Annotated in this window: 37 protein-coding genes (2 of these 37 cut by a window edge); 13 read left to right on the top strand and 24 right to left on the bottom strand. The window is 35.0% G+C overall.

Annotated features, from left to right (window positions below; all coding sequences use genetic code 11):
- Positions 1-968, top strand: partial view of a glycoside hydrolase family 2 TIM barrel-domain containing protein gene (locus A8L32_RS11810; RefSeq protein ID WP_066630862.1) — the final stretch only. The gene continues 2,227 nt to the left of window position 1, outside the view; only the last 968 of its 3,195 coding nucleotides appear in the window; its start codon lies beyond the left edge, outside the window; its stop codon occupies positions 966-968.
- Between the two features lie 313 nt (positions 969-1,281).
- Here A8L32_RS11810 and A8L32_RS11805 read toward each other — a convergent pair whose 3' ends face one another.
- The 9 genes from A8L32_RS11805 to A8L32_RS11765 all read right to left on the bottom strand — a co-directional run bounded on the left by A8L32_RS11805 (position 1,282) and on the right by A8L32_RS11765 (position 21,917).
- The gene (locus A8L32_RS11805; RefSeq protein ID WP_066630861.1) at positions 1,282-2,082 is read right to left on the bottom strand and encodes an SDR family oxidoreductase; all 801 of its coding nucleotides are present in this window, start codon (positions 2,080-2,082) and stop codon (positions 1,282-1,284) included.
- Positions 2,083-2,281: 199 nt separating this feature from the next.
- A complete protein-coding gene (locus A8L32_RS11800) occupies positions 2,282-3,781 on the bottom strand; it encodes a hypothetical protein (protein WP_075590593.1) in 1,500 nt (499 codons plus the stop codon).
- Between the two features lie 97 nt (positions 3,782-3,878).
- Complete coding sequence (locus A8L32_RS11795; protein WP_075590592.1) at positions 3,879-4,763, bottom strand: DUF1735 domain-containing protein; 885 nt, start codon at positions 4,761-4,763, stop codon at positions 3,879-3,881.
- A 17-nt stretch (positions 4,764-4,780) separates the two neighbouring features.
- Entirely contained in the window at positions 4,781-6,613 is a 1,833-nt protein-coding gene (locus A8L32_RS11790) for a RagB/SusD family nutrient uptake outer membrane protein (protein ID WP_066630852.1), read from the bottom strand.
- Between the two features lie 30 nt (positions 6,614-6,643).
- Positions 6,644-9,523 carry a SusC/RagA family TonB-linked outer membrane protein gene (locus A8L32_RS11785; RefSeq protein ID WP_075590591.1) on the bottom strand — a complete coding sequence of 960 codons (2,880 nt, stop codon included), beginning with the start codon at positions 9,521-9,523 and terminating at the stop codon, positions 6,644-6,646.
- A gap of 20 nt (positions 9,524-9,543) precedes the next feature.
- Complete coding sequence (locus A8L32_RS11780; protein WP_066630848.1) at positions 9,544-11,547, bottom strand: RagB/SusD family nutrient uptake outer membrane protein; 2,004 nt, start codon at positions 11,545-11,547, stop codon at positions 9,544-9,546.
- A gap of 12 nt (positions 11,548-11,559) precedes the next feature.
- Positions 11,560-14,736, bottom strand: coding sequence for a SusC/RagA family TonB-linked outer membrane protein (locus tag A8L32_RS11775; protein ID WP_066630846.1), 3,177 nt, complete (start codon positions 14,734-14,736; stop codon positions 11,560-11,562).
- A gap of 712 nt (positions 14,737-15,448) precedes the next feature.
- Entirely contained in the window at positions 15,449-19,621 is a 4,173-nt protein-coding gene (locus tag A8L32_RS11770) for a hybrid sensor histidine kinase/response regulator transcription factor (protein WP_066630844.1), read from the bottom strand.
- 112 nt (positions 19,622-19,733) lie between these two features.
- On the bottom strand, positions 19,734-21,917 hold the full coding sequence (locus A8L32_RS11765; protein ID WP_066630842.1) for a glycoside hydrolase family 3 C-terminal domain-containing protein: 2,184 nt from the start codon (positions 21,915-21,917) through the stop codon (positions 19,734-19,736).
- A gap of 338 nt (positions 21,918-22,255) precedes the next feature.
- On the opposite strand from A8L32_RS11765, the gene galB reads away from it, so the two are divergent.
- Positions 22,256-24,751: a beta-galactosidase GalB gene (gene galB, locus A8L32_RS11760; protein ID WP_066630840.1), complete on the top strand. Its 2,496-nt coding sequence runs from the start codon at positions 22,256-22,258 to the stop codon at positions 24,749-24,751.
- A 102-nt stretch (positions 24,752-24,853) separates the two neighbouring features.
- Here galB and A8L32_RS11755 read toward each other — a convergent pair whose 3' ends face one another.
- From A8L32_RS11755 to purN, 5 genes are all read right to left on the bottom strand, one after another.
- Entirely contained in the window at positions 24,854-25,309 is a 456-nt protein-coding gene (locus tag A8L32_RS11755; protein WP_066630838.1) for a KTSC domain-containing protein, read from the bottom strand.
- A gap of 172 nt (positions 25,310-25,481) precedes the next feature.
- A complete protein-coding gene (locus tag A8L32_RS11750; protein WP_066630836.1) occupies positions 25,482-26,684 on the bottom strand; it encodes a BamA/TamA family outer membrane protein in 1,203 nt (400 codons plus the stop codon).
- A gap of 20 nt (positions 26,685-26,704) precedes the next feature.
- The gene (locus A8L32_RS11745; protein WP_066630834.1) at positions 26,705-27,373 is read right to left on the bottom strand and encodes a hypothetical protein; all 669 of its coding nucleotides are present in this window, start codon (positions 27,371-27,373) and stop codon (positions 26,705-26,707) included.
- A 168-nt stretch (positions 27,374-27,541) separates the two neighbouring features.
- Complete coding sequence (locus A8L32_RS11740; protein WP_066630832.1) at positions 27,542-28,270, bottom strand: DUF169 domain-containing protein; 729 nt, start codon at positions 28,268-28,270, stop codon at positions 27,542-27,544.
- A 73-nt stretch (positions 28,271-28,343) separates the two neighbouring features.
- Positions 28,344-28,910, bottom strand: coding sequence for a phosphoribosylglycinamide formyltransferase (gene purN, locus A8L32_RS11735; RefSeq protein ID WP_066630830.1), 567 nt, complete (start codon positions 28,908-28,910; stop codon positions 28,344-28,346).
- Positions 28,911-29,085: 175 nt separating this feature from the next.
- On the opposite strand from purN, the gene A8L32_RS11730 reads away from it, so the two are divergent.
- The 5 genes from A8L32_RS11730 (at position 29,086) to rprY (ending at position 33,788) form a co-directional block, all read left to right on the top strand.
- Positions 29,086-29,322, top strand: coding sequence for an acyl carrier protein (locus A8L32_RS11730; RefSeq protein ID WP_027470525.1), 237 nt, complete (start codon positions 29,086-29,088; stop codon positions 29,320-29,322).
- 34 nt (positions 29,323-29,356) lie between these two features.
- On the top strand, positions 29,357-30,604 hold the full coding sequence (gene fabF, locus A8L32_RS11725; RefSeq protein ID WP_066630828.1) for a beta-ketoacyl-ACP synthase II: 1,248 nt from the start codon (positions 29,357-29,359) through the stop codon (positions 30,602-30,604).
- 6 nt (positions 30,605-30,610) lie between these two features.
- Positions 30,611-31,354: a ribonuclease III gene (gene rnc / locus A8L32_RS11720; RefSeq protein WP_233145482.1), complete on the top strand. Its 744-nt coding sequence runs from the start codon at positions 30,611-30,613 to the stop codon at positions 31,352-31,354.
- Between the two features lie 164 nt (positions 31,355-31,518).
- Complete coding sequence (locus A8L32_RS11715) at positions 31,519-33,132, top strand: sensor histidine kinase (RefSeq protein WP_066630824.1); 1,614 nt, start codon at positions 31,519-31,521, stop codon at positions 33,130-33,132.
- The gene (gene rprY / locus A8L32_RS11710) at positions 33,105-33,788 is read left to right on the top strand and encodes a response regulator transcription factor RprY (RefSeq protein ID WP_066630823.1); all 684 of its coding nucleotides are present in this window, start codon (positions 33,105-33,107) and stop codon (positions 33,786-33,788) included. Before A8L32_RS11715 ends, rprY begins: the two co-directional genes overlap by 28 nt.
- A 72-nt stretch (positions 33,789-33,860) precedes the next feature.
- Here the strand turns inward: rprY and A8L32_RS11705 are convergent, their stop codons facing one another.
- The 3 genes from A8L32_RS11705 to A8L32_RS11695 all read right to left on the bottom strand — a co-directional run bounded on the left by A8L32_RS11705 (position 33,861) and on the right by A8L32_RS11695 (position 42,110).
- A complete protein-coding gene (locus tag A8L32_RS11705; protein ID WP_066630822.1) occupies positions 33,861-34,442 on the bottom strand; it encodes a hypothetical protein in 582 nt (193 codons plus the stop codon).
- Between the two features lie 134 nt (positions 34,443-34,576).
- A complete protein-coding gene (locus A8L32_RS11700) occupies positions 34,577-39,223 on the bottom strand; it encodes a TonB-dependent receptor plug domain-containing protein (RefSeq protein ID WP_075590590.1) in 4,647 nt (1,548 codons plus the stop codon).
- Between the two features lie 22 nt (positions 39,224-39,245).
- The gene (locus A8L32_RS11695; RefSeq protein WP_075590589.1) at positions 39,246-42,110 is read right to left on the bottom strand and encodes a carboxypeptidase-like regulatory domain-containing protein; all 2,865 of its coding nucleotides are present in this window, start codon (positions 42,108-42,110) and stop codon (positions 39,246-39,248) included.
- Between the two features lie 477 nt (positions 42,111-42,587).
- Between A8L32_RS11695 and A8L32_RS11690 the strand changes: the two genes are divergently transcribed.
- Positions 42,588-42,962 carry an HU family DNA-binding protein gene (locus tag A8L32_RS11690; protein ID WP_066630796.1) on the top strand — a complete coding sequence of 125 codons (375 nt, stop codon included), beginning with the start codon at positions 42,588-42,590 and terminating at the stop codon, positions 42,960-42,962.
- Positions 42,963-43,346: 384 nt separating this feature from the next.
- On the opposite strand, the gene A8L32_RS11685 is transcribed toward A8L32_RS11690, so the two are convergent.
- From A8L32_RS11685 to A8L32_RS11665, 5 genes are all read right to left on the bottom strand, one after another.
- Positions 43,347-44,150, bottom strand: coding sequence for a hypothetical protein (locus tag A8L32_RS11685; protein WP_066630794.1), 804 nt, complete (start codon positions 44,148-44,150; stop codon positions 43,347-43,349).
- Between the two features lie 170 nt (positions 44,151-44,320).
- Positions 44,321-44,812 carry a hypothetical protein gene (locus tag A8L32_RS11680; protein WP_083631297.1) on the bottom strand — a complete coding sequence of 164 codons (492 nt, stop codon included), beginning with the start codon at positions 44,810-44,812 and terminating at the stop codon, positions 44,321-44,323.
- 261 nt (positions 44,813-45,073) lie between these two features.
- Positions 45,074-45,772: a hypothetical protein gene (locus tag A8L32_RS11675; protein WP_066630793.1), complete on the bottom strand. Its 699-nt coding sequence runs from the start codon at positions 45,770-45,772 to the stop codon at positions 45,074-45,076.
- 233 nt (positions 45,773-46,005) lie between these two features.
- Positions 46,006-46,494: a hypothetical protein gene (locus A8L32_RS11670; protein ID WP_143525081.1), complete on the bottom strand. Its 489-nt coding sequence runs from the start codon at positions 46,492-46,494 to the stop codon at positions 46,006-46,008.
- Between the two features lie 91 nt (positions 46,495-46,585).
- Positions 46,586-48,157 carry a tetratricopeptide repeat protein gene (locus A8L32_RS11665; protein ID WP_066630789.1) on the bottom strand — a complete coding sequence of 524 codons (1,572 nt, stop codon included), beginning with the start codon at positions 48,155-48,157 and terminating at the stop codon, positions 46,586-46,588.
- 343 nt (positions 48,158-48,500) lie between these two features.
- Here A8L32_RS11665 and A8L32_RS11660 point away from each other — a divergent pair, with 343 nt between their 5' ends.
- The 4 genes from A8L32_RS11660 (at position 48,501) to A8L32_RS11645 (ending at position 52,595) form a co-directional block, all read left to right on the top strand.
- A complete protein-coding gene (locus tag A8L32_RS11660) occupies positions 48,501-49,298 on the top strand; it encodes an SDR family NAD(P)-dependent oxidoreductase (RefSeq protein ID WP_158027235.1) in 798 nt (265 codons plus the stop codon).
- A gap of 93 nt (positions 49,299-49,391) precedes the next feature.
- Positions 49,392-50,672, top strand: coding sequence for an NTP/NDP exchange transporter (locus A8L32_RS11655; protein WP_066630787.1), 1,281 nt, complete (start codon positions 49,392-49,394; stop codon positions 50,670-50,672).
- 28 nt (positions 50,673-50,700) lie between these two features.
- On the top strand, positions 50,701-51,441 hold the full coding sequence (locus A8L32_RS11650; protein WP_066630780.1) for a ThuA domain-containing protein: 741 nt from the start codon (positions 50,701-50,703) through the stop codon (positions 51,439-51,441).
- Positions 51,442-51,716: 275 nt separating this feature from the next.
- The gene (locus A8L32_RS11645; RefSeq protein ID WP_066630778.1) at positions 51,717-52,595 is read left to right on the top strand and encodes an NAD kinase; all 879 of its coding nucleotides are present in this window, start codon (positions 51,717-51,719) and stop codon (positions 52,593-52,595) included.
- A 278-nt stretch (positions 52,596-52,873) separates the two neighbouring features.
- Here the strand turns inward: A8L32_RS11645 and tnpC are convergent, their stop codons facing one another.
- Complete coding sequence (tnpC, locus tag A8L32_RS11640; RefSeq protein ID WP_066630776.1) at positions 52,874-54,313, bottom strand: IS66 family transposase; 1,440 nt, start codon at positions 54,311-54,313, stop codon at positions 52,874-52,876.
- Between the two features lie 759 nt (positions 54,314-55,072).
- Here tnpC and A8L32_RS11635 point away from each other — a divergent pair.
- Positions 55,073-56,287, top strand: coding sequence for a sensor histidine kinase (locus tag A8L32_RS11635; RefSeq protein WP_066630774.1), 1,215 nt, complete (start codon positions 55,073-55,075; stop codon positions 56,285-56,287).
- 179 nt (positions 56,288-56,466) lie between these two features.
- On the opposite strand, the gene A8L32_RS11630 is transcribed toward A8L32_RS11635, so the two are convergent.
- Positions 56,467-57,671 carry the 3' portion of a methyl-accepting chemotaxis protein gene (locus A8L32_RS11630; RefSeq protein ID WP_075590588.1) on the bottom strand. Its footprint extends 667 nt past the window's final position, so 1,205 of the gene's 1,872 nt are visible here — the last part of the coding sequence; its start codon lies off the right edge, out of view; it ends in the stop codon at positions 56,467-56,469.

Raw genomic sequence — 57,671 nt, 5'->3', positions numbered from 1 at the left:
TAAGTGCTCATTCTACAAAAGATGAATTTTGGGCTAAGAAAGGTTATGAAATCGCTAAGCAACAGTTTAAACTTCCATTCTTTGTAGAGAAAAAAGAAACTTATAAAAGTGCAGCTATCTCTGAAAAGAAAGAGGGTGATATAATTAACTTATCCAACAAAGCGTTCTCTTTAAAGATATCAGAGAAAACTGGTTTTATTCAAGGTTTAACTATTGCTAAAAAAGAAGTAATAGTAAAAGAATTAAAGCCTTACTTCTGGCGTGCTTTAACAGATAATGACGAACGCGGATGGAAACCACAAAAGTATAATACATTTTGGTTAGAAGCTGCGGATAAGCTACAATTAAAAAGCTTTGATGTGAATAAGTCGAATACCTCATTCGTTACTGTAAATGCAAAATACAATATTGAAGATAAAGTAAAATTAAGTCTTCAATATTTAGTTTCTGGTGATGGAACAGTAAAGGTGGACTATACTATTGATGCTGATGTTAGTCTTCCAGACATGGTTAGAGTAGGAATGCAAACAGGTGTTCCTGTAAACATGAATAACATGAGCTATTATGGCTTAGGTCCTTGGGAAAACTATAGCGATAGAGCTTCTGCTGCTGAAGTAGATGTATATACGGGCAAAGTAGATGACTTTGTATTTGAATATGCCCAACCACAAGAGTGTAGTAACCGCACAGGCGTTCGGTGGGTAAAATTAAGCGATGCTAAAGGAAAAGGATTACAAGTAAAAGGAACACAGCCATTAAGTGTTTCTGTATGGCCTTGGACTGCAGAATCTTTATTTTCGGTAAGACATACCAACGAGGTGAAAAAAGAAGCTTTCTATACAGTGAATATTGATTTAGTTCAAACTGGTGTTGGAGGGTGTGATACTTGGAGCTTAAAAGCTAAGCCAATTACCAAATATCAAGTACCTGCTGGTAAGTACCAATATTCATTTGTAATAAGCAAATAAGAATACTAAGGAGTTTATAAAGTAATAAAGTTTTTGACTAGTTTAAAAGAGGGTTTCGCTTAATGTGAAACCCTCTTTTTTTGCTCGATTTTTGTCAAAGGGAACAAGCAAGTTATACGTTCTCAAGAGCAAGTCACCTGCGGGGATCGCCAAGCATGTGTAGGAACCTCCAAGTTATTTGTTTTCTGTAGGTTTTATAATGTCAACCTCCGAGTTTATTCTTCGCTGAAAAATCGTTTACAGAACGATGCCATGCGCATATTTTTATGACTTAATTAAAATTACTAAATCCAACGCTATAGTAAAATTGGTTTTACAGGTCATAATAACTCATCAATAATTTCTGAAACCATCTGGATGGTAAGATTACTTTTGCCAGCGGCATTATCAACTCCAGCGGCGTTCCTACTCTGTACCTTGGCTTTAATCTCTTCTTATTTAATATTTTTTCTACTTTATAAGCTACTTTAATCGGGTCGCTAGCATTTTGAACATTATCTGTTGCTGTAGCATTAATACGCTCAAACTGCTCCTTATATGGTGACGAAATATCAATAACAGGCTCTTTCCTATTTGAAAATACATCAGTATTGAAATCACCAGGCTGCAGGGTACATACCTCTATTCCGAATTGTTTTACCTCTAAACACAGCGATTCACTTATATTTTCTAGCATGGCCTTACTAGCACTATAGATACCGTTAAAAGGTATTCCGGCCTCTGCTGCCAAAGAACTAATCAATATAATACGCCCCTTTGCTTGCTGACGCATGATGGGTATTACAGCTCTATTTACTCTTTGAATTCCATATACATTTAGCTGCATTACGTCCTCTATCTCTTCGGCTGTAAATGCCTCTACAGGACCAATTGCACCTCTACCTGCACATTGAATCAACACATCAATATGCATAAAATATCTTACTGCTTTGGCAATTGCCTTCTTAACTGCATCCTCCTTGGTCACATCCATCTTTAACCAACTTATATCATCCTGCTTTAATTCATCCTCCACCCTTCGACCAAAACCAATAACATTATGACCTTTAGTGTGTAAATGATTGGCGATTGATTGCCCAATACCAGATGTAGCTCCTGTAATAAGAATATTCATTGATAAAATTTATGATACAATAATTAAGATTTGCAATATATACAAAAGCAAAGATATCATCATACAAGCATTCTTACTCTTTCTCGATATAATTCAAGCACCACTTGTGTAGCTTTAAGCATCTCTGGTTTAATCAAAAAAAAGGCTGCCCAAATGGGCAGCCTTGAAAATTAGAAATAGAAATAGAAATATTATCTATTTATGGACGAGGGTCGGGAGTATATATTTTTACATTATCAACCCAAACTTCTCCATCTCCATAGAACAACCAATAAACATAAACACCTTCGTGGCCTGCTCCTGTATATGTCTTAACTTTCTTAAAGGTTTTCCAAACACCAGCTCCAAAATTTTGAGCACCTGTCCAGTTTCCTCCAATCCCATCACCTATACGTCCATTATCTGTGTTAGCTCCAGCAGTATCATCATCTGTGAATCTGAACTCGATACCACCACTTGCTGTAGATTTCATGCCATCAAATTCGATGATAAATTCAGCACCGGGCTCTAAATTGAATCTTGTATTACAAACAAATGATGCTGTACCGCTATCTTTAATCATGTGTAAACTACGTGAACCTTGTAATGACTTATCTGTAACTATTTCACTAAGTCCACTATTGTCTGGATGTGTACCTTGTGACCAACCATCAAGTTCATATCCTCCATCCAAAATCCAACTTTTACCATATAAACAAACCTCATCAACAAATTCTTCTACAATACCAAAAGTAGTTGCATCCTCCAAATGTCCTTTAGATGCAAAACTTACTAACACTTTATCATCACTATACGTATTGTCAGCAAAAGTTAGTTCTAGGTTATAATCATCAACAACAGTAACTGCAGTAACTGCTGGAGTTAAAACCGCTCCTGCACTCGTATTAATTTTAACAGAAAATTCATCTTTTACCTCCGCTGGAAGGTTTTGCATCATTTTTTCAGAATACTGAATTAAAATTTTATTATCAGTTGCTACTGCTTGAACAATATTGACATAACGTTGTACAACGTTAATCCAACCTGTTTTAATTACCTGATCAGATACAAACTCTCCTGGATTATCCTCTCTGGTCGCTGTATAATCAACCGTATATACACCTGGTGTTTGGTATTGAACTTCAATAGACGATTGATCACTTGTTGCAGGAGTACCTTCTTCAAATTTCCAATCATAAAACTCAGGTAGTCCAGTGCTATTGTCAGCAAATGTAACAATATCACCTGTTTTTAAATTAATAACATCACCTTCACCTGGCATTGGGTCAGTAATTATACCAGCTGTTACAGGAATAGAATTAATTGGCATAGTAACCTCTGAAGGGATAGTTTTTCCATCAGAAGTACGTTCCGATAATAGAGATACAGTTATCTCTCCTGGCAAAGGCAAAGTAAGTTTGAACATTTTTTCTGTTGAAGTTGTGTCCCAGGTACCTTGCTCAACTGTCCATGTTCTTTTATCGACAGCAGCTGTAGAGTTATCTATTAAATAGAAAGTCTCCCCCATATCAGCCTCACTAATTACCTCTGATTTCTCATCAGAAACAATAATATGACCACTTAGGTCTCCAGTAAACTCTTTGAGCTCAACCTCTCTTGTATCCGTTGTAATATCGATGCTTTTGTAATCTACTTCATCACACGAAGCAAATGAGAAAACTACAACCATCAACATAAAATAATATAATATTTTTTTCATGTTATATATTTTTTACTAATTGATTCATGAAACCAACATAAAAAGGAATTCTATTCTTTCTATGTATGGTCTCATATCTTATACAATTATATAATACTTAATTCCAACTTTCCAGAGTTAACTCTGTATTAGAGTAAATCAAAGTATCTGCAACTAAATGATCAGTACCATTGATTGTATATTCATACTTTGAAATAAACGTTCTGGTTTTAAAATCATAAGTAGAAGCTCCCACAAGTTCAGAAACTTCAGACCCCTCTGCTGGCATTAGCACTGAACTACCATCTTCGTTAAACTGCATGGTATAATTAATACCATTTGTAAATCCAACCCTTGGTACATTTAATTTATCCTTTGCTATTGTATTTAAAAATACATAATCTCGGATACCATCAGGGTCATTATAAACAATTGTATCCTTTGGAGTTCCGTCCAAATTGAAGCTTACATCAGCTCCTTTTATGATATACCTACCATCAAATTGATTTTTGAACTTAACTACTAAAATAGAATACTGACGGTTATCCAAAACAGAATCCGTAGTTGCCTCTGTAATTAAAAATGGCAATGCATATTTGTTCCCTGATGCTTCAGGGTATTTAATTAAAGAATCCCTTTTGATTGTAACATCAATGAAACCCACATTAGAATTACTTATTTTAAATTCAGACTCACTAGATAAAGTATACCAGTTAGTAGGCATAGGAGTAATAACATCTTTAAAACCATCGTTATTGGTAATTAAAGTATCTTCAATCATAAAATATACAGTTTCAGATACTCCTTCATAAGAATACTTACCTCCTAAAGTAACTCCCACTTTAAATTTGATATCCTCTTCGTCTGTATCTACAATAAACGTACGAGCAGGATACTGATACGCGAAGTAAGTACCTGTATAGTCAAAATCGCCCTTGTAGTCGTCATAACAACTCGTCATAACAAGAACAAGCATAAACGAAAATAATATTAACTTTTTCATATTCATCATTTTATAATTTATCTCCAACCGTCGTTTTGCATTAAATTCGGGCATGTTAATATTTCGCTTTGTGGAATAGCACCATATCTCATATACTCCAGTAATTCAACCTGCCCAGGATATGCACCTTCTGAAAAATCATATTTAGACTCAGAAGCATCACCTGTAATAACTACCTTTTTAACTGGCATATTCAAGTTATCATTCCAACGTCTAATATCATAATAACGATGTCCTTCAAAACAAAGTTCAATACGTCTTTCTGCTTTAATTACTTCTGTAATGTCAGACAAACCAGCTAAATAGGGATCATCAGCTACATCTGCCCCTGAACCTACAGGTAAGTTTGCACGATGCCTAACGGCTCTTAAAGCTTCTCTGGCAGTTAGTCCGTTTATAGCAACATCTGGTCCTACTGCAGCATTGGCAGCTTCAGCAAAATTTAAATATACCTCCACAGCTCTAAACATAGCTACAAAATGCCAAGTTAATTCCTCAGCAATACCAGGCGAAAAAGAAGCATTCTGCGTTATCCACTTTCTTAAATAATAATTGGTACGTGAAATACGTTGATCATTCGTAATGGTTGTATTACCTTCAATAGTGTTATTTCCACCAGGCCACATTTGAATTTGATTATTTTGGAACCAGTAATTATTATAGATTACAGTCATATCCAGACGAGGATCTCTATTCGCATATGGGTTAAAACCATCTTCTAGAGGATCATAACCAGACATTGCATGATCAATAGGATAACCATTAGCCGCAGGGAAAGCATCCACTAAGTTTTGAGATGGATTTGTTCTTCCTTTTACCGCTAAACCTTGAGATGGAGGGTAGTTATTCATTTCCCAATCTGAATTGTTATTATAAGCGATTCTTTTTACATTTTTCTTTAGAATTAACTCATCATTATCATCGACAGCTGTAAAAAAGGCATCATCAATATTACTGGGGTTATAGTATTCACTCTTTAAGCCTCCTAAAATATCAATAGCTTCTTTCGCTGCTACAGCAGCTTTTCTGTAAAGTTCAGTATTTCCATCGCCTCCTGAAAATGCAGGACTTGCAGCATATAAAAGCATTCTAGACTTTAATGAATAACAAGCAGTTGTTGTAGGTAAACCATCTAAATCAGGACCATAAACATCTGAAATATAATCTGGATTATTATCTACAAAATCCTTCGAATACTCAGGCAATAAAAACCCAGGAGTTAAAGCAGTATCGATATGTGCTGTAATAAAATCAACACAATCCGCATAACTATCTCTCTTAATTTGCCTTCCTTCTTCTAAACTTATCTCTCCTTCTACAATAGGTACTCCCATAATTGTTCCATTAACAGGACCCGCATAATCACGTAAAAGTTGAAAATAATTCAAAGCTAATAAAAAATGAACTTCACCTTCAATTCTTTTTCTAATTTGCCTATCACTTTCTTCACTTGATGTATAGTAAACAATATCGTCGTTTAATCCTACAGTTAAGAACTGATAAACGTTTTTTATACGCTCGTAATTATTACCCCATGTATAAAAAGGATAATTGTTAGACGTAAAATACTCCGGAATTGTATACATTTTCCATGGAGCAGAATCATAATCATTCGATACTGCATTATCCGTAGCACAATCCAAAAAATTGCTATTCATAGTTGTATACGATCCTGGTATTGAACTATAAGCAGGTACATATAAACCATGTACGTATTCTGGATTTAATTGATAATTGAACACTGTTTCACCACTCAAAGTATTATGGAGGTTTGGCTCAAAAAAGTCCTCACAACCAGTAAAAGTAACCAGTAGCAAAAACAGTGCAATATAATTTCTTATACTTTTCATCTTATTAATCTTTTTAATTTTTTAATTCAATTAAAAGCTAAGTCTCAAACCTCCTGAGATAGTAATGAACTCAGGGTTAGATGAGATTCCTGACCAAGGTGACGCTGCAGACACATCTTTCATTGAAGAAATAGTTAATAAATTATTTCCTCTTGCATAAAATTCTAAACTTTGTGCTGCCATTTTAGAAACGATTGATTTAGGCATAAGATAGCTTAACTCAACAGTTCTTAAACGAAAATATGCCTGATTTCTTTTCCAATAATCAGATGCAACATAACTATGTGCTTGCCCATTACTACTTAAACGTGGTTGAGTAAAATTATCACTTTCTAAACCTGTCGCAACCCCACTTGCATCAAATATAGGTACTGCGGCCTCTGAAGCAAACTTAGAATATTTTACATTCCCTTTATTGGTTAAATAAGCTAAATTGTTAGCCATAAAATCAGAACCTGTATAACCTTGTCCTAAAGCATAAAGACTGAAGTTTTTATAACGTAAATTTAAGTTAAAAGTATACGCATAACGTGGAGTACTGTTACCAATAATAGTCTGATCATAATTATTAATCACATTATCGTTAAAACTATACTCATCATACATATCAGACAAATCCTTTATTTTTAAGTCGCCTGGGATAAAAGTACCATTTTTTGAAGTTAAAGGAGTATTCGAATCCTGATCATATCCATAGGTGGCAACTTCGTTAGCATCCATATAATAACCATCAGCCTTATAACCCCAAATAGCATCGACTTCAGTTCCTTCTTTATTTTGAAAAGAAAAATCATTTAACTCATCATACTGACTCCATACAGACTCTGAATAAGTTAAAGAACCACCTAGAGAGTATGTAAAATCACCAACTCTATTCGTAAATTGCAAGGCTAATTCAAAACCTTTAGTATCTACACCATTATAATTAGCTATAATGGTTGGTACTCCAATTACTTTAGGGAATGCATATTTCATTTCGGTTGGCATTCCAGTGCGCTCTTCTGTAAAATAATCTGCACTAAACTCTAACCTATTTTTTAACATGCGCATAGTCATACCAATGTTCATTTCTTTTGACTCTTCAAAAGTTAAATTGGAATTACCTGCTTGATTATACTGTGTTCCTACTAGCTGACTATTTCCATCTTTATCACCCGTTTTAAAACTACCTGCCCAATACTTATAAAAATCTTGGTATTTCAAATAGTCGAAAGATTGATCATAACCAATTGTACCAAACGAAGCCTTTAACTTTAAATAGTCAATAAAATCAACATTATCCATAAAGTCCTCTTCTGATAAAATATAAGAAACTCCAAAGGCATTATACATTTTCCAACGATTCTCCTTGGTAAAACGTGTAGAACCCATATACGAACCTGAATATTCAGCTATGTATTTGTTATTGAAGGCATAATTCACTCTAAAACCATAGTTCATAGATTTATCGTCCTGAATAGTAGCCATTAAATCATCATCATCTGTATTGTCGTTATTATCAGAAACAACCGTTTTAACAGATTTATTATCTACCATATAACTAACTGTAGCAGCTATGGCATGATCACCGAATTCTCTTACGTAATCAATATTACCTCCAGCTCCTATATTTCTGTAATAAGCATCAGAAAACCTTTTTTCATTAGCTTTCGGGTTATACACACCAAAAACTTCTAAGGTATCTCTTTCAATACCATTACCATCAGTATAGGTACTAGGCTTTAAGGTTCTATACGTCAACTCCTTACCTTCAACTATTTGATTGTTAATATCAAAGCTCATATATGCTCTAGCACTTAATCCTTCAACATACTGGTTAAGATCTAAGTCTATTCCCATATTTGTTTGTGCAAACGATGTTTCAGACCTTTTATAACCACCATAAACCATATCTCCATACAAGTTTTTACCTTTTTCTACAGCATCTGAAGTACCCATAGAGTCAATATGTGCTATTGGGCTAATAAATACAGGGTAGTCATTGGGTTTTCTAGCTGATAATTCACTAAACAAATTATTAACACGGTTACCTTTATCTATTCTATACTGACCAGCAACATCTAGATTAACCGAAATCCAATCATTTACCTTATAATCAAGGTTACTACGCACGTTTAAAGTATTTGAAGTAGATTTATCTCCTACCTTTTCTAATCCTTGAGATCCTAACCAACCTAAATTTAGATAATACTTTACTTTTTCGTCTCCTCCAATTAGATCCATATTCACCCTTTTAAAACTAGAGTGATCCTCGGCAAATCTATTATACCAATCCTCATCCGGATTTTTATAGTCAATTCCTGCATTATCAATTTGTTCCTGCGAATAAACAGGTGTTTTACCATCATTAGCTAAAGCTTGATTATTATATTTCATATAATCTGCTGAACCTAAATAATCAGGGTAAGAATCCACCATATTGTATCCATACTCACCAGTGAAGGTGAGCTTCTGCTTGGCATTTATACCTCTTTTGGTTTTTACCACAATAACACCATTGGCAGCTCTACTACCATATAACATTTTTGCTGTAACATCTTTTAATATATGCACCGATTCAACCTCTTCAAGCGTTAACGAATTTAAATTACGGTTAGATAATCCATCTATAATAATCAATGGTGTATCGTTATCACCTCCACGAGATTTACCTCTTATTCGTCCGTTTACATAACCTGGAGCCATACCTTGTATTGCATTGTAAAGATAAGGTAGACTCGAATGAGAAATATCTTCACTTGTAATTACGTCTACGGCACCAACAAGTCGGTTTTCAGAAACCTTGCCGAACGGCAAGTCTATCAAAGCCGTTTTTGTAGTGTCACTGTCATTTTGCTCTTGCGCACTTACTGCTGTTAAACAAAGCATGCAAAAAATAGCAAACGACAGTTTCAAAATATACTGTTTCATAATTTACTTTATTTTTAAGTTTACCAACCTGGATTTTGTTCAAAAACAAAAAACATATCTTTAGTACCATTAGGGAAAGGATACCAATAATGCTTGTCTTCAAAAACTCGGTAAGCATTATCTAATTTTTTAGAGCTATAGTCAAACGTATCATCACTAGGATCAGCTGTACCATTATCATACTTAATTATCGAAGCTCCATAAATCCCTTTACTCAATACATCTTTAGCAATTCTCCAACGACGTATATCTTTCCAGCGGCGGAACTCTCCAAAATACTCCACTCCCCACTCGTTTCTTACTCGGTCTCTGAAGTCATCCTGATTTAAGAATTCGCTGCGTACATTTGGCATTCCAACACGTGTTCTAATTAAATTAAGCGCATCTGCTGCTGTATTTAAAGGTTCCGTTGAATGGTTTTTATCCTTAGGAACACTACTTAATCCAGGAATAGGAGTAGTCGGACCATATAATTCATTACCCAACTCAGCTAATCCTAAATACATATCTGCTACACGAATATGTGGGAAGATAAAATATTTAGCTGCACTACCTACTAATTTCTCGAATTTGTTATTTCCTGGAACGCGCCATTTTCCGCCATCAAAATAACCAGTATAACTAGCAGGGTAAGCATTATAATGGTAACCTGTACGAGTAACTTCCACGAAATCACCATCCTTTTTATTAAAATCCTGCGTTAAAGCATCATTACTCCAAGCTTCATTTCTTAATGCGGTGTTATTTATCCATTTTTCAGTAGTATACATTTCATCATTTGGACAGAAAACCATCATCTTTAATCTAGGGTCTCTGTTTTCATATGGATTTCCTTCGTCAAAACTAGGATCATCTGAACTAAAACCATTCACAGGGTAACCATCTATAGTTTCAAATCTATCAACGGCATTTTGAGTAGGCATATTAAAATTATTTCCCCATCCACCATCATGTCCAGGTAACCACCAACCTACACCAATGTTCCACCACTGCATAGTCATCATTCCTCCTTTATTAGTTGGACCTGGCTGTATTAACGCTTCATCCGAAACTGCATTATCACATCTCCAATTTTGTAGATAATCAGCTTGAGAATATAACTTATAACGTGATTCTGAACTATTAATAAGACTTAAGGCCTCTAACGTGGCATCAATACCTTTTTGAGCATATTCTTGATTATAAGTATCCTGTCCAAATGGAAATGCACCATTATCAGTATTCATTAATGGGCTAGCTGCATACATATATGTCATAGCTTTAATAGAAGCCGCTGTAGCGCTAGTAAAACGCCCGGTGTTTCCTGCTTGCTGAACATATGTAACTGGTAATAATTTAATAGCCTCATCACAATCTTTAGCAATTAAATCAGCACATTGTTGAAATGTAGGTCTCTTCGTATCAAAATTAAAATCAGGATTAAACTCTACACCTGCACCACTTGTAGTATCAACTAACAAGATAGGACCGTAACGACGAATAACTTCAAACATATGCCAAGCTCGTAAGGCAAAAGCCTGTCCTAACAGGTGATTTTTTAACTCATCATTGGTATAACCAGTTCCTGCAGGAAAGTCATCTAACAAATCAATATTATTGATAGCAATACTCATTGCTCTTACAGCTTTCATGGCTCTACCTGCTGGTTGTTGATGAAATGGAGCTGAACTATGAACTCCTAATGGATTACCAATGTGTTCTTGGTTATATTTAATTCCGAAATCCCAATAATCCAAATCTTGCCACACTCCTTTATTGGCTTGTTCTGCACCTGTATTATATTCAGCTACTTGACGCTCATCAGACAAAATTCCGACACAGGATTCTCCATTTGCAAACGTACCAAAATAATTAACAATAAGCCAATTACCTCTATCTATAGCACCTCTATAACTATAATAGTCAGAATACACTACTTCCGTATCAATCCCTCGATCTGGATCTACATCCAAATAATCCTCACAAGAAACAAAGCTTATTAAGGATACTAGTAAAATAAATATTATTTTATTATTCTTTTTCATCATCTCTACTTTTTAAAATGAAAATCTACATCCTAAATTATATCTCTTTGTAATAGGATATACCTCCAATTTCTTGGCCTCAGGGTCAACTGCTTTTGGTATTTTCTGCCAGGTATATAAGTTATTTCCGTTTACATAAAACTCTACGTTATCGAAGAAATTAGTTCTATCTATAAACGCTTTAGGAAGCTTATATTTTAACTCTACATTTCGTAAACGTACAAATGAAGCATTACGTAAACTATACTGACTTTTTTGACTATAATACGTAGACTTAGTAGCGTGTAGTACTGGAACTTCACTTCCTGTATTCCATGGCGTCCAGGCATCTTTTTGCTCATTATTTTTAAGAATAAAGTCTACACTCGAAATTCCCTCATAAGCAAACAAATAACTACGAGAAAGGTCTTTAGAGATATCCCACATACCGTTAATCATAGTCGTTAAACTCAAATTTTTATAGCTAAACCCAAAAGAAAAAGCAAAAGATTTAGTGGCATAAGAAGGGTGACCAATGGCAACAATATCATTATTATCAATTACACCATCAGCATTGTAATCATTTACCCTAAGATCGCCCGGAATATAACCCGACAATAAATCGGTATAGGTTCCTGCGTAAACCTCATCCCAGTTTTGGTACAGCCCCATCGTTTTAAACCCTTTATTAGCTTCAATAGGCATACCTGCATTTTTTCTATAATCAGGAGTCCCAGGAGGGTCATCTCTATTTACAATTCGATTTTCACTTAAGGAAACATTACCTTTTACCCAATAAGAAATATCACTACCTATTCTATCATTCCAGTTAAGTTCTAAATCAAACCCATGATTTTTAGTTTCTCCCATATTGGCAAAAGGAGCTTCATTACCAAACCAATTTGGTACAGTATTCCTTTGCATTAGAATATCCTTTGTATACTCCGAGAATAAATCTAGTGTGGTTTTAAGACGGTTATTTAATACATTAATTTCAACCCCTAAGTTTTGTTTTGTTGCTGTTTCCCAACCAACATCCGGCACAGGAGGCTGCCCTTCTGTATATATTGGCATCTTAGATTTAGAAGCTGTTGACCCCCACCCTGTTATTGAAGGCTGGTAAGCATATTCCATTGGTATCATAGCATCCGAGTATGTACTAATATAACGGAATCTATCGTCATCATTCCTAATACCTCCAGAAACTCCAGTTAAACCATAAGAGTATCTAACTTTAAAGAAATCTACAAAAGGAAGGTTATCCTTGATGAAATTTTCTTCACTAAGAACCCAACCTCCAGAAATAGAAGGGAAAAATCCGAATCGTTTTCCTGGTGCAAAGTTTTCGTTACCGTTATATGCACCATTGGCCTCAAATAAATACTTATCTGCAAACCCATAGGTAACACGGCCTACCCAACTTTCTTCGTGACGAGGAAAGTTATTACCATATTTCTCTTTTCTACGTTGCCATAATGCAAGCGCAGAAACATCATGATTTCCGAAAGATTGATTATAATTTAATGAAAACTCGTAATACAAACTACTTGTGTAGTTACTTAGACTTTCATTTCCAATAGTTGCAGGGTTTTCCCAATTATCCCACTGATCTGAACGTGGTTCTATAACTACATTACCTTCAGCATCCGTTCTAGGAGTATATTTATTTAAAGTGGCTACTTGATAGTAAATAGGTGAACTCTGATACCTTTTGTTGATATCTGTAGTATATCTTCTACTATAGTTGTTCGAAAACTTACCCATTGCAGTAAAATGCTCTCCTATATCCTGCTTTAAAATGAAATCGGTATACAACCTGTTATTCTTTTTCTTGGCTGCCCCTTCACGTTCCATTATTGCTAAATAGTTAACATTTACAGTTCCATTCCCTGGGTCATAACCAAGCCTTCCATCTTCATACACGGGTGGCGCACTTACCATTACTGTTTCGTACATACGACTTAAAAGAGAGGCTGTTCCGGTTTCAGCTACACCACTAAAACTCTCATTAGTAGTCCTATTACCATTCCAGTTTGTCATATCACCAGATAACTTTACGGAGAACTTAGTTGACTGAGTTAAGTTGAAATCTAAGTTACTACGCCAGTTAAAACGATGTTGATATGTACGTGGATCAAACTCTGGTTGTTCTTCTAAGTCAAAGATATCACCATCATAGTTATAACCAAAGGAAGTAAAATATTTAACAAAATCGTTACCTCCAGAAATGTTTAAGTTATACTGTTGCGTATAACCTGTACCAATTAAATCATTTACAAATGAAGTATACTGATAAAAAGGATGATTTGCATATGCAGGGTCTCTAAACTTATTTATATAAGATTGAGGTACTAATGCCGCATAATTACGATCATTCATTAAAGCCATATTATAGTACTCCATATTCGTAGCCATATCTGCCACATAGTCAGTATCTATAGTTGGTGTTTTCATACCTACATTAGCCGTAAACGAAACCTTGGCTTTACCTTTAGCTCCTACTTTTGTTGTTACTAAAATTACACCATTCGCTCCCTTAACACCATATACCGCTGTTGCTGAAGCATCTTTTAACACAGAGATACTCTCTATTTCATTTGGATCAAGGTTGTTAAAATCACGCTCAACGCCATCCACTAATGTAAGTGGAGAACTATCAGTCCATGACCCTCTTCCTCGAATAAGAATTTCAGCAGCAGTAGAACCCGGCTGACCTGCTGCCTGCATGGTAGTTACCCCAGGAAGAAGACCTGTTAGAGCTTCTGAGATAGTGGTAACACTACCTGCTTGTAATAACTCTTCTCCTTTGGCTGTTGTGATCGCCCCTACAACAGACTTCTTTTTTTGCTGTCCGTAACCAACAACTACAACATCATCGATCATTTCTGTTTCCGCCTTAAGCGTTACATTAATTACCGATTGTCCACCAACGGCAACTTCTTGCGTTTCATATCCAATAAACCTGAACATCAAAACAGCATCAGAACTAACAGATAAAGAATAATTACCATCAAAATCGGTAATAGTACCTCGTGAATTATCGCCTTTTACCACGATATTTACACCAGGAATTACTTCTCCGGTACCATCAATTACTCTACCCTTAACTGTTACATCTTGTGCAAAAGCATTGGGCAAGGTAAATAGAAACAGAAGCATCAGCATGCCCCTTGTAATACCTTTCATTTTCACTTTTAAAGTTTTTTTCATAGTTAAAATGTTTTTATTCAATGTCTTATTTAAAGCTTACTAAACCTTAACAGAACATCAAAACCAACTGGTGATTACATTATTTTCGTGTAACAATAGTGTATTACACTCGTTGACTCATTTAAGACTATAGATCTACTATAGTTTTGTAACACCCATTTGCTTGAAGGATCAAGCATATGGTTTAAACTCCTCTTCATTTTTTTGAGATTTCGATTATACATGAACACGCTTTAGATTTATTCAATTCTTAGATTAAACACTTTTTTGCATTTACAAATCTATATTAACATCTCTTAACGCTATCCTAAAAAATAACATCAATTAAGGGGGGATATTTGAGTGGGTGGTCATTTTGGGATTATACAGGGGGGGATATTAATTACATCAACAACCATAGGACATCATACATACTGTATATCAACATATTAACACATTTTAAGATTTAAACAAAGAAGTAAATATCATATATACCACATTAGACTAACAAAGTGCATGTTCAGGGAAAATCGAGATGAAAAACAAGGTAAAATATAAGCATCACACAAATATCACTCATGCCTTAAGCTCTGTTAGTTTACATTCAACCCACCATTAACACTACTGATAATGAAAGCTATAAGATTTAAACACATTACTTAATTTCACTTTTTTACAAACAAAAGCGGCCTTAGGAAAATCCTAAGGCCGCTTTAATTCATTCACTTCAACTCTACTCTTCTGTTTCTGAGTTTTCTTTTGCGTACTCACTTGGTGTGAGATTGAACTGCTTCCTAAAGCACTCCCTAAAGTATTTTACATCGTTAAAACCCACTTCATAAACAATATCTGTTACCGAATGCCTCTTCAGTTTTAATAATTGCGCTGCTCTTTTTAACCTAATCGTTCGAATGAATACATTAGCAGTTTGACCGATTATGGCTTTTAGTTTTTTGTTTAAAATAGATTGACTCATCCCTACTTCATCGGCCAATTGAACTACAGTAAATTCAGGATTACTAATATTTTCTTCAACCACCTTAAGCAATCTGTCAATTAGCTTTTCATCTATCGAGGTAAAAGTTACCTCTTTAGGCTCTACTCTAAGATTTTTAGAGAACTTTTGCATCACCCTACTTCTCGACTCTAATATAGATCCTATTTGAGCCAAAAGTATCTCTATTTTAAAAGGCTTAGACATATAAGCCTCCGCTCCACCTTCAAACCCACTCAGCTTATCATTATCGGTTGATTTAGCCGTAAGCATGATAACAGGGATGTGGCACAATGCTTCATCCTTTTTTAATATCTCGCACATTTCAAAACCATCCATTTCAGGCATCATTACATCACTTACTATTAAATTAGGTGTATATTGATTTGCTAATTCGAGTCCTTGTTTTCCATCATATGCCTGAACACAATTATATAGCCCCTCGAGTGTATCTTTTAGAAGCTCTTGCACATCATGATTATCTTCCACGATAAGTACTGTAGGCTTATTGCTACTTAAGCTAACTTCCTGCTCATCATCTTGTTTTATTTGATTTGCCAAGTGTACTTCAGCATTTAAACTGACACTTCTTTGTCCATCCGATTTAGTTTGTTCACAAAAATCTCCTTTTTCAAAATGCATTTTACCTTTTTTAAGGTAAACAGAAAACTTCGTTTCCACATTAGGTTCACTTTGTACACTTAACCTACCCTTATGTAATGTTACCAAGTTTTTAGCATACGCTAAACCTATACCTGTTCCTGATACTTTAGAAAGCTTATGACTACCCGTTTGATAAAAACGATTAAATAAAAACGGTAACTTATCCTTATCAATTCCAGGTCCATTATCTATTACATCTATTTTTACCCATTCTTGCCCATCTATCTCCTCCTCACTAACAACAACATCTACTTCTCCACCTGCTTTGGTAAACTTAAATGCATTTGATAATAAATTAAAGAGCACTTTCTCTACTTTATCATGATCGAACCAAAGCTCCATCATCGAATACATACTCTTCATTTCGAAATGTATATTTTTAGCCTGCGCAATCTCCTGAAAAGCATCTACTACTTGCTTGACTAAATCATATAGATTTCCTTTAGATACTTCTAGAGGCATATTACCCTTTTCTAGCTTTCTAAACTCCATCAATTGGGTAATTAACCTATTTAATATAGAGATATTCTTCATCATCAACGAATAACTTTTCTGCCTAAAATCATTAGTTACTTCACTTCCTTTATCAATTAATTTTTCAAGTGGGCTCTGTATCAACGTAAGTGGTGTTCTAAATTCGTGCGATATATTCGTAAAGAATTGTAACTTCAATTGTACTAACTCTTCCACCTGCTCCTTTTTAAAGTGCTCCATCATAAGTTCATTCTTCTGATTTACCGCAATAATAGAGTACCTTCTGAAAAACAACAACATAGCTAACAAGACTAAGGCATAAAGTAAAAAAGCCCATATCGTACGCCAAAACGGAGGAACTACTTCAACATATAAATTTGCTGGCACCGAATTCCAAATACCATCATTATTCGTTGCTAACACCTTTAAAACATACTCACCTGGCGGGATATTAGTATACTTAGCAACAGGTTCTGTTCCTTTAATTACATTCCAGTCTGTATCAAAACCATCTAACTTATACTTATACTCAATTTTTTTAGGAGCTACATAATGCAACGCTGAAAACCCCACACTAAAACTACTCTCTGAAAATCTAAGTTTTAATGAATCTGTTGATGGCATTTCTTGATTTAAAACTATACGCCCATTATATTCCTTTCCTGGTAATATTAAATCATTTAATACAAAAAGGTTCGTAAACTCAATATTAGAAGCATACGGGTTATCTTTAATTTCATTAGGAAAAAAACTATTAAAACCATTTACCCCCCCAAACAAAAACTCACCATTCGATCTAACACATGATGCCAATTCGCTAAACTCATTCCCCTGCAAACCATCAGCAGTAGTATAATTTCTAATATCCTCGGTTTGCGGATTAAACTTTGTTAATCCCTTATTGCTTGAAATCCACAAATTCCCTCTCTCATCCTCTTCAATGGCTTTTATGACATCATTGGGCAAACCATGCTTAGATGTATATCGCTTAAAGGAATATCTTCCATCCTTTATTTTATTCAAGAGACAAAGTCCGCCCCCCATAGTTCCAATCCAGATACGATTCTTTTTATCTAGATGCATGGCTAAAATGTAATTATGAGCTAAGGAATTAGGGTCATTATAATCATATTTTACATGTTCAAAAATTGGTTTTTCACGATGCATCTCTGTACGAGGCAATATATTCAAACCATTATCCGTACCTATATACAAGTTTCCCTCCTCATCTTCAATTACACTTCTCACGATATCAGAAGTCAATGAAAATTGACTTTCTAATTCATTGGAGTAATTAGCCAACAACTCTAACTTTTTCTTAGAGGCATCATACCTAACTTTGTAAAGGCCACTTCCATATGTACCTAACCAAATATTTTTTCGAGAATCTGCAAAAATTGAAAATGCAGGACTTATTTTAAGATCCGTATAATTGTCTATTTCTATTTCTCCAGACTTACCAACTCTTCCAATTCCTAAAATTAATGGATAACCAGCCCCAAATATGACGCTACCATTTTCACCAGGAACATTCTCAAGACAATACACATAGTTTTGTGCACCATCATAAGTGGCTACATTAGCCTGTTTATACCCCTTACTATAATCATCAGTCAGCTCGCTCCTTAAATAAGATAATCCTCCACCTTCAGTTCCAATCCATATATTTCCCAAAGGATCTTCTAACATAGCCCTAACCTTATTATAAGACAAGCTTTGCTCCTCTGTACTTTGGTAGTAATGATGAAACTTCTTTTCATTTAAATCTAATTTATTCAACCCTCCTCCGTTAGTTCCTACCCAAAGCAAACCATAACGATCCTCATACAAGGCAGTTATATTATTCTTAGATAGACTTTTTATATTATTGAATTCATATTTAAAGTGGTTGACTTCTATTAAAACCTTATTCTTTATATCCCAACTTAATTCAAACAAACCATTATCATTCCCTCCAAAAAAGGTACCCTTACTGCTACCTATAAACTGGTCGAAATAATGATCACATAACTTAAATGTATTTAAGCTATAGTCTAGAAAAAATACTCCATCATACAAAGAAACAAGGAATCCTCCTTCCACCTCTACTATACCGTTAGTCATTCCTCCATAATAAGCATTCACCCTATTTAATACAATATCATCAAATAAGTTTCCCTTTACTTGAAATAAACCCGCTTTAGAACTCATCCATAAAACACCGCGCTTATCTTCCATTACAAAAGTCATGTCATGTAAATTCCTTAGTAGTTCATCTTTATTATTAGGCGAAGTATCATAGACAATGGTTTTATAATTGCCCTTATCCAATTCGGTAAGATTAACAATTGACAAGCCTCCTTTAGAATCGACTAACAATTGATTATCATTAGTGAGGTATAAACTACTAATTTTAGAATCGGCTAAAAGCCTTACACCATCGTGTTGCATGGGAAACTGAATAAACTGTTCCTTTTTACGGTTAAAGTGCCAAAGACCATTGTCTGACGTACCAATCCACAAATCCCCATTTCGATCTTCCGTAATACAAAATGGCAAGTTACTTCCTATAGGAAATTCCATTGGTGTCGTAATCTTATATTGCACAATGGTTAGTCCGTCATACCTATTTAAGCCATCCACCGTACCAAACCACATAAATCCCTTGCTATCCTGATAGATAAAATTAATATCATTTTGAGATAGACCATTATCTGTATTTAACCTTTCAAAATCGGATTGAGAAGATACTATAACAGAAAGCGTAAGAAGAGTAAATAAAATAACAAAACGCATATGTAGAACTTTAAATTTTGCAATTATAAGGATGAAGCAATTTATAAAAAAATACCCCACCACCAATATGGCAGCAGGGCAAAGTTAAAAAATATCAAATCTTAGCAAAATATTATTTTAGTACAAAGCTTGCATTTACAGGACTAGAAATTCCTAACCTTTGCATATCTTTTACTGGTGAGGAACCTCCTATTACAACGGAATACTCACCTTTTTTAAGTATTTCTTCTCCCTCCTCACTAATCTGGCTCATCAGTTTAGAAGAAATTTCGAACTTAACTTTTGCTGTTTCCCCTTTAGCAATATCTATTCGTTTAAAAGCAACTAACTTTTTAAACGGAGCTTCGGTGCCTGCTCCTGGCTGTATCAAGTATGCCTGAACAACCTCTTCGCCATCTCTATCTCCAATATTCTTTACTTCACACTCTACTGTAACAGACTTACCTCTTTTAATTTTAGCAGCACTTAAAACTGCATTTGAATACTCAAACTTAGTATAACTCAAACCAAAGCCAAATGGGAACAATGGATCATTCTCCATGAACTTATATGTGCGTCCAGCCATGTTATAATCCTCGTAAGCAGGAAGCTGATCTATCGATTTTAGGAAAGTAAGTGGCAAACGTCCAGATGGAGATACTTTACCAAAAATCACATCAGCAACAGCTGTACCTCCTTCTTGCCCAGGGTACCAAGCCCAAAGAATAGCATCTGCCAACTCCTCTACTTCTGGTATTACCATAGGACTTCCTCCTGTCATTACTACAATTATAGGCTTCTTATTGTCTTTTCTAAGTTTCTTTAAAAACTCAATTTGATTTTGCGGCAAATATGGCTTCAACCTATCTCCCTTTGTATCAGAAGCAATAGCTTCTCCTTCTTCTCCCTCAATAGCTCCTGTTATTCCTAAAACTGCGATAATCGCATCCGAAGCTTTAGCCTCTCCTGTAGTCCAATCGATAGGATTAACATTTTTACGATAAGGAAGACAACCTTGCTTATAATTAATAGTAGTACCTGCTCCAACAGCAGCAGTAATACCTTCTAAAACGTTCACTAAGCGATTACTCATACCGTAATAATTACCCAATAACATTTCACTATTATTAGCCTGAGGTCCTGTAACATATAGATTATTAATATTAGGATCCAATGGCAATACATTATTTTTATTGGTCATCAAAACCAATGACTTTCGAGCTGCTTCCAAAGCGATATCGCTATGTTTATCGCTACAGATAACTTCCTCGCCTACATTATTAAATGGATTTGCATCAACAGGGTCAAACAAACCTAATTTAAAGCGGGTTCTTAATAATGTTTTTAAACGAACATCAATAGTATCCTCTGTTACCAAGCCCTTATTTACAGCATCAACAAGGTTTTTATAGGTATTACCACAGTTTACATCCACCCCACTATTAATAGCCAAGGCTGCAGATTCTGTCGCGTTTTTTGTTACCTTATGATATAAATGAAAATCGGAAATCGCTCCACAGTCAGAAACAATATGACCATTGAATCCCCACTTTTCCCTAAGAATTTCCTGTAATAAAAATGGGCTACCACAAGCAGGTTCTCCTAGAACTCTATTATATGCTCCCATTACAATTTCCACATCGGCTTCTTTTACTAAAGCCTCAAATGCAGGCAAATAAGTTTCATACAAATCGCGCGGAGATGCTATTGCATCAAACTCATGACGAAACTCTTCAGGACCAGAATGCACTGCATAATGCTTTGCACAAGCCGCCGCTTTTAAGTATTTTTCGTCATCTCCTTGCAAACCTTTTACAAAGGCAATACCTATTTGAGAAGTTAAAAAAGGATCCTCTCCATAAGTCTCCTGACCTCTACCCCAACGAGGATCTCTGAAAATATTAATATTTGGTGTCCAGAAAGTTAAACCAGCATACCTTGAACGGTTTCCATTTTTAACAGAAATATTAAATTTTGCTCTAGCCTCATCAGATATAGCCGTAGATACCTTTTGAATAAGTTCTGGGTCGAAAGTAGCCGCTAAACCAATAGCCTGAGGAAATACAGTAGCTCTACCATTTCGAGCTACACCGTGCAAACACTCATTCCACCAATTATATTCAGGAATATTTAAACGAGGAATAGCCTTACTAACGTCTAATAACTGGCTGGCTTTCTCTTCCAAAGTCATGGCTTCAACCATGGCATCAATTCGCTCGTCTGTTGGCAGAGTGTAATCCTCCCATTTAAACCCCTTATCTTGGGCAAGCGAGACTATCGAAATGCTTAAAAATAAAAATAGAAACAATCTTTTCATAATATGGATTTATTGAATTTTCAATAGGTAAATAAAGTTCAAATATATTAGAATAATCATTATTAAAAGTACTATTTATTCCTCGATAAGAGAGGGGTAAAAATTAATTTATTTATTCCACAATCCTACACATCCGCTTAACACAAACACGTTACACCCTCATTTAATTACACTTAAACCTGTAACTAAACAAACATAACAAAAACATATATTTTTAACACCCGAAAAAAAACACCCCCTTTAATAAACCGATATCTTTCTTAAAATAACTATTCGTGTACTATTTTTACCCATAGTTTGTATTTCCCATAAACAGTTGATTAATTACTTAACTTACAATGAAAACTAAATTGAATTTCCTTAAAAAGAATTTATTGTCTTTTTTTAGCCTTCTAATAATTGCAACACTTCTTCAAAGTTGTAATAAAGTAAACTTTGTAGAAGATAAAGATTTTAACGACAATTGGTTATTTTTCAAAGGGCAGGCAGAAGACGCTCAGCAAGTTACATTTGATGATAGCGATTGGAGAGCACTTAACCTACCACACGACTGGGCTATTGAAGGTCCTTTTGACAATAAATACAACGCCAGAACTGGCGGCCTTCCTGTTCATGGTACAGGTTGGTACAGAAAACACTTTAAAATTAAAAAAGAAGACGATGGTAAGTCAATTGCTATCGAGTTTGATGGAGCGATGTCGAATGCCCAAGTATGGGTAAATGGAGAGTTCGCGGGCAAGCGCCCATACGGTTACATCGGTTTTGAAATTGATATGACTCCTTACATTAAGTTTGGAGAGGAGAATGTTATTGCAGTTTGTCTTCAACCAGAAGATTTATCCGCAAGATGGTATCCTGGTGCAGGTATCTATCGAAATGTTCGATTAAAAATCAACAATAAGTTATATGTACCTCAGTACGGCACGTACATAACTACGCCAGAGGTTAGTAAACAAGAAGCTACCGTTCAATTACAAACACATATTAAAAATGCTAATGGTAGCGAAAAATCGGCCGTACTTCATACCGAGATATTTGATCCTAATGGCATTACGATAAAAACAATACAATCCGACATTGTTATTCAATCGGGTACTACAGGAACTGTAAACCAAAATATTAAAGTTGAAAATCCATTATTGTGGGACATTTATGTGCCCAATTTATACAAAGCGGTTTCTCAAATTAAACTCAATGGAACTATTATAGATGAATACGTTTCTACTTTTGGTATTCGCGAAATTGACTTTAGTAGAGAGCACGGTTTCAGATTAAATGGCAAAACAGTAAAGTTACAGGGGGTTTGCATGCATCACGATATGGGACCTCTTGGAGCAGCTATTAACTACCGTGCCAAAGAACGCCAAATGGAGATTATGAAAAGTATGGGTGTAAATGCACTAAGAACTAGCCACAACCCACCATCTCCTGAACTTCTTGAAATTTGCGATAAACTAGGTATTGTAGTTCAAGTTGAAGCATTTGATGAATGGGAAATTGGCAAAGTACCTAACGGATACAATAAGTATTTTAAAAAATGGCATGAGCGCGACTTACGTGATATGATTAAGCGCGATCAAAACCACCCTTGTGTTATTATGTGGAGTATTGGAAACGAGATTTTGGAGCAAGGACGTAAAGATGGTTGGAAGGTTGCTAAAAAACTTACCGATATCTGTCACGACCAAGACCCAACGAGACCGACAACTGCAGGATTTAATTATTTTCCAGCACCCTTTAATAATAAGCTTTCTGATTATATCGATATCATTGGTTTAAATTATTGGCCTTTAGAATATGATGATGTTATGGAAATGAATTCTAAATACATTGTTTATGGTTCTGAAACCTCTTCACAAACCAGTAGTCGTGGTGTTTATCATTTACCAATTGAGGCGCTTCCTCAAAAAGAAAGTAATCAGGTATCAAGTTACGATGGTATAGTAGGACCACCATGGGCTTATCCTCCAGATGTTGAATTTGAACAACAAGAGAAAAACACCAAATCATTGGGTGAATTTATGTGGACTGGCTTTGATTATCTTGGAGAGCCTACGCCATATGGAGGTAGAGATAACTCTACTCATGGCTACTGGAATGACAATTGGCCTTCGCATTCGTCATATTTTGCACCTGTTGATTTATGTGGATTTCCTAAGGATAGATATTACCTATACCAAAGCCAATGGACTACCGAGCCAATGGTGCATGTATTGCCGCATTGGAATTGGAAAGGCATGGAGGGTGACTCAATTCCCGTATTCGCATACACCAATTGTGAAGAAGTTGAATTATTCGTGAATGGAGTTTCAGTAGGTAAAAAAGTAAAAGGAGTCGATTTAACTCCAATCCCTGCAGAATACCATGGCGTTGAACTAGGCACCTATATGTCAAAGTATAGATTGAATTGGAAAGTTCCTTACCAGCCAGGGTCTATTAAAGTAATTGCCTACACTGATGGTAAAGAACAGGCCAGCAAAGAAATAAAAACCTCTACTGAGCCAGCAAAAGTGCAATTAGTAGCCGACAGAACTATTATTGATGCCGATGGTAGAGATTTATCTTTTATTACTGTATCGGTTACTGATAAAGAAGGTAATCAATGCCTAACCGCCAATAATAGCATTAAATTTGATATTAGCGGCCAAGGAACTATTGCTGCTGTAGGAAATGGAAACTCTGCTTCATTAGAACCATTTCAAGCAGACAACATCACTTTATTTAATGGCCTTTGTTTATTAGTTGTTAAATCGAATGACAAAAAAGGAGAAATAAATATTACAGCAAGCTCTGAGAATCTAGAATCTGCGTCTATTAACATTGCTGCAAAATAAAAATAGTAACTCTAATAATATACAGAAAAAGGTTGTCTCATATTAAACAAGACAACCTTTTTCTATTTCCAAATATTTAACGAACAAGAGTCTAACTGTTCATTAGACTTGCTCTTCCATAATGCTTTTCTTAGATCTTCTATAAAGATAGCTATTAAATATATTTCGCTTTCCAAAACGCATCGGATTATCAGCATTCTGCAGTTTAGCAAACATTTTTTGAGTAACACCAAAATACTCATAGCAAGCACCATCTGTAAATGTAACTTCTAACAATTGACCTTTATGTCTATAATCATCAATACCACACTCACCTAGTATTTCCATGTAATCATCCAAATTAGCAGCTTTGGTTTCAGGTGCAATACCCACTAAAAAATGATAGCCATCAATTATTTCCTTACTTTTCACCTGAGCTTCAGCATGCAACGGATCATCTTCCTGAAACTTATCTGGGTGCCATTCCTTCACTAAACTTCGGTAAGTCTTCTTTAAGGAAGCAAGCTCTATCTCCTGTTCCACACCAAACATCTTTTTGTATTGATTAATACGCTTCATGAACAATTTTATTTTTTCAGTCCGCGAAGATACTGTAAATTAACCAATTAATTCTCTATTTAGTATCTTTTATGTTTTAGCAACAGTTAGTAACTTCATACAAGGAATAAAAACGAAAAACGCTCATGCTAAATGAGAAAATAGAGATTAACACCAGAATAGCTGTTAACAACTAAAACACTTCGTTTATGCCCAGATAAAAGCCAGACTCTCCATGTTCTCCCACTGCAAAATCAATGGCTAAATTAGCTCGAGAAGATTTATCAACCATAATACGCAATCCTGCTCCTACCCCAAAATCGAAGCTATCAGCAATATTTACACCACCCAAACGGTTACTTGCAGAAGTTGAATTAACAAACAGTACGGCCCCAAAAGTATCTTTGTTCTTTTGTAATGGCATTCTATACTCAACCTCACCATATAGCATATCTTCACCTCTAAATCGTCCTTGAGCATAAGCACGGCCAGAACGTCCAAATTGATCCCAGCCAACTCCTGGCAAATCTAAATACGGAACATCACCACTACTCACAAACCATCCATATGTCCAAAAACCTATTAAATGACGAGGCCTATCCTTATTTACATTTAAATAATCTCGATATTCATACCAAAGGATAGACGAATTTTTAGAGCTTCCCATAAATTCAGGATTATACCTAAAATTGACAAAAGCATATCTGCCACTATATGGATTAATAGCATTATCTCTACTGTCATACATCCCATTAAAGGATAGTCCTGAAGTAGTATACTTTTCTGGGTTAAACCCTAATATTTTACTGTAGGCATAATGACTCGTAATTGAATCCGGCGGATTCAACAAATTATCTTTAATTTTAAAATGATAATCGTAATGGAGTCCAATTCCAGCATAAAAAGAAGAATTATTTACTCTCTTTAGGACTGTTTCATGAAATCTAAAATAGTTAAACTCCATCATTTGTTCTCCTGTAACCAAAGGAGAAGTAGAACCTTGAGTATATTGAAGCCCATGTTGCATGGGTAGTAAATTGGCAGGGCCTGTACCTAAACCATATGTAGGCTGTGAAGTGATGAAATACCTAATATCTGTTAATAATATCCAACTATCGCTGGATAAATAAGTATTTGATTTTAGCGTTAAGATCAGTTGTTTCTTGGTGGTATAAATAATAGTACCCAAGGCAGAAGATATTCGAGTATTGCTTTTGTCGCCCATATACCAACTGGCACTTGGAGCTACCCCGTACATAAAGCCTGTGGCTGGTGTAGATGCAATTACAGGCAGTGGTATAAAGGAAATTTTCCTTTCCTTTTTTACCACCGTTGTATCTTGCGCTGCAACAACACTGAAGATACAAATCAATACTATTATGAAAGCACTTCTCATGGTACAGCTTATTTAAATTTCTACTTCACTTCAAACACTTTCTTTTTAATCAAATCATTTACTATAATCTTTGAAAACTGATCTGCTTCTTTCTGCAATGATTCCATATTGGTAGTCTCAGACTGACCTGTCCACAATAAATTACCGGTTTTAGTATCATATAAATTACTCTCTAAAAACACTATGGTAGTCGTTTCGTAGTAACCATAATTATACATCGCTCTATAAGCATTCTCTAAGAAATCGTAATAAGGTTGATTATATGCTGCATAAGCAGGATCGAAATAAGGCGTGATTCCTATATTACTTTGTACATAACGTCGTTCGCTTCGCGCATCCAATAAGGTAACTACCATCAAAGCATCATACTTGTTTTCTTTAATCTTTTCTATAGCTATCTTTTTTAGCTCTCCCTTTTCAAAGGTAAGTTCAGAAAGGATATCTTTTCTACCAGCCAACATAAATTTATAAAATGTCATTTCTGCATTTACGCCAGAAGTCTTTAGTTTCTCGGTTACGGCTTCCTCAACCGCCAGCCTGTGTGGTTCCGATGGTAATATAACTGCAACTCCAATTTTTTCAAATTCCTTAGGAGCCGAATCATCTCTTTTCCAGGATACAGTTAGTTTTGTTTGAGCACATGATGCCAGTAAGATGCCTACTAGCAAAATAAGAATAGTTTTTTGCATATGAGTTTAAGTTTCTTTTTTTATTTGCGCAGCAAGATAGTGCTTAATGGCAGAATATGAAAACTAAAGCTAAGTTAATACCAACAGAGCTTTTCTCACCCAAAACTACATCTTCAAAGTACTAGAAAAGTTATAATATAACAAATCGGTTATTTAATAATAGGAAACCTATTTCGAAGCACGTCGAAATTCGATTAAGTCTTTCAAATATGGCTTATTTAAGAAGCTTTCATGATCAATAGAACACAACTTATCAAACATCTTAGCATTAACCGTAAACGCCATCAATTCCTTAGGAAGATATTTTCTCATCGCTAAATCTGAAGCCCCTACAACCGCTTTAGCTTTATCATTATCAGGAACCATAGATAATAATTGCATACATCCAGAACCAAAAGGCACTTCCACAGGACTACCTTCACTAGCATCCGCATGATAGTTTGCTCCAATGATTAAAGCACTCAATTGATCTGGAGTAACAAAGAAGGTAACAGATTTTAAATACTTCTCCATTGAGTTTTTTAGAGGCCCTATATATATATACCTGTGTTTCGATTTATAAGTCGGTGAAACATCTAGCCAACTAGCCATCTTCTCTCTCGAACATTTTAAACCTTCATCCCCCACTAAAAAGTCAATAAACTCTTTCCTTCCTCTCGTTTCCTTTCCAAATAGCCAATAACCACTTCCGCTACACCCATAATTCGTAGACGACAATTTCAAGGTTTGACCACGCATCCAAGCATTAAAATAAGCAAAAACACAGGTCCTACGATGCGATACTGGTTCTATAATTCTATCAAATTCCGCATCGCGAGGAGCATCATATACACCAATTAACGGTAGGTCTATATTTAATTTATCAGTAATATAAGTGGCATCTAATAACGTGGACATCTTTTAAAGCTATTATCTATGTATTAAACATGTTTCTAAATATACATTTAATTTTAATGTTCCCAAGTCCTATCTATATTTGCAATAACTCTTCAACTACCTTAGGATAGTATTCATATTCTAAGGCATGAATCTTTTTCTCCACCTGTTCAGCTGTATCAGATGACAATACCTCGCATTTTACTTGTTTTATAATTTTACCCTCGTCGTAGTTTTCATCTACATAATGAATAGTAATGCCTGTCTCCTTTTCTTTTTCGGCAACAACAGCTTCATGAATACGTTTGCCATACATGCCTTTACCACCAAACTTAGGTAATAAAGCAGGGTGTATATTAATTATTCGCCCTTTGTAATTAGCAACCAACTCTTTAGGAATTAACCATAAAAAACCTGCCAATATGATAAGCTCACACTTTTCATCCTTTAAAATATCTATAATTTTACTTGAGTTATAAAACTCATCTCTTGAAAAAGTAGTGACCTTAACATCCAATTTATGCGCTCTTTCATTCACATAAGCTTTCGAGCTGTTAGTAAAAAAGTGAAAATCCTTGCTTTTTAGCCTTCCTTTAAAATATTTTACAATGTTTTCTGCATTACTTCCCGACCCCGAAGCAAATATGGCAACCCTACTCATTTCCTGTATTTTATATTAATATTTACCCAACTTTTTAGAACCCCAAAAATAGAAAAAAAAGCTCCCCCATTGATTTTATTTGAATATTATTTGGCTGATTATGCTGATTTTTTTTCCTTTGCAAAGTTATTTTAATCAATAAATTTTAATTATTAACATTAAAAATTAAAAAGCTATGTCTGACATTGCATCAAGAGTGAAAGCTATCATCGTAGATAAACTAGGAGTTGACGAAACTGAAGTTACAACTGAAGCAAGCTTCACTAATGATTTAGGAGCGGATTCTCTTGACACTGTTGAGTTAATCATGGAATTCGAAAAAGAATTCAACATCGCTATTCCAGATGATCAAGCAGAAAACATCGGTACTGTAGGTGATGCCGTCTCTTATATAGAGGAAAACGCTAAATAAGTAGATAAACGAAGTTTACACTTTAAAGGAAGTTATGGAGTTAAAAAGAGTAGTAGTAACGGGATTAGGAGCAATCACTCCTTTGGGTAATTCTGTCGAAGAACTATGGAAGAACCTTGTTGATGGAGTAAGTGGAGCTGCACCCATTACTCGTTTTGACGCCACCAATTTCAAGACAAAATTTGCTTGTGAAGTAAAGAATTACAACTCTAACGATTATTTTGATCGTAAAGAGGCAAGAAAACTTGATATGTTTGCTCAGTTTGCTATGATTGCAGCTGAGCAGGCTGTTCAAGATTCTGGCATTGATTCAGAAGATATTGACCATGATGAAGTTGGTGTTATCTGGGGAGCCGGAATTGGTGGAATTCAAACATTTTCAGATGAAATTAAAGGGTTTGTTAAAAACGAAGAAAATCCTCGTTTTAACCCATTTTTTATACCTAAAATGATTGCAGATATTGCTGCAGGTCATATTTCAATGAAATATGGTTTTAGAGGACCGAACTTTAATACTGTTTCAGCTTGTGCTTCAGCAACCAACGCTATTGGTGATGCTTTTAACCTAATTCGCTTAGGAAAAGCAACAGCCTTTATCACTGGAGGTTCTGAAGCTGCAATTTGTGAAGCTGGTATTGGAGGTTTTAACTCGATGCAAGCATTATCTACAAGAAATGATGATGAGAAAACAGCTTCTCGTCCATTTGATAAAGGCAGAGATGGCTTTGTAATGGGTGAAGGTGGCGCTTCTTTGATTCTTGAAGAGTATGAACACGCTGTAAAAAGAGGAGCAACTATCTATTGTGAGGTAGTAGGTTCTGGAATGACAGCAGATGCGCATCACCTTACTGCTCCACATCCAGATGGATTAGGTGCAAAAAACGTGATGAAAGCAGCCTTAAAGGATAACGATATTAAACCTGAGCAGATTGATTACATCAATGTTCATGGTACTTCTACACCAAGAGGTGATATCGCTGAAACTTTGGCAATTAAAGAAGTTTTTGGAGAGCATGCTTATAAATTAAACATTAGCTCAACAAAATCAATGACAGGTCACCTTCTAGGTGCGGCTGGAGCAGTTGAATCTATAGCTTGTATTTTAGCCATTAGAAACAACATTGTACCTCCAACCATTAACCACTTTGAGGACGACCCTGAAATTGATCCAAAACTAAATATGACCTATCATAAAGCTGAAGAGCGTGAAGTAAATATTGCTTTATCGAATACTTTTGGTTTCGGAGGTCATAATGCTTCTATTGTATTTAAAGCAATTTAATCAATTGTGATAAAAATATTATTGAATTTAATAAAGCTTTCTCCCCAAAGGAGAAAGCTTTATTCTTTATTACAGTCCATTACAGGCTCTTACCCAAATGACTTAAGGATATTTGAACTTTCATTAATCCATAAGTCATCTATGTTAAAACTTGATGATGGAACCATCTTAAACAACGAACGTTTAGAGTTTTTAGGTGATGCCATGTTAGGCGCTATTGTTGCCGAAGAACTTTACAACAAATACCCCGATGTAAACGAAGGCTTTTTAACGAAAACTCGCTCAAAAATTGTAAACCGAGCTTTCTTAAATGAAACTGCTCAAAAATTAGGTTTGAACAGCTTAATCAGTTCTCAATCTAAAATCTCCTTAGAAAAAACAAATATCCCAGGTGATGCATTAGAGGCTTTAATCGGAGCTATATTTGTTGACGGTGGTTATGCCAGTTGCAGGAAATTTATCACCTCAAAAATACTTTTTCCCTTCGTTAATCTTAACGAGTTAGCGCATCAAGACAATAACTTTAAGTCAATGCTCATCGAGTGGGGACAAAAACATAAACACAACGTTCAGTTTATAACTGATGAAATTCCAGGAACCGTAGAACACGCTCCCGTCTTTGTTTCTTCTGTTGAAATTGATAATATAGTTTTAGGGCGAGGTGAAGGAACTTCTAAAAAAGAATCGCAACAAAATGCTGCCATGGAAGCACTTCAGAATGTTTCCTTACGTAATAAGGAATTAACTTAACCGTTTTTAACAAACTAAAGACAAAGATCATTGTTGTTTTTATTTGCAATTACTTATATTGCGTAAGCTTAAAGCGTGCATGTAATAGCTTATATTTTATACTATTTAGCAAGTGCAAAAACTAAGCTTTACTAACGGCAATCGGATAATATCAAATACTTAGAATGAATAAAAAATACATATATCTTTTATCATTTATCATTGCGGCAAGTTTAGGTGGTATCATTTACATCCAGACCATTTGGATGAAAACAGATAGCAACCGTAAAGAAAAAGAGTTTGATAAGCTGATTAAACAAGCCATGAACTACGTGGTTACCAAACTCGAACGTGAAGAAACGGCAGAGCAAACAGCTATTTTAAGAAAATCGTATTTAAAAAATAAGCAATCCTCAAAAAACTTACCTAAGAATCTACAACGTTCGCCTAAGTATTTCGATGGTAAAAAGGAATCTGATGATATCATAGGTCAAGAAATTTTAGATGTTTCTTTAAATTTTCAGTTGCAGGATAATAAACTTATTAATACTACGCTCCAAACTTTTAATCAGGACTCCTTAATATTTAGATTAGATAAAAGATCTGTCATTTCTCGAAGCAGTCAATTTGGCCCGCTGGCCAGTGCATTAATGAGTATTCAGGATGAATTAACTTCTAAATATGAAGATAAAGCAGAGATGTTTTGGAACTCTCTGGTTCCCAAAAAAACCATCTCAGAAAGAGTTGATCGCGAAAAGGTAGATGTTCTGTTGATGAAGCAAATGGAAGATCGTGGGATAACGCTTCAATTTGAATTTGCTATTTTTGATGGTAAAGGTAAAATGGCTATGGCCACTACTGGTTACGAGCCCAACGGTTCAAAAATAACCTATCAAAAGTATTTATTCCCGAACGATCCTCACCCAGAGGCACATCACATAAGTTTATACTTTAAGGAAAGACCTAATTTTATGATGCAGTCTATTGGAGTTATACTACCTTCCGCTGCATTTACCTTAGTAATGATATTAACTTCTATCATTACTATTCTGATTATATTCAGACAAAAGAGACTGGATGAAATTAAAAATGATTTCATCAATAACATGACGCATGAGTTTAAAACACCTATCTCAACCATATCATTAGCGTCACAGATGTTAAAGGACCCTAGTGTGGCAAAAACGCCTAAAACACTGCAACATATGTCAAGTGTTATTCAGGATGAAAGTAAAAGATTAAGCTTTCAGGTAGAGAAAGTTTTACAAATGGCTATATTCGATAAGGGTAAAGCTGGGCTGAAAATAAAAAAATTAGATATAAACCAATTAATTCACAATGTTTCTACTAACTTTAAGCTCAAAGTAGAAAACAAAAAAGGTAAAATTATTGAAAGCCTTGATGCTAAAAACAATGCTGTTTACGTTGACGAGGTACATTTTACTAATGTGATTTATAATTTATTTGACAACGCTTTTAAGTACAGAAAAGGCACTCCAATCCTTCAGGTTAAAACCTGGAATAAAAACAATGGAGTAGTTATTTCTGTTAAAGATAATGGGATGGGAATTTCGAAAGATAACCTAACCCGTATTTTTGAAAAGTTTTATCGTGTACCCACAGGAAATGTTCATGACGTAAAAGGTTTTGGATTGGGATTAGCTTACGTTAAAAAGATAGTTGATGACCACGGTGGAACAATTACAGCAGAAAGCGAATTAAACGTAGGAACAAAATTTGAAATCTTTTTACCTATAAAAAGCACTAAAGAATGGAAAAAGAATACAAACTGCTTTTAGCCGAAGATGATGAGAATTTAGGTATGCTTTTACGCGAATACCTAGAGGCTAAAGGTTATGAAACCGATCTTTGTCCGGATGGAGAAGAAGCTTACAAAGCATTTACAGCAAACACATATGATTTATGTGTTTTAGATGTTATGATGCCTAAAAAGGACGGTTTTACATTAGCTAAAGACATTAGATTAATTAATGCAGATATTCCAATTATTTTCTTGACTGCCAAGTCGATGAAAGAGGATATATTTCAAGGTTTTAAAATTGGTGCCGATGATTATATCACCAAGCCTTTTAGCATGGAAGAGTTATTATTCAGACTCGAAGCTATTATCAGAAGAACCAAAGGAACTAACGCTGTTCAGGATGTATACCAATTAGGGAAATACAAATTTGATACGCAAAAGCAGCAATTAATCGAAGGTGAAGAAGTAGTTAAGTTAACCACCAAAGAGTCGGAGTTACTAAAGTTACTTTGTAATAATGCCAATAAGGTATTAGAACGTAACTTTGCTTTAAAAACTATTTGGGTAGATGACAATTACTTTAATGCGCGTAGTATGGATGTGTATATTACGAAGTTAAGAAAGCATCTAAAGGAAGAGTCTACTGTGGAGATTATCAACGTACACGGTAAAGGTTATAAGTTAGTAATGTAATGCCTTAAGCATTATTTTAAAAATAATATTAAAGAGTCCGATACGAATGTATCGGACTCTTTTTGTATAACACTAGAATCTTAAAAAGTAACCTAAGCTTATTAATCCCTTATAGCCTATCCCCAAATTACCTGTCAGTCCACTTTTTCGTCCCCATCGGAAACCTACTAAGTTAAGGTGAAGTGGGATACCATCTGTTACCACTTCTCCAGAATAAGAAGCTCCATTATCAACTCTTTCAATCCCATACCCTATTGCAATACCGCTACTTAACTTAAAATTAGGATTCCTTAAATATTCAAAATCTACTTGAGGCGCAACTATGAACATGGATTTTGAAGAAGAGTAATCATCTCCTTTTATACTATTACTATATCCATACCCGTAACCATAACTATATACAGAGCCTTCAGCATAAGCTCGGTCGTACATAACATTAACGCCTATCTTTAACCAATCATTCAAATATCTATAGTAATCAACATGTATAGCTCCAAGCACAAAATATTTAGTTTGACCAGGTACTTTTCCATCTACTATTTTTTCTATTTGATAAGCAGATAAGGGTGAGTATGAGAAGGAAACCTCATGTGTCTGTCCATAGACATTCGATAGGCACAAGCTTACAATAGCTGCCAATAATAATTTCTTCATTCTAAGGTTAGTTTAATTAAATTAATTCAGCACAAAAGTAACAAATCATATTATATCATAATATACAATTAAGGAAAAGAGTTCTCATCAATATCAGAAGAGCGTATAGCCTTGCTCTCCCCCAGATGATTGTTCTATTTCGTAATTTCTATGTCTCTAGCCTGATACCAATCTTTAAATTCCTTGGCATAATATAAATATGCACAGCTAGCTGGTGATGAATACTGGCCAGGGACTTCAGCTTTTAAGTCAAGGTTTATCACCTTTTTTGCATGAGGAGCCATTTCTCTGTAGTACAGTACCACATAATTCTTATGAATCTCATAATAATCAAACTCATGCTCTTCTTGCATTTTCTTCAGTTGCCAGGGCTGAGGACTTAATCCCGAAGGTATTCCAATCATAGCTACGGTCATTGGCAAGCCCGATTCCGTTTTATTAATGATGGAGGTAGACAATCGTACCAACTGGCTTACATCACAACTATCTTTCAGTAACTGACTTTTAATTTGCACCCTACAATCCTTAGATGAAGCTGGGATCAATTGACGCCAATTACAATTCGCTGTAAAATTTAAAGGATTAACAATGCCATTAAACTTAACTTGAATAGTTTGAACTCCTTTAGTTACAAACTTCTCCAAACCATCTAAGCGAACTAGTTTTTCATTCGCTCCAAAGGATTTTTCTATCACTACTTGCCCATTAATACGCACTATAACACTACCATCCTCTGGTACTTTATTAACGATAGCAGCATATTGCATCACTGCTTTTAAAGATAAAACAGTTGCCTGCGTAGAACCAAAACCGCCATAACTTCTAGCACCTAAAATATAATCCATTAAGCTAATAATTTCATTAATGTACTTATCTTCTTTTTTCATTAAGGCCATAGCAGTTAAGGCAGCCACTTCAACGGTAAGTGATTTTCCCCACGAACGAACAATGGAATGGTCTGCCTTGAGCTTTTTAACTCCTCCTTGATTTATTCTTTGTGTTAGATAGTCCAATATAACTTGTGCCTTTTCTGTATCGCCTCTATTTAAGGAAGCGTTGGCCATTAGTGCCAAACGATAGGCATCTTTACTTCTTAAAGCTTCCTTGCAGGCTTGTTTATACTCCTTTTCGTATTTATTAGCACTTATGCCTACTTCTGAAAAAGCATAAACCAAGTAAGCCGCAGTTACTTTATCCGAAGCGCCAGAAAAACCATACTTACCTTTATTGGTATTAAAACCTCCTTTGCCATCTCTTCTGCTGAGTAACCAAGATTCTGTTCTTTGCAACATATCACTACTTACTTCTGAATATACCTGTTTCATATCATAAAACTCCATCAAGCCAAAGGCAGTTAGCCCTTCATGTGGAGGTGTACCACCAAACCATTCAAAACCGTTTTGCTCGGTTTCATAACCTACTAATTTTTTATAGCCTTTTTTAATATAGTTGAGCGTACGTTCTTTTAACTCTGGATCTATTTCCTTGTTATCCTTCAGGTATCTTAAAATTAAAACATTTGGATATGTCGAAGCACTGGCTTGTTCAAAACAGCCATATGGCTCACGAATAACAGACTCTATTCCATCCATCATATCTGCCAACACATTATTGTATATAGAGATACTCATCTCGGCACTCCGATTAACAGCTTTGGATAAATGAAAACTAAAGGTAGATTCCATGGCTCGTGATGAATAAGACATCTCAGCCGGGAAGCCTTTACTTACAACTTCTGTTTCATATTCGTTTTTAATACTTTCCCGCCCCGTATTAAACTGAAGATGCATAACCTTTTTACCCAAATCTGCTCCTATATTAATGCTAATAATAATTTGCTTATAGCTATTGGCTTTAATAAGAATGTTCTTTTCTAAGTCCTTTATAAACTCCCACGACTGTGGTAAGTTAACTGCCAATTCACCTGCCATATCCTCACTGCTATTATTGGTAATTAATAGCGGAAGGTCTATCCTATCGTCAAACACTAGGTATGGCGGTAATTTTGTTTCAACCGTCAATGGTTTTTCTGTATTAAAAAACACTTCTGAACGCCCCACTAAGCCACTATTAGCTATCCCTTCAACCATTCCTCTAAAAGTGCTTATCTCATCCGAATTATAAAATTCAACTTTTGCCTTGCCTTTTTTATCGGTAATAATAGTAGGATTCCAGTAAAGGGTTTCTCGTTTATCTATTCCCTCTTTCAAATCCTCTTTACTATTATATTGAGGCTCATAAAACTGTTTAACAGCTTTAAACCTGAAGTTATTGCTCAAGTAGTGTTGTACCATGGTTCGCTCGTGGCGCGGCCTTCTTCGGAACATGCCATAACTACCATTTTTAGTTTCAATCACTATTACTCCATTGGCTGCTCTGCTGCCATAAACAGCTGTAGCCGATGTATTCTTTAATATATTAATACGAGATACTTCGGATGCGTTAATGGTTGGTGTACCTGTTAGCGGAACACCATCAATAATATACAAGGGCTGGTTGTTGGCCGAATACGATGATGCTCCTCTAATAAAAACAGAAGAATTTCCCCCAGGTGCTCCGCTACTATTAATTACCTGAACACCTGCAATAACTCCTTGCAATGCATTACTTATATCTCCACTTGTATTCAACAATTCATCACCTGAGGCAGAAGCAACAGCGCCAGTGACAGAACTTTTGCGCTGTACACCATAACCAACAATTACTACATCGTCTAATCTTTCAGTATCCGATACCATTACAAAGCCTCCGTTTGCAACTTCTCCCGTAAAAGAAAGTACTTCATCCTCTTTTTGCATCTGAATAGAACTCGTTTCTCCCTTTTCTTCTGCAAGAATAGGCGACACTTTCACCTTACCAAAATTCACCTGATTATCGTAGGTGCTTACTTTCATATTAGGTGATGCCTGACTGATATTGATTCTTATTTGCTTTTTATTATTACTTAGAGAGCGCGCGAAAATATTAAGCATATTATAATCCTCGAAATTAGAGACTGAAAAGCGGCCTCCTTCGTTGGTTTGCATCTTGACATACTTGCCATGTTCATCGTCAATAATAATCAGCTTGGCTTTTACACCTTTACCCGAATAGTCCGTTACTTGACCTTCAATCCTATCGTACTTTTCGGCTGCAAGTAGCGATCTTTTATTCAAATTCAATACTTCTCTCCATTCAAACCTTCTCCAGCCCTGTGTTAACAATAAGTAATCAATGGCCTCTGCCGCTTTCTCTTCTTTAGGATTAAAGTAAAAAGATGGTTCATAAATTTCTCCCTTTAAATCGGAGGACAATAGCAAGTTCGATAAAATATTATCCTGTTTATCATCCGCAAAAGTGATCACTTTATCATCCACTACAGCTAAAGAGAAGTTTCCTTCCACGGGGCTACCTTCTGCATCTTCCACTGTTAAACTCATCTCCACCTTTTCGCGAGGAGCATAACTGGTTTTATTGGTGATTAATTTAATGTTCAGCTTATTCTCAGGAAAGACGTAAAACAAACGTTCTGCCAGCTCGTGCTCATCATCATCAAAAACCGTTATTTGAGCAATACCTGTAATCCCTTTTTTATCGATGGCTATAGGAAGTTTAAGCTCACCATTCATCAGCCTATGAGCTTGCGCATAAAGCACCTCTCCCCTATGCTGAACCACCACATATACTTTTTCCTGAATATTAGAATGTATCGTAAAATTGTAAACATTGCCGCTTCGTTTATTCAATTGCAAACAACAGCCTTTCTCTTTTGTCTTTGGCAAATAATAAATATGGTTAACACCTGATGGTTTTAGTATTTTGGCTGTATAAACCTCATTAAAGCGAGACGTAAAATTAAAAGCACCCATACCCTGATGGAAACTGCTAAAAGCGGAAACTACTTCTCCTTTGCTATTATATACCTCACCTTCAACATAGGCTGGTTTGCCAAACTCATTTAAAGCCTTAAAAGCCATTTTACAAGGTAGTTGGTCAATGGCATCTCCGCCTTCGGGCATAAATTGTAAATCTATTTTATGAAGTACAATAGGTATAGCTCCAGAAATAGATTCATTGCGGCCCTGATGCGAGAGCAACACATTTAAAACACCATCTGAGGAGTTAAGCTTTTGAGGTAAAACAAAGCTGATATCTACATCGCCATTAGCATTCGTTTGGGCTTCTCCTCTAGAATATAAACTACCACTTAACTGAACGGTGAAGTCTACTTTATTATTACGGATAGGACTATTACTAAGATCTCGCAGGTTTAGCTTGGCCATAACGGTATCAGATGCTCCATAGGCTTCTTTAGCAAAATCCAGCACCGACAATATACTTGGCTTGGCAATTTTCTGCACTTGCAAGTCCTTCTCAAAAATCATTTTATCCTTAAAGTTGCTCATCCATTTAGTAGAGGCTTTCAGTTTATACAAACCTCCTGGAGCCTCCATGGGGATAGATAAATGAGCCTCGCACTTACCCTCTTTTACTTTAAACATTTGTTTGCTAAGGGTAGTTCCTTTGGGGTCAATCAACTCTATGTACAATACATTACTTATTTGGGAAGGCTTGTGCGATATACCATCGCTTACATATCCTGCAATCCAAATATCATCACCTGGTTTATAAAATGTTTTATCGGTATGCAGATAGGCTTTTTCCGAAGAATATAACAGATTGTATTCGCTCAGTTTCTTCTGTAAGTATTGTAAAAAAATCTCTTCGGACTGGGTAAAGCCAGACATGATGATTAATAAAGTAACAAAGCAGGCGGTCCATATATAATTTCTAATCTTCATCGTTGTAGTTTTTAGGGTTTAGTTAAAACGTAATTTTTAAAGAGGTGGAATAACTGCGGGTTTGCGGACTATTAAAGTAATCTAAGCCCATGGTGTTATGATGACCCCATAATGTATTAGAACCTAAATTTCCGCGGTAGCCCGATATGGTTACCAAGTTGTTGGCATTAACAGCAACGGATAAATTCTGTAGTCCCCATCGATTTACCAGATACTTGGGGAAAGTATACCTAAAATACACTTCTTTCAACACCAATCGGGAAGCATCCTCAATATAATCCTCGGCTACACCACCACTACCATATCGTACCCAACGGTTCCCCTCCACACTTCCATCTCTAGGTGCAAAATCAACCATGGTATTATTAACCGAACCATCCTGGCGAACGCCATCAAAAATAAAATCGTTAACGTTTCTTTGTTGCGCTGTTGATTGAGAAACGCCGCGATAATCGAGCGCTGCTTGGGTACCATTCCAAACATCACCTCCTAAAACACAATCTATATTAAAACCCCATTCCATACCTTCAATGGAGAAAGTGTTGTTGAGACCTAATAAGTAATCTGGATTTGGGTCACCAATCACCTTTAGTTCGTTATCTACCAACGGAAAACCATCAGCACCTATTACCTTTTCTCCCTGTTCATTTCTTAAATATGCATTTCCTCTAATAACTCCAGGTGCATGCCGTTTTATTAAAGCAATGTGTACATCTTTAAATCCTGCTACAGCTATAGGGGTATTGTCATCAACACTTTCTACCTCTGCTTTAATTTGAGCCATGGTCATGCTAGCTTTCCAACGAAAATCACGATTCAGAATACGAGCACTAATGGATTGCTCCCAACCACGTGTAACTATTTTTCCGGTATTCTTAAAATATAATGCATCCCCCTGTACTACTGGAAAAATGCTTTGCTCTCGTACCGACGAATAAAGGTTAAACTCCGAACGTATTTTTCCATGCATAAACGACATATCTGCACCAAAGTCGTGCTTGGTAACTATTTCGGGTTTAAGGGAGCTATCAAAAGCAATTTCAATATCTTCAAAATAGGTATGGGCATCTGCCACATGGTATAATAATGAATTAGATAATCCAGCTTGTGTTTGAAAATCTTGTTCATTCATTTGCGAAACATAGTTATACCTTAACTTAAAATGGTCCATCACATAATGTGTATCCCAACAAAACCAATTATCTAAAAGATTAAACGGCAATATATAAGCGCCTATATTTGGCTTGATATAGACTTGGTTTGTTGTGGAAGAAGTATATATATTACTTCCTAATTCAACGTGGTAGTACTCTCCGTAGTCTTGCAATGTAAGGTGAGGGTTGGCTGTATATAAAAACCTTTCTTGGTTATTATTATTCTGATTTGAATTATCCAACTTCAGACTTCTTTTGTATTGATGATATTCGGCTCGCATAGGAACAAGTAGTCTTAACTTATTGCTGATGGATTGATTTAACTGAGCACCTGCAAAATAATTATCCTGGTCTTCTATTCGTTCACTTCTTCGGCCATTGGGCATACCAACAGTACTTTGCGGAAAGGACAAGTGTCGACGATTATGATAGTTCTCACCCGACACATCCATATTTACTTGGCCATTGTTCCACCTAACTTTATATTCTGCTTTATAGTATAAGGAGTGAGTAGAATTACTATTTGCCCCTTGCTGAGCCAGGTAGTATGGATTATCTAATTGCCCTATAGATGCACTTCGAATAGAGCCATCAGGATGATAAATACTCTCGCCATGCTCCATGGCTTCCTTGCTTGATAAACCGTAGGTATTATCAAAAGTTGGTGGCGTTAAATAAGCACCAGCCAATGTACGCGATTGCATTAAGCCATCCTTAAACAAAAGCTTATTATTAGTATAGTTTAGTGAAATATTAAAGCGCTCTCCTTGATTAAATATGTATCGTAACACATGGCGTTGATTCGCCTCATTAGGTAATATGCCTTTACCTTTATCATTTTGGTAGTGTAAAGATGACTTTTTACCCAATAACATATGGTATAAAGTAATGCCTACCGATGCGTTATATCCCTCCTTAAAAATATCGCTCTGGTGATATGCCTTAGCTGCTCCACCGTTTCCTAAACCCTTTACTACTATAGAACCATTTTTATCGTAACTGGTAGGTACGCCGTCGTACTCTAAATTCTTAATAGATGGTCCCCACGAATATTGTTCTCCGGTTTCCGGACCTTGATAGCTTAGGTTACCATTTAATGGTCGCCCTTGTGCATACTTGCTTTGAAGCTCAGGCGTTCTTCCAACATTAACCATCGAAAATTGGGTTTCTACCTGAATATTACCCAAACTAAAAAAACGACTTCGGTAAGGGTTGGTGTAGCGTTGTATTTGTCTTTTTGCCCGCCCAGTTTGCACTTTAGATGCCTCACTAGTTGCTTGCTCGTACATTTTTAATACCGAAGCATCAGATACATACTTTCTGTATTTCTTCATCCTATTGGTATAAACAATAGAATCAATATTAGCCTGTGTTTGCTCAACAATAGCTACACGTTCTACTTCGGTACCGTAACTGTATGGAATAATAGATTTTGAACCTACGGGATTCAGTCCTGCACGTGTAACCACCGCTTCTTGTGTTTTCATACCAATAAAACTAAAACAGATGGTAGAACCCAAAGGTGCTTTTAGTGTGTAATGCCCGTCAAAATCGCATATAGTACCTTCTTTAGTACCTTTTATATAAACATTGACACCTGGTATTCCAAGACCTTCACTGTCGGTCATGGTGCCCATTACAGTAATTACTTCGGTTTGGGCCTGCAGTAGTGTAGCGCAAATAAAAAGTAGATTAATAAATAGAATGAGTTTTAGACATCGGAACTTATTCATAAACAAATATTTTTAAGGTTTTTCAATCAGTTTATGATAGGATGCATACACCAATTGAATTCCATAAAAATTTTAGAAGAAAAAACAGAACAAAGCCATAACACCCATACTAAATGAACATTACGAACAATATTATTTATTGTATTAATAAAACTAAGGATGTACTTACTTGAAATATTGGAGTAAATGAATGGTGATAATGCATTGTAGCAAATTACGATAGTAATGGAAGAATATTTCTATAGTTATAGAAATATTTTTTCATAGTTATAAAATTATTTTTCCATAACTATGGAATTTACCTTCCTTAAATAGGCTAATATTTCTCTATAGTTATTAAAAAAATTGCCTTTAAACTACTAATATAACCTTAGAATTGATAAACATTATTTATCTTAACGATAATCATAATCCAGTGTATTATACCATTTTGCACATAGATGAATCAATTTTAATTTTTAATCCAAAACAATCACTATGTTAAAGTATAAACTAATAGAACGTAGAAACCCAGGTGATCCTAGCGCACCTCAAAAAAAATACGCTACCCATGTAAAAAAAGGCACAAAGAGCGTCGCGGCCATTAGTAAAGATATTGCCGATATTTCTTCCTTAAGTAGAGGTGATATTCAAAATACACTCATGAATTTAGTAGATCAAATACCCAAGTATTTATTGGATGGAAACAGTGTTAGCTTAGGCGAACTTGGCACCTTACGCATTTCGTTTAGTAGCGAAGGTGTTGATACTGAAGAAGAATTTAACGTTAGTAAAATAAAAGGTTTAAAAGTACTTTTTACGCCCGGCAAGCTAATTAAAGAAGAAATAGTTAAAGCAAAATTTGAAAAATAGTTGATCAGCTATTAAATAACAGTGCGAATTTAAGTGCATGCAGGATATATGATTATATAAAGAACCAACCTTTATGGGTTGGCTCTTTTTTTTACGATTGGTAATTAAGTTTTACGGTGAGGATTAGGGTGGCTACCTGAAAGAAACGCGTGGAGACTTAAAAAAACTTAGTTTCGCAACTAGGATAGAGCCAAATCAAAGAATCGTGATTTTTACTCTATGAGTTTGGCTCTTATTATTCAAAGAACTGGTTGATTAGGTATAATGGGAAGGGGTAGTTTATATTTTAAAGTCTGTTTAATATTTTCGCTAATTACTTATAGCGCTCCCCTAAACATTACAAATTATACATGATATAATTCAAATCATTGGACTTGTCAGTTTCTACTCCTCTATTATTATGTTCAATTCAATATCATTTTCTTCGCACATTCCATACCTTATCGTATCTAGAAATGAAACTCCATGATTTTTTCTCCTCATACGTTGTTCTAAATTCTTGGTAAAAACGGATTGTGTGGGTGATATGTAACCATCAAATTTTGGAGATAAATAAATCGTATCACTTCCATGAATTTTATAACGCAGAAACACTTTATTATTACCAGTCCTACTATTAAATCCTATTTTTAGAGTCTGACTTGGTAATAGGTCTATCCAACTAAAACTATTTCCGCACCAACTATACCACCAATACTCAATCGGCTTCCATTGCTCTCTATTCTCCTTTGATTCTAATAATCCAATTAAACTTCCGTCTTGGGTTGGGAACTTAATGGTATCTGTTGAAGTGTTCTGAAAGAGAATAAGTCTGTCTAGGCTATTATTATAATCATGTACTCTTGATGCTTCTATTTTATAATAATCTATTTTTTCCTTGAATTCTGTCATGTATTCTAAATAGCTACTATCTGGGTAGTATTTACCAAAGAATTCCTTAGAATACGGATTACGTTTAGAATAGCGCAAGTACTTTTTCTCAGTCTCTGAAATAAAGTTCTTAGGAACTATTTCGGGGTTAACAACAAATCCATATGTATCAGGATATACTATACTATCAACTATCTCGAAATTATACCATGCCCTATTAATACTATCACTCACAATTTCGGTATGTCCAATCAAGAAACTTTGCCCTTTCACGACTAAAGTGATAAACAACATTATAATGACTATACTTCTTTGCATGATTTCTCGATTAATTTCAACGGTTTTGATATTTTACCTTAAACTGAATAAGTATTTGGGACGAAAATTTGGCGCCCCAAAACGCCCTGCAAACTTCCATAAAAGAACTATCTCCTCATTACGTATTAGTTTTGTTGGCGTTTCGTTATTATTTCCTTTAGTAAAATGCTTTAAGGTACAATGTCAAAATTAGTCGACATGTCATTCCCAAATATTTCAGTCATAATTTGTTTTCCAATGTCCGAAGCAGTTTTTAAGTCAGCATTAATGTCAAGTTTATATACTGGTGCTTCTTTCAAGTCTTCATATTGAGGCTTATTTCCGTAGGTCGTTTTTACGATTTGAAATCCATTTGATTTAGCAAAATCCTTGATTTTGTCAACGTATGGTTTTTGTTCATTTGCCATAACTTCATATTCAATATTTATTTTACCATTGTTGTCAGCAAAATAAATACAGTCAGTCCCTTTTGAAGTTATTCCAAAGAAATCATATTCAAGTTCTTTGTTTTTTAAATGTTCCATTATTGATTCAAGTTGGTCTAATTTTATTTGTCTTGCAACTTGAACTTTTGGTTTCTGATTTCCAGACATCTTTGAGATGAGAAAAATGATTCCTATAACGATTACGATTCCAATAATAATAATAAATTCGATTTTCATGTTAGGTTTTTATATGTAGTTCTTAAAATTTACAGTGTAGTTAATGGCTGCTGGGTTTTGAAGCCCAACGGTTGGCTAGATGAAACGTATGGCAATTTAACGAACCAAACTTTCCAAACTCCGCTAAGCCGAAGCTTTTGTTTTGGTTATAAATTTATTCTTTTCACTAGCCGAAGCAAAAGCTTCGGCGAACTTATTAAAAGTACGAACCTCCCAAATTTATGCTGACAGCCTATGCCCTTTATTTATTGTTAGGCTGCGTTATTCATTATATTCCATTTTGTCAAGTCGGCAATATGAGTTATAATCATTCCTTTTGATGTAAATTAATTCATTTTTTTCAAAAAGATACCTTTCATAAAAGTCATTGCCTGTTATTTCAATTTCAATTAAATCGTCAATTATTCTTGTTTGTTTGATTCTATAATTAGATTGAGTTATTCTCAGAGTGTCATTATTAGGCACTTTTAATAAATCAATGTTGACAATAATATCTTTAAATATGGTCTTATTATTCTCATTTATTAGATGAGCAGTTTTAAATCTTAATTTATTTGAGTCCAAAATCTCGTATTCGAAGTCATAATACTCATGTACAATAATATCACCATTTCTGTAGCATGAGATTACCGTTCCATCATACCAGTCAGGTTCATCTTTTGTCCAATATTTTAATTCCTTTCTTAAATCTCTTTTAAAAATTCTCTCACTTATCGAAGGAATCCAATATGTGTATTTTCTTGGTTGTTTATTGATGAAAACTATATTTTCAGGACTTAAGTTATTGGAGTAAAATAAACATGTATCAAGGTCAATTAGTTTTTTTTGTAATCCTAATCCTAAATTATAAGAATGAAGAACTTTTATAGTCCTTTTTTGCTCAGCAGTAAAACCTTCAGTTTGACAAAAAGTATTCTCGAAAGCAATAATTTCAATTAATATCAAAAGAAAAATTTTCATATCTTATTAATCAACATTCGCAATATTTATTTACCCACCAATTTATAAGGATTTACACTCGACATATGCATCGTACTAATGCAGCCTAACTATAAAATAAAAACCAGTATCTCTCTTAAACACTAACTTTTATTTTCAATATAAATATATCCTTTTTTCTATACGAAGCAAACCCCCATTATGTAATTACAATCTAAGGCCTTTATTTATTAGTAATAGTTATTTTCCAAATTTTAAAAAGCGTATCCTAGACCTATTCCAAGACCAAGAAACCCAACTTTTGCCTTAAAAATTAATCCACCTTCAGGTTTTTGATACCTGTATCCAAAATCAATAAGAGGCAATACGTACATTTTATCTAGTTCAATGTCTTTACCTACAAATGTACCTGCGTTTATCTCAAAATGCTTATTCTTTTTACCTGTTAACATTGTAATGGCTGCCAACCCTCCTGGTCCTCCTGTTGTCATTATAACACCCGAAGCTCCTAGCCCACCTCTGGCATACCATGTCAACTTTTTACCAGAATATATTTGACGCTCAAAATTTATGGAAGCTTGATAACCAAAATGCGCACCAACATCTGCATATAAATTCACTTTACTAAAGGTTGTCTCATCCACACTTTGAGCATCTGCTTTATTATTCAAGGATAGAGACAACATTCCAATAAATAATACTTGATAAGCATAGAATCGTGATTTCATTAGAAGTGATTTCATGGCATAAAATTTAAATCATATTAATACTAAAGATACAACTTAAATATGCTAACCTACGCTTCTTATTTGTAGCACTTAAACTCTTTCTTCGCTATAACTTCGATATTACCTCTGTTAAGTCTTCTTCTTTTTTAAGCTCCATTTTTTTACGCAGACGGTAGCGAGCTGAATTAACACTTTCCATTGAAATGCCTAACAATTGAGATATTTCCTTACTAGAAAAATTCAATTTAATTAAAGCACATAGCTTGTGGTCCTTGCGCGTTAACTGAGGATAAATACGATTGAGTGTTTCGTAAAAGGCATTATTAACGGAAGAAAATCGGGCGTTAAACTCGGTCCAATCCTGGTTTTTATTCACCTTTATTTTATTAATAATTTTATTGAGCGAACGCTTATCAACTCCCTTTAAAACGGTTAACTCTTCCTTAATATCCAGAATGAGTTCATCTTTCTGAATCAGCTGTAATGCCGAGGAGGTCAATTCTTTGTTTTTCACCTCTAATATTTCCTTATTCTTTTCAGAACTTAGTTTTTGTTTTTGTGCAAAATTAAGCTGCTCTTGTTTTCTTCTTTTCTGCAGGTTTCTAAAAATAATGAAGGAAATAATAATTAAAGCTACAAATAAAACGGTAAGCATCATAGCACGTAAAAAAAGGATTTTCTGAGATTGTTCCAACTCCCGCAAACGTATCTCCTCCAACGCCTTATTTTGTTTTTCAACTTCAATCCTGAAGGCATCTTTCACTTCTAATAAATCGCGATTATTGCTACTTCGTACCCCAAAAAGTTCCTCTACAGTATTCTTAGATTTTTGTAAATATCGATGGGCTCGTTTATACTTTCCAATTTTTAAATATAAATCACTTAACTTCTGGTAAACATCAGGAAGGTAATTCTGATGGGTCTTAAATTCTTCAGAAACAGCCAAAGAGTTAAGTAGGTACTCTTCACTTTTTTCATAGTTCTCCAGATGATAGTACACCTCTCCCATCATAGAATATAAAACAACGCGATAAGTAGGTATACTTTTAATAATACCCGGTTCTATACTTTCAAGGATACTTATGGCAAGTGAGTATTTCCGTTGATTTAAATATATGTACCCTTGCTCAGCCTTAACTAATAGATTTCCTGAAGTTGATGGGTGAATTTCCATCACCATATTACAGCTATCTACATATTTTTGTGCTACGCCATTATCACCATTTTCTCTATGATGACTTGCTAATATATAATAGGAGTTTCGCAAGGCAGTAATTTCTTCATCCGACTTCTCTTTTATATTCTTTATATATCTAATGGAGCTATTAAAATAGTCTTCAGCCTCTACATCCATTCCAAATACGCTATATAAAACGCCTAAACCATTATTAATTTGGGTTATGTATTCACAATCGTCAAGCATATTTGCTGTAATCAATGCATCCCAATAGTAATCATATGCTTTGGCATAATTTCCTTTGGTAGAAAAATCTTGTCCTGTAACAAGCATCAGTTCTACCGCTTCCAAAGTATCACCACGTACCAATAAGGCTTGCTTATCTAAAGCAAATACTTCGCCATTAAAAGATGTTTTCTTTTCGATAGGCTTTTGTGCGAAAATATGGTTCGTTAAGCAAGCAATAATTAAAAAAACAATTATAGATGAGTCTCTTTTCATTAGTGTATTATTTATGAAATGACTTTTTATAAAAATACATACTTCATATCACTCCACAAACAACAAATCATTTAAACCCACTACACCCACAAGTCTTTTACTTTGACTTACTGCTACTTGAGCTTTACTAAACTTCATTTTGTCTATTCTTAATCTATAGCAAGTTGGCATTTGTCTATAGCTAAAGCATATAGACAATTCGTTTTTCCACCTTGCGATCTAGCATATTTGAATTCGTTTTTACCACAAGATGAGACATTGTAAATGGTACAGGTAAACACATCAAATTACTAAACAAGAATACAAAACCTTTAAAATGTATAACAATAAACTTTTATCAATTATGTTAGAATTATCTAAAAAAGGAAAATCCCTTATCGTAGCATTAATAATTATGCTTAGTCTATTTTCTGTGGACTCATATGCACAAACAGGCGACAATTCAGGCAAAGAAAAAACAGCCATTGTAACAGGCTCTAATAGAGGCCAGGGTTTAGGTTGGGTAAAGCACTTTTTAAATGAAGGGTATGTAGTTGTAGCTACCGCTCGTAAACCAGAAAAAGCAACCGAACTAAACGAGTTAAAAAAGAAATACAAAAAACAGCTATTTATAGAAAAGCTTGATGTAACCAGTGAAGAAGACCATGCTGCACTAGGTAAAATGCTTAAAAAGAATAAGCTACATATTGATATCGCCATAAGCAATGCCGGTGTAACTGTAGAAGAAGATTTTGGTAGTTGGACTGCAAAATCGTGGAAACTTAATTACGAGGTTAACACAATGGGTGTAGCATTTTTTGCTCAAACCATTTCTCCATATCTTAATGATGGAGCTCAACTCATTCACTTATCTTCTGGTCATGGCTCTATTGGAGCTCATGGAAAACCAGGCCCTATTGATGCCTATGGTGTTAGTAAAGCCGGCGTTAATATGCTGACTAAGAAATTAGCTAAAAGATGGGAAGACAGAAAAATCATTGTAATCTCCGTTACTCCTGGAGGTGTTAAAACAGATATGAATCCGAATGGAAAGCTTTCTGTGGCTGAAGCAGTGGCTATCATGTCGGAAACATTTTCTAAGCTAACGATGGAGAATAGCGGTACATTCATCACCAACAAAGGTAAAAAAATGCCTTGGTAGATTACCACATCCATTTCTCTCAATTATAATAGTACCTAAGACTTAGGCAAGCTAATAACTTACGCCTGTTCTTTAGGTCAAAAATTCAATCAAATGATTAAGAAACTAATAAATAAGGCTTCTGAGATCAAATCGCATGAAGTTAGAGCCACTGTGCTTTCTTTTCTGCTGGTATTTGTGCTTATGATGGCCTACTATATTCTTAGACCAGTTAGAGATGCCATGGCAAGCGACTGGACCGATTCTGAGGTGAGTAAACTTTGGACACTTAACTTTTTTATAAGTACAGGTGTGGTGGCCATATACGGCTTGGCTGTATCTAAAATTAAGTTTAAAAACTTAGTTCCTGGAGTGTACGCATTCTTTGCTATCTCTTTTGTGGTGTTTTACTTTTTTATGCTGACAATTACTGATAGGACATTAATAGATAAGGCATTTTACATCTGGATTAGTGTATTTGGCATGTTCCACCTATCTGTATTTTGGAGCTTTATGTCAGACTTATTTAATAAGGATCAGGCCCGAAGATTATTTGCTACCATAGCTACAGGTGCAAGTGCAGGTGCATTGGTGGGGCCAATGATTCCTACTCTATTTGCTGGAATTTCAGGAACTGATAACTTGATATTGATTGCTTCTGCAATTCTTATTATTCCTATCCCTCTCATTCTTCTTTTATCCAAAATAAAGATAAGCGAGTTAAAGAATGAAGACGAAACAAGCGATACCAGCAAATTTAAAATTGGAGGAAATCCTTTCGCAGGTTTTAAATCCTTTATAACCAACCCTTACCTATTAGCCATTGGCGGATTTATTCTGCTATACACCATGATAAGCACCTTTGTATACTTTGAACAAAAGAATTTATTAGCAGAATATGATCGTGCCACAAGAACCCAAATACTGGGTAGCATCGATTGGATTGTAAATGTGCTAACCTTTGGAATCGCATTTTTTGCTACATCTAGAATTGTTAAAAAGCTTGGTATGGGCTATACCCTAGCTATTATGCCTATAGTCATTTGCGCAGGTATTTTAGTATTGGCTTTTGCACCTATTATTGTTGTACTGCTAGCACTTCAGGTGGCACGTAGAGCAGGTAATTATGCCATAACCAAACCTGCGCGCGAAATGCTATTTACCGAGGTCGATAAAGAAACTCGATTTAAAGCAAAACCAGTTATTGATGTGGTGGTTTATCGTGGTGGAGATACGATTACCGCTTGGTTCTTTACAGGTTTAACCGAAGGTCTTGGGCTAGGTTTTACAGCCGTAGGAATTATTGGGGCTGGTATTGCAGCTATTTGGGCTGGTGTAGGTATCTACATGGGTAAGATGTATAACCGAGTTAAATCTGACTCAAACAAAGAATAAACAAACCTTACATATAAAATTAGAAAACATGTTCAGAAAAATAACAAAACCTACAAAGTTAATAGCAATAGCACTAATACTATTTATTTCATTCGCTGCCAATGCTCAAAAAGGAAAAACATCTGTATTAGTAGTTCGTGGAGGTCACCCATATGACACACCGGACTTTGAAAAGATGTGTACCAGCTTAAAAGGAGTGAAAGTAGATTTGGTATTAGATGCTCACTTTAAATCAATGAAAGTAGATGCTATCAAACAAAAGTACGATGCCATTTTATTTTTAAACCAGAATAAGTATTACAATGAATCAAAACGCACTAAGCAACTATATATGGATTTAACCAACGAAGGCGTTGGAATGGTTTTCCTTCATTTTACTTTGTCATCTCAACCATCTTGGGATGATTACCATGATATTATTGGTGGAAAATGGTTCTTAGGAAGTCATACTAAGGACAAGAGCAAAGTATCTACTTATTTTATAGATAGGACTATAGATATAAAGGTGAAGGATACCAAGCACCCTATTGCTGAAGGTGTAGAAGATTTTACTTTAACAGATACCTTTTATGGCAATATATGGATGTCGGACAAAGTAAAACCCATTTTAGGAGTGGACGACAAGGATGTAAATAGCGCTGTTGTTTGGGAAAACAAATACAACAACTCTAAAGTAATTTACATTATGCCTGGGTTTTCGAAGAAAGCTTTCGAGAACAAGAACTATAAAAAGGTTGTAGCCAATTCATTAAAATATGCCGGCAACTAAACCTGACATATAGTTTAAAGCTTAAGGATAGAGTACAGGGTGTAGGAATGGTACCATGGGGAACAGGTAGTTTAAATGTTCCTGAAATACTACACGAGTTAAGGCGACAACAATTTAAAGGCAACATCTCATGTGAGTTCTTTGGAAATTTCAGTAAAGTAGCATACATCTCCAAATCACTTGAGTATTACCAATATTTCATCGAACAATATACCGAGGAATAAATATGGTAAGAAGTTATCAAATGGATTCTTTCATCACTAAAAACTAACACCATGATTAAAAACATAGCTATGGTTGGGCGTAATATTGCACCAGAGCACCTATCCGCAATTGAAGCGTTTATTGAAACATGTTACCAAAATAATATTAAAGTCTTTATATATGATTCTTTAGTGAACGACTTAAAGCACCTCAAACAACTAAGTAGCTTTACTAGTTTTAAAGACAACAACTTGGATAAAATAGATTTGGTGGTAAGTGTAGGTGGCGATGGAACATTTTTACGTACTGCCCGTCTTGTCAACTCTTTGCAGATTCCTATTTTGGGAGTAAATATGGGTAGGTTAGGCTTTTTAGCAGAAACCGGAGCTGACGAATTGAACACCGTGTTAAAGGAGTTATTAAATAACGAATATAGTGTAGTAGATCGTACCGTTCTGTCTATTACGGAGGATGGCAAAAGTAATGAACAGTATGCTTTAAACGATATCACCTTGGTTAGACGAGATACCTCCTCGTTAATAGTTGCTCATGTAAAAGTCAACGGAAAACTGCTTAATAATTATTGGAGCGATGGAGTTATTATATCAACGCCTACAGGCTCTACGGCATATTCAATGAGTGCGGGTGGTCCAATTGTTTTGCCCGAGTGTAACAACATAATTATTACCCCTATTGCCCCACATGGTTTAAATGTACGGCCACTCGTATTATCAGATAATGTTGAACTGGAGATTACCGTTGAAAGTCGTAGCAATAGTTATATGTTAACGGTTGACTCCGCCTCAAAAGTAGTGAGTACTCAAACTAAAGTAAAAATACGAAAGGCTGATTACTCTGTTAAGGTAATAGAAAGACATACGTATGACTTTTTTGATACACTACGCAAAAAACTAATGTGGGGAGCAGATATTAGAAAAAGTAATAGATAAAGGCTTAGTAAGCTCAATACAAAGCACTCTAGCCAACTTACATTCGTAGACACTTAATTTACAACACCTAAGCTACTATTGAGATGCAATGAATATACATATACATACCTTAAATCTTAAAATAAAAGCCAGTAGTCATCTCGATTACTGGCTTTTATTATGTGACCCCTACGAGATCACTCTTTATCTATATAAATCTTAATAATCAATCAAATACACAACCACATATCAAATAGGTCGTAACTCCTCAGGTTATCGAGCTCAGTAAAGTGCAGGATTTATTTTAGGGAATAAAACAGTGTTTTATCTTCAGCAAGTTCAATAGAAAATTTCAGCATGAAAAAGACATCAGCTGATCGTTTAATCCATGTATCAATAGCGGATCTAATGATCGCAAAGATAGTGGCTCCCCTGTCAGATCGAAATCCGCCAGAGACTTTTTGCTTGACTTTGATGTTGCGAATTGCACGCTCAGAACCATTGTTATCAAATGGCACATCGGGATGATATAAGAAAGCAAAAATAGCTTTGCGCCATTTTCTTAATCGTTTTTGGAATGCTGATAATTTTGGCACATCTTTTTGCAAAGGGCATTCTAGAATCTTATCAAGTGCCAGTTCAAAAAGGCACCGTTCTTCCAGCGGTTCATCATACCGATCTGGCATTAAAGTCCGTTTCAGTTCAATCGCTTTTTCAAACAATGTTTTCAATAATTGAGCCCATTGGTTTTTTGAGCCCTCTATAAAAGCGTTGAGCTCGCGCATTAAGTGAGCCAGACACAATTGGTGCAAATGGGCTGGGGTCTTAAGCTGTGTGCTTAATGAATCACTAACCAGTATGGCATCTGGGAATCCAGTTGGAAACTCATTCGCAATGGTTACATATCCCCAGCTTGGCGTTATGGTAATAAATGTTTCGTTGGCCGATTGCCATGTCCAAGCCCAATGATTACCATTGTTCACCTTTACACCTGATTCATCGCTGCCAACTACTGTTGCATTTGCTATATCTTGCTTGATTCCTTCATAAACAGGTAGCAAGTTGTCAGCAACACTATTAAGCATGTCATAGATAGTTCCTTCGTTAAGGGATACATTACAAATGCATTTTAACAATTCTGGCAAACGACCAAAAGGAATGTATTGGCGCGTACTAAGGTAGCTGACAAACGAAACTAATCGACTCCCATACTGAATAGGAGCTGTAACTCCTGCTGGAAATTCACTTTTTGAAACACATCCGCAATTGCACCTCAGTTGATAAACCTGATGTTCGGTAACTGTAGCCTGTATAGGTGGAATGTCAACAACTTGCCCTTTTGATTGAAGTTTAAATGCTTCTGCAGAATTTGTCTTATCACAAGTAGGGCAACATGCTTTTGGAGTGTGTTTTATAATATGGTCAGGATTATGCGATTGAAAAAGAGTAGTTCCCTTGTGACCTTTTTGACCTCCTGATTTTTTATTGCTTGGTTTACGAAGACTTTTTTGTTTAGGGGTGCATCCTAAATCATGAGATGGAGGTCGGTAACTATTACGACTATTCTGAGATTTTAAACGTTGGTTTTCTTGTTTCAAAACACGAATATCTTCCTTCATTTCATTCAGTTGCATCTCAACCTTATGGCTAAATTCAACAAAAAGATCAATAATTTGATCCTTATTGAGAGGTTCTAGTGTTTCGCGTTTAATCATGTCTGCAAAGATCAAGATTTGCATCTTTCCAAACACAGAAACGGTCTACATGTTATTAACATAGTGACCTGATTTTATTCACACTTTCTTGAAAAAATTATGATTTTTTAAAAAAATACTTCCGTTTATGAAAACCTGAGCTGTTACCATTAATAACACACTTTTACAATTAAAAAATAAAGCTTATGAGAAGTTTATTTAATATGGATCACTTTCAAAAGTTGGTTCTGATAAAAACAATTGTTTATTTACTTTTCTGCCTTATTAAAAATAAAGGCAACAAGAAACAACACATACCAATTCCGTTGCAAAATTATTTTTCCTAAAAATACGAATGGATTTAAATACCAGCAACTTGAACCTATCTTTTACACATATATTCAACTATAACATAGAATCCTTCAATAATCAATAATTGACACTTACCACGAAAACATTGAAGCTAGAACTTTTTATTTTAGCTTTAAACTATCTAATCCTATACACGGATAATACAGTTATTCTTCGGACTTATCTATTATAATTGAAGCCACACTTCCTTATGATATATATCATTCAATATTATAAATATAATATTCTTATTTGCGGCGCAAAACACCACGAAAAAGAAATAATTATTTCATATAAAATAGGCAACTATTCCATAGACACGCCGTATATCAAACAGCACTTGCGTACCTAAGCTAACTCTATATATAAGGAAGCATTTTTTGCTTTTTAAATAGATATTTTATTAACAATAATAATACAAACTAGTAGATATTTCACTGAATATTATATAAAATGAATTACCAGATTAATAACACTAAAACAATAAATGAAGTATACGATTTATTAAGCATTGATATTCAGAAAATTATTCCAAACTCAATTATTATACTAAATCAACTTAATGAGAAAAAGGATGAAGCCTACGTTTATGATTTAATAGGATTAAACAAACCTTTCTTCAATAAGTTAATTCGCATTTTAGGAATAAACCCCGTTGGTAAACACTTTAAAAATTCAGAATACGGAAGAAAACACTTTTATACCTCAAAACAATTTGAGCAATTTAATGGTAAATTATATGATTTTTCTGATGGAATAGTATCCGAATGGGTATGTAATTTAATCGAAAGCGTTTTTTACCTAAAAAATATTTATACAATTGGTCTCAACTATGACAATACCATCATAGGATGTTTAATGGTTTTTCCACGTAAAGATGACAAACATAAATTAAAAGACATACAACAGCGGATACCACTCTATTGCAATAGAATGAAGGTTATTCTTGAAGAATATAAAAGCGACATATGGGGCAACGATATCCAGAATAATTTTAGCCAGGCTATAATTAATAATATATCACATGAGATTCGTACACCTTTAAATGGTATTGTTGGATTAATGCAAGCAGGATTAAACCTACTTGAGACTAATGAAGATACGCAACACTTAACTTCTAAAATTTGGCAAAATTCGAATGAATTGACAAGTAAAATAGACAACTTACTACTTATTAGCAATCTACAAACAAATCAAACGCAATTCAGGTTTCAAGATGTTTCTATAAATGAAATAATCATTAAAATAGAATTTCTTATTCGAAAAATAGGGACTGAATTTGAAGGAAGAAAGATTCATTTTATTGACAGAACCACCATTCGCAAACACAATTATTATCGATTAGATACCTACTACTTTGAAGTAACCTTATTAGAAATATTGAGGAACGCCATAAAATTTTCTGAAGATATAGTTGAACTATCTATCGATATTAAAAATACAATAATGCATATTAATATTTCAGACAAAGGCATAGGTATGACAGCTACTGAACATGCAGATATATTTAAGTTGTTCAATAATAATGACCAAGCTAATAATCGAGGAATGGGTTTAGGTTTGCCAATAGTGAAAGAAATCTGCAATAAACACAATTGGAATATTAATTTCTTGACTGAATTACATATTGGAACTTCAGTCAATATTAGTATACCTTATTTACAATAATGTCCTCGTGCAAAAAGAGAAACCAAACCAACTCAATAGTTACAAAGGAAACGTGATGAAAATTGACTAACTCGCCCAAGAAGTATATTAACGGACTTATCACCCAAAATTAGAAAAGTCAACCTTTACATAGCGACGGAAATAGTATATTACATACAACCCTTACTCAATTCTACTATTTACTTTTTATTATTAAAAGCTTTCTTCATTATTCTTGTGAATAATCTACTACGCTTTTCTTCTACTTCTTCCTCATCCTGCATACTAAATGTTGATATCGCAATGCTAAGTTTTTCTGCTTGTAATTTTAACTCATTTGCACTAGCTGCAATTTCTTCTGATTGTGCAGCATTAACTTGAGTCAATCCGTTTAAGGAATTTAACGCTGTATTAATCTGATTAGCACCCACTTTTTGTTCCTGACTAGCTACAGAAATTTCATTTACTAATTCTCCAGTCTTCTCTATTTCAAAAACTACTTTTTCCAATCCATCCCCTCCGCTTTGAGATAATTCATACCCCTCTACAGATAACTTCCCAATTATTATGGATGCATCATTACTTCTTTCGGCTAGGTTACGCACCTCTTCTGCAACAACAGAAAAACCTTTTCCTGCAACACCAGCTTTGGCTGCTTCGATGGCTGCATTAATGGCTAAAATATTTGTTTGCCTTGCTATTTCTCCAATGGTTTTTACTTTTCTAGATATCTGTTCTGACTTACCCACTGCAGAATGAGTACCCTGAGCAACGTCTCTAACTTCTATAAAAGTTGCATCAGCCATTTGCTTAGTTCTTAAAGCATGCTCTGCATTCTGATCAATATTAGTTACCATTTCCTCAACTGTTGAACTTATTTCTTCAACAGAACTTGCCTGCTGTGTAGCTCCACTTGATAACTGTTGAGAACTACTATCTAATTGGTTCGATGTTGTTGAAAGATAATCTATTCCATTTTTAACCTCCGTTATAGTACCCTTTAACATCTCAATCATCTCTTGAAAAGATTGGGACAAACTACCAATTTCATCTTTACGTGAAACAAAATCATCTTTAATTTTTACACCTAAAACTCCTCTTGAAACACTGTTTGCAACACTTACTAATTCACTTATTCCTTTTGTAACCGAAGTCGTAATAAAATAGCCTAAGAATATACTAGTTACCATAACACCAGCTATCAAATACAAAATAAGTGATATAACAGATTCTAAATCATTCTCATTTTCCATTTTAAGAATACCAACTGTTTTCCTTAGGTTTGAAACAATTGGTTGTATACGAGAATTAAACTCTATTGTACATGCAATATGCGCTTTAGATGTGGTAATAAATTCTTTATTAATTACTATTAAATCACTTACCAATTCGTTAAACGTGTTTT

This window comes from Labilibacter marinus, from assembly GCF_001659685.2.
Lineage (GTDB): Bacteria > Bacteroidota > Bacteroidia > Bacteroidales > Marinilabiliaceae > Saccharicrinis > Saccharicrinis marinus.
The sequence above is the reverse complement of the archived record's forward strand: the minus strand, read 5'-3'. Positions and strand labels throughout refer to the sequence as shown.

Excerpts from the sequence above, each read along its gene's own strand:
- A8L32_RS11805 (WP_066630861.1), bottom strand. The coding sequence starts at position 2,082 with ATGAATATTCTTATTACAGGAGCTACATCTGGTATTGGGCAATCAATC.
- A8L32_RS11800 (WP_075590593.1), bottom strand. The coding sequence starts at position 3,781 with ATGAAAAAAATATTATATTATTTTATGTTGATGGTTGTAGTTTTCTCA.
- A8L32_RS11795 (WP_075590592.1), bottom strand. The coding sequence starts at position 4,763 with ATGAAAAAGTTAATATTATTTTCGTTTATGCTTGTTCTTGTTATGACG.
- A8L32_RS11790 (WP_066630852.1), bottom strand. The coding sequence starts at position 6,613 with ATGAAAAGTATAAGAAATTATATTGCACTGTTTTTGCTACTGGTTACT.
- A8L32_RS11785 (WP_075590591.1), bottom strand. The coding sequence starts at position 9,523 with ATGAAACAGTATATTTTGAAACTGTCGTTTGCTATTTTTTGCATGCTT.
- A8L32_RS11780 (WP_066630848.1), bottom strand. The coding sequence starts at position 11,547 with ATGAAAAAGAATAATAAAATAATATTTATTTTACTAGTATCCTTAATA.
- A8L32_RS11775 (WP_066630846.1), bottom strand. The coding sequence starts at position 14,736 with ATGAAAAAAACTTTAAAAGTGAAAATGAAAGGTATTACAAGGGGCATG.
- A8L32_RS11770 (WP_066630844.1), bottom strand. The coding sequence starts at position 19,621 with ATGCGTTTTGTTATTTTATTTACTCTTCTTACGCTTTCTGTTATAGTA.
- A8L32_RS11765 (WP_066630842.1), bottom strand. The coding sequence starts at position 21,917 with ATGAAAAGATTGTTTCTATTTTTATTTTTAAGCATTTCGATAGTCTCG.
- galB (WP_066630840.1), top strand. The coding sequence starts at position 22,256 with ATGAAAACTAAATTGAATTTCCTTAAAAAGAATTTATTGTCTTTTTTT.
- A8L32_RS11755 (WP_066630838.1), bottom strand. The coding sequence starts at position 25,309 with ATGAAGCGTATTAATCAATACAAAAAGATGTTTGGTGTGGAACAGGAG.
- A8L32_RS11750 (WP_066630836.1), bottom strand. The coding sequence starts at position 26,684 with ATGAGAAGTGCTTTCATAATAGTATTGATTTGTATCTTCAGTGTTGTT.
- A8L32_RS11745 (WP_066630834.1), bottom strand. The coding sequence starts at position 27,373 with ATGCAAAAAACTATTCTTATTTTGCTAGTAGGCATCTTACTGGCATCA.
- A8L32_RS11740 (WP_066630832.1), bottom strand. The coding sequence starts at position 28,270 with ATGTCCACGTTATTAGATGCCACTTATATTACTGATAAATTAAATATA.
- purN (WP_066630830.1), bottom strand. The coding sequence starts at position 28,910 with ATGAGTAGGGTTGCCATATTTGCTTCGGGGTCGGGAAGTAATGCAGAA.
- A8L32_RS11730 (WP_027470525.1), top strand. The coding sequence starts at position 29,086 with ATGTCTGACATTGCATCAAGAGTGAAAGCTATCATCGTAGATAAACTA.
- fabF (WP_066630828.1), top strand. The coding sequence starts at position 29,357 with ATGGAGTTAAAAAGAGTAGTAGTAACGGGATTAGGAGCAATCACTCCT.
- A8L32_RS11715 (WP_066630824.1), top strand. The coding sequence starts at position 31,519 with ATGAATAAAAAATACATATATCTTTTATCATTTATCATTGCGGCAAGT.
- rprY (WP_066630823.1), top strand. The coding sequence starts at position 33,105 with ATGGAAAAAGAATACAAACTGCTTTTAGCCGAAGATGATGAGAATTTA.
- A8L32_RS11705 (WP_066630822.1), bottom strand. The coding sequence starts at position 34,442 with ATGAAGAAATTATTATTGGCAGCTATTGTAAGCTTGTGCCTATCGAAT.
- A8L32_RS11700 (WP_075590590.1), bottom strand. The coding sequence starts at position 39,223 with ATGAAGATTAGAAATTATATATGGACCGCCTGCTTTGTTACTTTATTA.
- A8L32_RS11695 (WP_075590589.1), bottom strand. The coding sequence starts at position 42,110 with ATGAATAAGTTCCGATGTCTAAAACTCATTCTATTTATTAATCTACTT.
- A8L32_RS11690 (WP_066630796.1), top strand. The coding sequence starts at position 42,588 with ATGTTAAAGTATAAACTAATAGAACGTAGAAACCCAGGTGATCCTAGC.
- A8L32_RS11685 (WP_066630794.1), bottom strand. The coding sequence starts at position 44,150 with ATGCAAAGAAGTATAGTCATTATAATGTTGTTTATCACTTTAGTCGTG.
- A8L32_RS11680 (WP_083631297.1), bottom strand. The coding sequence starts at position 44,812 with ATGAAAATCGAATTTATTATTATTATTGGAATCGTAATCGTTATAGGA.
- A8L32_RS11675 (WP_066630793.1), bottom strand. The coding sequence starts at position 45,772 with ATGAAAATTTTTCTTTTGATATTAATTGAAATTATTGCTTTCGAGAAT.
- A8L32_RS11670 (WP_143525081.1), bottom strand. The coding sequence starts at position 46,494 with ATGAAATCACTTCTAATGAAATCACGATTCTATGCTTATCAAGTATTA.
- A8L32_RS11665 (WP_066630789.1), bottom strand. The coding sequence starts at position 48,157 with ATGAAAAGAGACTCATCTATAATTGTTTTTTTAATTATTGCTTGCTTA.
- A8L32_RS11660 (WP_158027235.1), top strand. The coding sequence starts at position 48,501 with ATGTTAGAATTATCTAAAAAAGGAAAATCCCTTATCGTAGCATTAATA.
- A8L32_RS11655 (WP_066630787.1), top strand. The coding sequence starts at position 49,392 with ATGATTAAGAAACTAATAAATAAGGCTTCTGAGATCAAATCGCATGAA.
- A8L32_RS11650 (WP_066630780.1), top strand. The coding sequence starts at position 50,701 with ATGTTCAGAAAAATAACAAAACCTACAAAGTTAATAGCAATAGCACTA.
- A8L32_RS11645 (WP_066630778.1), top strand. The coding sequence starts at position 51,717 with ATGATTAAAAACATAGCTATGGTTGGGCGTAATATTGCACCAGAGCAC.
- tnpC (WP_066630776.1), bottom strand. The coding sequence starts at position 54,313 with ATGCAAATCTTGATCTTTGCAGACATGATTAAACGCGAAACACTAGAA.
- A8L32_RS11635 (WP_066630774.1), top strand. The coding sequence starts at position 55,073 with ATGAATTACCAGATTAATAACACTAAAACAATAAATGAAGTATACGAT.